Here is a 47,850-nt window from a genome sequence, read left to right as displayed (position 1 = left end):
GGCCGAACATAGGATCTACGGCAACTCGTCAGCTCAGGTAGTCCAGTTCTCCGGTTCGTTGACCACGTTGAGCAGGGCCCGCAGGCGGCCATAATCGCGACCGTTGAACGCGAAGGCCAGGCGGGTGAGGTCGCGCAATTCCGGTTCGTCGCGTTCCTGCTCGCCATGAGGCTGCTGGGTGAACCCGCCCTCTTTGCACAGGCAGGAGAAGTCGCTGTGCAGCTTCGCCAGAGCCGCTTCGTTGAGCGGGTGATTGAGGCGAATCACGAAGCGATCCTTGAGCCAGCGGCTGGAGTGGAAGTTGCGATAGAAGCGGGCGATTTCATCCACGGCCTCTTCAGCGCTGTAGACCAGGTGCAGCAGATTGAGGTCGGTCGGCAGGATGTAGCCATTATCGCCGAGCTGCCGGCGGATGAACCCCAGCGCATCTTCCCAGTAGCTGCCACCCGGTTGATCGAGCAGCACCACCGGCACCAACGGACTCTTGCCGGTCTGGATCAGGGTGAGCACCTCCAGGGCTTCATCGAGCGTGCCGAAACCGCCGGGGCAGAGCACCAGGCCATCGGCTTCCTTGACGAAGAACAGCTTGCGCAGGAAGAAGAAGTGGAACGAGAGCAGATGGTGACTGCCGCGCATGGTGGCATTGGCGGCTTGCTCGAAGGGCAGGGTGATATTGAACCCCAGGCTGTTTTCCGTGCCGGCGCCTTCATGAGCCGCCGCCATGATGCCGCCACCTGCCCCCGTGACCACCATCAGGTCGCGGCGCGCCAGTAGTTCGCCGAGTTCGCGAGCTAGCCGATACAGGGGATTATCGGCTGGCGTACGTGCCGAGCCGAACACCGTGACCTTGCGCCGGCGCTTGAGCTGCTCCAGCACGCCGAAGGCATGTTCCATTTCGCGCAGGGTCTGCATCATGATCTTGGCATCCCAGCGGTTGCGATCTGCCTGGGCCATATGGATGACGGTGGTGAGCATTTCACGGTAAAGCGACAGGTTGGGGCTGTTGCTCGGGGCTGCCAGCGCCACCAGTTCCTCTACCTTGCTGCTCAGGTCGACCTCGCTGGTTTGCACGTGGCGCGACAGATAGTCGTCCGCTTCAAAGGGCATGGAAACTCTCCTCTTCCGGGCCTGAGAAAGGCACAGCCGCTCAACTTGGCCGGCTCCCTGATTATGGCGTGTCAGGTAGCTTGCCACAGCCACGCTGCCGTTTCGTTGCCCGCTTTTCGTAAGCGTCGATTACGGGGCGATTCTGTTCAGTCGCTCATGCAGGATCTGCCAGCCATGAAGAACTGCTTCTGTCCGCGGCTGGTGGGCATAGGGCTGGTAGCCGACGAGCGGCGGAACCTCGCCCGCTACGCCGAGTCTGCTGTTTGGTCAAGGTGAAGGGAGTGACAGGCATGCCCAAGCTGACTCTGGAGATTGAAACGAGCCTCTATCGCATGCTGCAGCAGGCAGCACATAACAGCCAGCTGAGTCTCGAGGACGAGTGCATGCGTCGCCTCGAAGGTGGTGGGCGACGCTCACGCTACATGGAGGCCTTGCTTGCCGAACTGCGCGCCGATGACGCGCAGCGCCGGGTGCACAGGGGCTGACGCCAGCCTTCGATCAGAGGCCGCAGTCGCCCTTGTCGAAGACTTCGACGGCTACCGGGCGATTGCTGCGGTATTCGCTGAACTGGTAACGCAGTTGCGCGCCTTCGGCCAGCAGGCTGCGATAACCCGAATTGCGGCAGACGCTGGCGGCCAGTTGCGCACGCACGATATCGGGATTGCCGCGCATCTGCGCAGCATGCGCTTCACGTACGCTGAGGTGGTTGATCAGCGTATGGCCTTCCACGGTATAGCCCTGATCGAGAATGTCCTCGTTGATCGCCCGTGGCGTGCCTTCGCTGCTTTGCCGGGCGACCTGCTCCAGGGTGCGAGTCAGTTCCATCTCCTTCAGCGAAGCGGCCTGAACGGTAGAAAACATCAGGCTGAACGCGAGGGCGGGAAGGATGTAGCGCAGCATGTAATGACTCCTGAAAACGTGGACGAGGGTTGGACAGGGCCTCGGGAAGAATGTTCGCGGCACGGCCGTTGGCTGTCTGAAACGGCGTATTACCGATAACAGCGCTGCATGCTGTCCAGGCGGCAAGACTCGCCTTTTTCGACGCAAGCCGGTACGTGATGACCTTAGGTAGTGTACTGGTTTGGCCAGACGCTCGGGCGCAGGCATGCCGTCATCCAATGGATGTGCGACGTTCAGGCGAGATGCTCGGCCGCCTACCTCGGCTGGCCTGATCTGGGCGACGACCGCGCCGGCGCGTACGACCCCCGCATCCACTTCATCGGTCTGTCCTTGGCCCACGCCGTTCGAAGGGCGAGCGCGGTGGTAGAATCCCGCCCCCGTTTGCAGTTGCTCCCTCCATGACTCATCCAGCCCCACATGCCGTTGCCCGTTTGCGCGCAGAGCGCCTGGCGCGCAGCGTAAAACCCTTCATCGCCCGCGGCTCGCGTGCCGAGCGCTGTCCGCACTGCCGGGTGCAGCCGACGCATTGCCTGTGTGCCTGGCGCCCGCAGGTCCAGGCCAATGCCGGCATGTGCCTGGTGATGCACGATATCGAGGCGCTGAAACCTAGCAATACCGGTTGGCTGATCGCCGACGTGGTGCCTGAAACTTACGCCTTCGGCTGGATGCGCACCGCTGTCGATCCGGCGCTGCTGGAGCTGTTGGCCGATCCGCAGTGGCAGCCCTATCTGGTCTTTCCCGGTGAGTACGTAACGCCGCAGCGCGTGGTGGAAGAGGTGCGGCTTGTGCCCGGTAAGCGGCCGCTGTTCGTGCTGCTCGATGCCACCTGGACCGAGGCGCGCAAAATGTTTCGCAAGAGCCCTTATCTGGACGCCTTGCCGGTGCTCAGCCTGACCCCGGCGCAACTGTCACGCTATCGTCTGCGTCGCTCCACGCGCGGGGAGCATCTGTGCACGGCCGAAGTGGCCGCCATGTGCTTGGAGCTGGCGGGTGATCTGCGCGCCGGCGAGGCGCTGGACGACTATCTCGATGCTTTCAGCCAGCACTACCTGGCGGCTAAGCGGCGCCTGCCACTGGAGCTCAACGACGCTCTGCACCAGCGCTTGCAGTCGTACCGCTGAGATCGCTCGGCAGAGGCTTGGGCCACAGCTGAGCCAGCAGCATGCCGCCGAACATCAGTGCACAACCCAGATAGCCGCGCAGTGCCAGCACCTCACCCAGCAGCAGGGCGCCGGCTATCGCGGCGAACACCGCCTCCAGCGAGAGAATGATCGCCGCGTGCGAGGCGATGGCATGCTGCTGCGCGACCACCTGCAGGGTAAAGCCCACCGCTACGCCGAACAGGCCGCCATAGAGAATGGCCGGTGCGGCCTGGAGGATGCCGTCCAGTGTCGCGGTTTCGAATACCGCTGCCAGTAGCAGGCTGATCACCGCGCAGGTGGCGAACTGGATGAAGGCCAGGCGCAGCGGGTCGTGGCGGCTGGCGAAGTAGCCCACCAGCAACACGTGAACACCCCAGACGAAGGCGCCGGCCAGCTGCAGCCAGTCGCCTGAGGCCACGGTGAAACCCTCACCGACGCTGAGCAAAAACATGCCGACCACCGCCAGGCTGGCGCCCAGCCAGATGCCTGCACTGCTGCGCTGGCCGATCAGCAGGCCGAGAATCGGTACGACGATCACGTACAGCCCGGTGATGAAGCCGGAGTTGGTCACTGTGGTGAACAGCAGGCCGACCTGCTGCAGGTTGATGCCCAGCGACAGCGCCAGGCCCATGATCACGCCACCGATCAGCAGGTTGCGATTCAGAGGAGCGACGGGGCGTTTTTGACGACGTTGCAGCAGGGCCAGCACCGGCAGCAGCGCCAGGCAGGCCAGGACGAAACGCAGGCCGGTATAAAGGAAGGGGCCGATATTATCCATGCCCAGGCGCTGGGCGACGAATGAGCTGCCCCAGATCATCGCGGTAATCAGCATCAACAGGTCGGCGCGCAGGGCTTGGCTTCGCATCGGAGCGTCTCGCTAGGAAAGTTGCGCATGCTGCCGCAAAGCGTTGAGCTTGACCACCCCGCCACAGCTCGGCATGCTGAGCGCCGCCGTCGGTCCGAGTGGGGAGTCTGTGATGTGGATGAGCAGGCTTGAGCGGATCTTCAGGCGAAAAGCACTGCCATACTCACCTCGGTGCCACTCATAAGAAGAACAGGATCTGCCAATGGCCGCCTATGAAATCCTGATTGCCGACGACCACCCGCTGTTTCGCAGCGCACTGCAGCAAGCATTGACCCTGGGGCTGGGGCCTGAGGTCCGTCTGGTAGAAGCTGCCAGCATCGCTGAACTTGAAGGCCATCTGGCCGCCAAGAGCGACTGGGACCTGGTCCTGCTCGATCTGAACATGCCGGGCGCCTACGGGTTTTCCGGCCTGGTGCTGCTGCGCGGTCAGTACCCGCAGATACCCGTAGTGATGATTTCCGCTCAGGAAGAAGCTTCCGTGGTCAACCGCTCCCGCGAGTTCGGCGCCAGCGGCTTCATCCCCAAATCCAGCCCGCTGGACACCTTGCAGCAGGCCGTGCGTCAGGTGCTCGATGGCGACACCTGGTGGCCGCCGCTGGCCGAGGAGAGCGCACCGGTGTCCGAAGAGGCCAAGGCCGCCAGCGCCGGCCTCGCCAGCCTGACGCCGCAACAGTTCCGCGTACTGACCATGGTTTGCGAAGGTCTGCTGAACAAGCAGATCGCCTACGAGCTGAGCGTGTCCGAGGCGACGGTCAAGGCGCATGTTACGGCGATTTTCCGCAAGCTCGGCGTGCGTACCCGCACTCAGGCGGCGCTGCTGTTGCAGCAGATGGAGTCGATTCCGGGCTGATATCGAGGCGCCGCGTGACGCCGGAGCGCCGCTGACCGTTCAGACGATCGGTGGCAGGACGATCTGATCACTGCGGCTGACTCCGGCGGTCAGCGCACGACACTGCTCGAGAAACTCGCGCATCGCCGCCGTCTGGTACTTCTGCTTGTGCCAGATGAAGTAGAACTGCCGGCGCAGGTCCAATTCCGGGGTCTCCACCGGCATCAGACTGCCGCGGCGAAAGGCGTCGCGTAGCGCCAGGCGCGAAATGCAGCCGATGCCCAGGCCTGATTCCACCGCGCGTTTGATCGCCTCGGTGTGTTCCAGCTCCAGGCGGATATTGAGGTTGCGCGGGTGATGACGCATGGCCTGATCGAAGGTCAGGCGGGTGCCCGAGCCCTGTTCGCGCAGAATCCAGGCTTCGTGCGTCAGCTCTTCCAGGCTGGCGCTGCCGCGCTTGGCCAGCGGGTGCTGCGGGGCGCAGAACACCACCAGCTCATCCTCGACCCAGGGTTGCACCTCAATGTCCGGGTGCTGGCAGTTGCCTTCGATCAAACCGAGATCCAGCTCGTAATGGGCGATCTGCTGCACCACATGGGCGGTGTTGTGCACCTGCAATTTCACCCGACACTCCGGGTGGTGCTGCATGAAGCTGCCAATCAGTAGCGTGGCCAGGTAGTTGCCCACGGTCAGCGTGGCGCCGACGTTCAGCGAGCCATAACCACTCTTACCGCTCAGCAGGCGTTCGATCTCGCGCGCCTGGTCGATCAGCGCCACGGCCTCGGGCAGCAACTGCCGGCCCAATGCGTTGAGCGCCAGGCGCTTGCCGGCGCGATCGAACAGCTGGCAGTCGGACTGGCGTTCCAGCTCGGTCAGCGAGGTGCTGGTCGCCGACTGCGACAATGCGAGCGATTGCGCCGCGCGCGAGACGCTCTCATGCTGCGCCACGGCAACGAATACCTGAAGTTGTCTGAGAGTAAATCGCATATCGATATAACCGATAACCTATATCTTGATAATCCACTTAACAGATATTGTTGCCGCGAATAGAATGCCGCGCAATCGCGCCTTCGGCGCTGAAGTACTTCGAGGAAATCATCATGAGCAATATGAACGTCGAGCGCGTGCTCAGCGTCCACCACTGGAACGATACGCTGTTCAGCTTCAAGTGCACCCGTGATCCGGGCCTGCGCTTCGAAAATGGCCAGTTCGTGATGATCGGCCTGCAGCAGGACAATGGCCGCCCGTTGATGCGCGCGTACTCCATCGCCAGCCCGAACTGGGAAGAGCACCTGGAATTCTTCAGCATCAAGGTGCCGGACGGCCCGCTGACCTCGCAGCTGCAGCACCTGAAGGAAGGCGACGAGATCATCATCAGCAAGAAGCCCACCGGCACCCTGGTGCTCGATGACCTCAACCCCGGCAAGCACCTGTACCTGCTGAGCACCGGCACCGGCCTGGCGCCGTTCATGAGCGTGATCCAGGACCCGGAAACCTACGAGCGCTTCGAGAAGGTGATTCTGGTGCACGGCGTGCGTTACGTGAACGAAGTCGCCTACCGCGAGTTCATCACCGAGCACCTGCCGCAGAACGAATTCTTCGGCGACGCGCTGAAGAACAAGCTGATCTACTACCCGACCGTGACCCGTGAGCCGTTCGAGAATCAGGGCCGCCTGACCGATCTGATGCGCAGCGGCAAGCTGTTCGCCGACATCGGCCTGCCGCCGATCAACCCGCAGGACGACCGCGCGATGATCTGCGGTAGCCCGAGCATGCTCGACGAGACCAGCGAAGTGCTCGACAGCTTCGGCCTGAAGATTTCCCCGCGCATGCGTGAGCCGGGTGACTATCTGATCGAACGCGCCTTCGTCGAGAAGTAAGCCGTTTCGTGAAAATGACAAAGCCGCCCAGTGGGCGGCTTTGTCGTTGTAGGAGCGAATTTATTCGCGATGCGTATTGGCCAATCGCGAATGAATTCGCTCCTACAGGTGCTTGATCAGTCGTGGTGCGATCTCCCGGATTGCATCCGGGCTACGGTGCTGATCAGGTGCGCCCGCGGCGCCTTGTTATTCGCGGGCAAGCCCGCTCCCACGGAGTGACTATCAGCAGAGTAGGGCCTGTGGGAGCGGACTTGTCCGCGAACTGCGGTCTTGAATATTTAAAGGCGCTTGGCGTCGATGATCAGCACAGGCTCGCGCGGTACGTTCTGGTGCATGCCGCGGTTGCCGGTGGGTACCTGGGCGATCTTGTCCACCACGTCCATGCCGCGGGTCACCTTGCCGAACACGGCGTAGCCGAAGTCGTGCGAGCTGTGGTCGAGGAAGGCGTTGTCCTTGTGGTTAATGAAGAACTGGCTGGTGGCAGAGTCGCGCGCTTGAGTGCGGGCCATGGCCAGGGTGCCACGGACGTTGTGCAGGCCATTGTCGGCCTCGTTCTTGATAGGTGCTTCGGTGTCCTTCTGGCGCATGTCGGCATCGAAACCGCCGCCTTGGATCATGAAGCCCGGAATCACCCGGTGGAACTGCGTGCCGTTGTAAAAGCCGCTGTCGACGTACTGGAGGAAGTTCTGCGTGCTGACCGGTGCCTTGTCGGCGGCCAGCTCCACTTCCACCTCACCCAGGCTGGTGGTCAGCAGCACCTTGGGGTTTTCCGCAGCCAGCAGGCTGGACGACAGCAGCAGGGCGCCAGTGGCGAGAACGAGTTGCTTGAGCATGATGGTCAGTTTTCCTTGTTGGCAGTCTCGCCGAGGAAGGCGAGCAGGGCGCTATTAAAGCGTTCGGGTTGATCCAATGGTGTGGCGTGGCGCGAATTTTCGATCACCAGCAGACGCGCATCGGGCATTTCTGCCACGTATTCACGTTTGCGTTCAACTGGCGTGTAGTCGCGGTCGGCGGTGATGACCAGGGTAGGACAGGTGATGCGTTCCAGGCGTTCCCGCACGCCCCAGCCGATGATGGCATCGAGGCTGGCGAGATAGGCGCGCTTGTCGTTCTGCGGCCAGCGTTCTTCGACCTTGCGCCGCAGCTCGGCCTGTTCCGGTCTGGGGAACAGCAGCTTGGCCAACGCCTTGGCGATGGTCTCCAGGCTGAGCAGGCGCGAGAGCGTCCAGCGCTTGGCAATTTCCAGCCAGTCACGCGGACTTTTCGCCTTGACCTCGGGCCCGCTGTTGACGATGGTCAGGCTGCGCAGCAGTTCAGGGCGGTCGACGCCAAGCTGAAAGCCGATCATGCCTCCCATGGAGATGCCTACCAGGTGTACGGGGGGCAATTGCAGGTATTCGATCAGCGCCGCCACGTCATCGGCGAAATCGGCGATGCGATAGGCGCCGCGCGGCTTGTCCGAGCGGCCGTGACCGCGTACGTCAAGGGCGATCACCCGATAGTGCTGCGCGAGCGCGGGAATCTGGTATTCCCAGTCGCGCGTGCTCGAGCCCAGGCCATGCACCAGCAACAGCGGCGTACCCTGGCCGTAGTCCTCATAGTGCAGGGGGCAGCCATCGTTGTCGAAGTAGGGCATGCAGGGGCTCTCAGTGGTTCGACTGCGGGGCGGCGAAGGCGGCGTCCAGGGGGGCGGCGTCGAAGTTCTTGATCAGCTCGATGAGAATCTGCGTGGCCGGGCCGAGCACGCGCTCCTTGTTGCTGTAGAGGAAGAAGCGTGGCTTGCGGATGCCGCCCTGAGCCAGCGGCAATGGTTTGAGCAGGCCTTCCTGCATTTCCCGGTCGATCAGGTGGCGTGGCAGCCAGGCGAAGCCCAGGCCGCTGCTGACGAAGGTGCGCGCAGTGGGCAGGCTGCCGACCGTCCAGCGCTGCTCCGCGCCCAGCCAGCCGGCATCGCGCGGTTGCAGGCGACCCGTGTCACGGGTCACGACCTGCATCTGCCCTTCGAGATCCTGAAAACTCAGCTCGCGTTGCAGGCGGTGCAACGGGTGCTCAGGGTTGGCGACGGCGACGAACTCCACTTCGTTCAGCTCGATACCCAGGTGACCGGTGATGTTCAGCGCGCTGATGGCCAGGTCGGCGGTGCCTTCGAGCAGCACTTCTTCGACCCCGGACAGCACTTCCTCGCGCAGGCGCACGCGGCAACCCCGGCTCTGCGGCATGAAGGCGGTCAAGGCGCGGACGATATTGGCGGTGGGGTAAGCGGCGTCCACCACCAGGCGCACTTCGGCTTCCCAGCCCTGCTCCATGTGGTGCGCCAGGTCTTCCAGTTGGCTGGCCTGCTTGACCAGTTGCCGCGAGCGGCGCAGCAGCACGTCGCCGGCCTCGGTGAGCACGGCCTTGCGGCCGTCGATGCGCAGCAGCGGTACGCCGAGTTGTTCCTGCATGCGCGCCACGGTATAGCTGACCGAGGATTGCGAGCGGTGCAGCACTTCGGCGGCCTGGGCGAAGCCGCCCTGATCCACCACGGCTTGCAGCGTGCGCCATTGATCCAGGGTTACGCGAGGAGCTTTCATCACATCATCCTGCCTGAGTCGGCCTGTTACACTGGCTCACCGATGTTGGAGAGCACCGATGAAAAAAATAATCTGTTTGCTGTTCGCCTTCCTGCCGCTAGCCGCTCATGCCTATCCCATCGAAGTGGAAAAACAGCTCAACGGCGCCGAGGTCTCAGCCACTACCCAGGATATCGACCACAACATGGCGGCGTTGAAGCTCTACAACTATGGTCAGAGCGAAGCCGAGTGCAGTGCGGTGTTCCGCAATGGCCCCGAGGCGCCGCGTACCCGGCGCACCGTCCTGGCTCCAGGCGCCAGCAACAACATGACGGTGAAGTTCAGCCGCAGCGTGATTCGCCTGCGAATCAATCTGACCTGCGGGCTAAAGTGAGGAAAGCCTAGACGCGGCTTGCAGATAAATCAAATTCATCGATATATGTAAGCGGATATTTACGCTTTTTAATCGAATGATGCGTCTATAATCTGTGCTCCATCGACTCTCAACTACCCGATGGAGCCTTCAGACATGTCCCGTGTTCTCGTAATTGAAAGTAGCGCCCGCCAGCAAGGTTCGGTCTCTCGCGAACTGACTCAGCAATTCATCGCCAAGTGGCAGGCCGAGCACCCCGCTGACCAGATTCAGGTTCGCGACCTGGCAGCCGAGCCTGTACCTCACCTCGATGCCACGCTGCTGGGTGGCTGGATGACCCCGAGCGAGCAGCAGAGCGAGGCGGAAAAAGCTGCGCTGGCGCGCTCCAATCAGCTGACCGATGAGCTGCTGGCCGCCGATGTGCTGGTGCTGGCTGCACCGATGTACAACTTCGCCATTCCCAGCACCCTCAAGGCCTGGCTGGACCATGTGCTGCGCGCCGGCGTGACCTTCAAATACACCGAAACCGGTCCGCAGGGGCTGCTGACCGGCAAACGCGCGTTCGTGCTGACCGCTCGCGGCGGCATCTACGCCGGCAGCGGTCTGGATCATCAGGAACCCTACCTGCGTCAGGCGCTGGCCTTCATCGGTATCCACGATGTGCAGTTCATTCACGCCGAAGGCCTGAATCTGGGCGGCGAGTTCAGCGAAAAAGGCCTGGCGCAGGCCAGAGCCAAACTGGCTGAGCTTGCCTGATTGACCTGATCCCTTCTTAGCGGCGCGTTCTCAAGTGGGACGCGTCGCCCGCTCGTTCCGCCCTCACCACTACCGTTCATCCGCAGCGTATTACGGTAGATGGTTCTGCATCTTCAAAAAATGACGCAGTGGCCGATACTCATCCAATTATCAATCCGCGTGGCGAGCCGTACTAGGCTCGTCCCGCGCAAGGCTGGGGAAAAACGGTGGATCTGGCGACGCTGATCGGTTTGGTGGGTGCTTTGGTGGTGATCGGCGCGGCGATTATTCTCGGAGCATCCAGCGAGGTGTTCTTCAACGTGCCGTCGCTGCTAATCGTAGTGGTAGGCAGTCTGTTCGTGGTGCTGGTGAAATTCAGCTTCGGGCAGTTTCTCGGGGCCTTCAAGGTGGTGGCCAGGGCGTTTCGCTTCCGTCTGCCATCGGTGGAAAGCTGCATCAGCGAGATGGTTGAGATCGCTCAGGTAGCGCGCAAGGAGGGCGTATTGGCGTTGGAAGGGCGCGACTTCAGTTCGCCGTTTCTGTCGGCCGGCGTGCAGCTGATGATCGACGGCCAGGGCCAGGACACCATTCGCGCCTTTCTGGAAAAGGAGAGGGTGTTGACGCTCGAGCGCAACCGCGAGGGGGCCAAGGTGTTTTCCGCCATGGGCGACGTCGGGCCCGCCATGGGCATGATCGGTACGCTGGTGGGCCTGGTGCAGATGCTGTCGAACATGGAGGACCCCAAGTCCATCGGCCCAGCGATGGCCGTGGCGCTGCTGACCACGCTTTACGGGGCGATGATGGCGACCATGATCTGCCTGCCGCTGGCGGACAAGCTGAGCCTGCGCAGTAGCGAGGAGGCGCGGATGCAGGCCTTGTGGATAGATGCCCTGCTGGCCATTCAGGATGGTGTCAATCCACGCATTATCGAACAGATGCTCAAGAGCTACCTGCCGCCCTCGAAGCGTGAGCTGCAGGCCGAGAAGTCGGGCTAGGGGGCAGAAATGGAACTACCGGAAGAAGAAACCCGGGCGATGCCAGCCTGGGTCATGACCTTCGCTGACCTGATGTCGCTGCTGATGTGCTTCTTCGTGCTGCTGCTGTCGTTTTCCGAAATCGATGCGCAGCGCTTCAAGCAAATCGCCGGCGAGTTGGCCAAAGCCTTTGGTGTGCAGCGCGAGGTACCGGCGCTGGAGGTGCCACTGGGCACCAGCCCGGTGTTCGACAAATTTTCCCCCGGTAAGCCGGAGCCGACGGAAGTGCAGGAAATTCGTCAGCAGACCACCACCCGGGATCCCCATCTCGATACCCTGCGCGGCGATGCTGAGGCCGAATTGCTGGCGCGCGCCGAGGCGCAGGTTGATCAGCAGATGAGCGAGAGCGTCACTGCGCTGCAGCAACTTCTGCAGAGCGAGCTGAGCGAGGGGCGCCTGCAGTTGCTGGAAGAAAGGCGGCGGATCATTCTCAGGGTCGAGGAGCGCGGCTCCTTCGCTTCCGGCTCGTCGGAGCTGACGCCGGCGTTCGAAGACATGCTGTTGGGCATGAGCGAGCTGCTGGCGGGGATACCTGGCACCCTGACCGTTGAAGGTCATACCGACGACCTGCCGATCAGCACCGCGCGCTATCGCTCGAACTGGGATTTGTCTGCCGCACGCGCATCGGCGGTAGCCAATGCCCTGCTGTTCAACCCCGCGCTTGAGCCGCAAAGGCTGGAGGTCAAGGGGTTCGCCGATACCCGGCCGCGGGTAGCCAACGATTCGCCTCAGCAGCGAGCATTGAACCGGCGCGTGGAGATCATCATCGACCAGAGTGCCAGCGATGAGGATCAGGCCGAGCAACTACGCAGCCTGATGGGCGATCAGCTGCAGCACGAGGTCGAGACGCAGCGACGCTGATCTGGCTGTTGTCGTCTGGCTGGGCTATGGTGCCGGCCCCAGTTCGACCCGGAGCGTCCAATGCGTTACCTGCTGATCGTCACCCTGCTGTGGGCCTTCTCCTTCAGTCTGATCGGTGAATACCTTGCCGGTCGGGTCGACAGCTATTTTGCAGTGCTGACGCGTATTGTCATTGCCGGTTTGCTGTTCGTGCCGCTGACCCGCTGGCGCGGCCACGCTCCGGCGTTCGTGCGTGGCATGCTGCTGATTGGCGCGCTGCAGTTCGGTATCACCTACGTCTGCCTGTACCTGAGCTTTTCGGTACTGACGGTACCGGAAGTGCTGCTGTTCACCATCCTTACGCCGTTGCACGTGACGCTTATCGAGGATGCGTTGAACCGCAGGTTCAACCCTTGGGCACTGGCGGCGGCACTGGTGGCGGTGCTGGGCGCCGGGATTATTCGTTACGACGGCATCAGCAGCGGCTTCCTGCTGGGTTTCCTGCTGCTGCAGGTGGCCAACTTCACCTTCGCCGCCGGGCAAGTGCTGTATAAGCACCTGTTGCTAAAACATCCCTCGAGCGAGCCGCAGTACAGGCGTTTCGGTTTCTTCTACCTGGGCGCGTTGCTGATAGCGCTGCCGGCCTTCCTGGTGCTGGGCAACGGCGAACGCCTGCCCAGTTCCACGCTGCAATGGGGCGTGCTGGTGTGGCTCGGCGTGGTGGCGTCCGGCCTGGGTTTGTACTGGTGGAACAAGGGCGCCAGTCTGGTCGACGGTGGCACCCTGGCGGTGATGAACAACGCACTGGTGCCGGCCGGTCTGCTGGTCAACCTGCTGATCTGGAATCATGACGCCGATCTGCTGCGTCTGGCCCTCGGCGGCGCGGTGATCGCCGCCTCGCTGCCGCTGGTCAACCTGGGTCATAAACGGCGCACGCCTGTCGAGGTGCACTGATGCAACTGTCCGGACGTGGCGTTGCGCTGTCGATTGCCGCCTCGATGCTTTTCGCCTTGCTGCCCGGCTATGTGCAGTGGCTGAGCCCGCTCGATGGTGTGCAGATCTTCGCGCAGCGCGTGCTCTGGTCGATTCCTTTTGTCCTGTTGCTGGTGCTGCTGGCGCGGCAGACAGGCTCGCTGCGCGAGACCTTCGTACGCTTGCGCCGCGAGCCGCTGTTGCTGGCCGCCTGCCCGTTGGCGGCGGTGCTGATCGGCGTGCAGTGGGGGCTATTTCTCTGGGCGCCACTGGCCGGGCACATGCTGGCAGTGTCCATGGGCTACTTCCTGCTGCCGTTGGCCATGGTGCTGACCGGGCGACTGTTCTTCGGCGAGCGCCTGCGCCCGCTGCAACAGCTGGCGGTGGCCTGCGCCATGCTCGGTGTCCTGCACGAGCTTTGGCGTACTCAGGCGTTCTCCTGGCTGACGCTGGTCACCGCCCTGGGTTACCCGCCTTATTTCATGTTACGCCGCTGGATGCGCCTGGACGCTTTGTCCGGCTTCGTGTTGGAGATGCTGATGCTGGCGCCCTTGGCGATCTGGCTGATCATTGCCTACGGTCCCGTCGGCGCGTTCGTTGATCGTCCGCAGCTGTGGTTGCTGGTGCCGGCGATGGCGCTGATCGGTACCCTGGCGTTTGCCGCTTACATGGCGTCGAGTAGGCTGCTGCCGCTGGGGTTGTTCGGCATTCTCAGCTATGTCGAGCCGGTACTTTTGTTCGGCGTGGCGCTACTGGTGCTGGGTGAGACCTTCGATGCGGGGCAATGGCTGACCTACCTGCCGATCTGGGCGGCGGTCCTGCTGGTCGGTTGGGACAGCGCGCGGCTGCTGCACAGGCAGCAGCGCGAGAGCGTCAGGCCGCGTTGATGCGCGGCGCGGGGATTGGTGTCACTGCACTGGCCTGCTTCTGCACCTGATAGTGCAGCTGCAGGGTGCCGCTGTTGAAGCGGCGCTGCTCGCTCAGCGTCAGGCTGCGTTCCATGCCGGTGGCCAGTAGCGGAACGCCGGCACCAAGCAGGTGTGGCACCAGATTGATCACCATCTCGTCGATCAGCCCGGCGGTGTAGCAATTGCCGGCGAGCAGGCTGCCGCCGACCAGCCAGAGGCGCTGAAAACCGGCTTCGTTCAGGGCCGCAACGGCTTGGGCCGGAGTGCAGTGGGTCAGCTGAATTTCATCGCTGGCGCGCGGCAGGGCGAGGCGCGTCAGCACCACGCAGGGCTTGCCGGGGTAGGGCCAGGGGCCGCCGCGCTGGAGCAGCGCTTCATAGGTGACCCGCCCCATCAGCAGGGCGTCGATGCCCGAGTAGAAGTACTGGAAGCTGTACTCCTCGTCAGCCTGCAGCAGGGAGTCGAACCAGTCGATGCGGCCATCGGGGCGCGCGATGTAGCCATCGAGGCTGGAGGTGACGTGGTAGATCAGGGACGGGGTCATCATGCACCTATCGGCGTGCTATCTGAAAGTTGGAGTGGTGCCGCCGAAACAAGTTCGTCATGCGCCGCACCGCTTGTCGGAAGCCTCTCAGTCCAGCACCTCACGCAGGATCTCGTAGGCGATGCCCGTGGCGATGGCCGCCAGCACCACGTCGCGTCCGATCTGCTTCCATTAGTAGGCGTCGTAATGTGGCAGGCGGCCGTCTGTCGGCGCCTGAATGTGAGCCGCATGCAAAGAAATTCGGCCCCGACGCCGGAAACCGTTAGGCTATGCACCGTTTTGTCGATTTTTCGAGGTAGTGCCCCCGTGTTTGCCCAATTCGCCCTGCATGAACGCCTGCTGAAAGCCGTGGCCGAGCTTAACTTCGTCGAGCCGACGCCGGTGCAGGCGGCAGCGATTCCGCCTGCGCTTCAGGGCAAGGACCTGCGGGTGATCGCCCAGACCGGCAGCGGCAAGACCGCCGCGTTCGTCCTGCCGTTGCTCAATCGCCTGCTGGGTGACGGCAACTCTAAGCAACGTCTGAGTATCCGCGCGCTGATCCTGCTGCCGACCCGCGAGCTGGCGCAGCAGACGCTCAAGGAAGTCGAGCGCTTCGCCCAGTTCACCTTCCTCAAGGCCGGCCTGGTCACCGGTGGCGAGGACTTCAAGGTGCAGGCCGCGATGATGCGCAAGATCGACATCCTCATCGGCACGCCAGGACGTCTGATCGAACATGCCAATGCCGGCAACTTGCCGCTCGATGAGGTCGAGGTGCTGGTGTTCGACGAGGCCGACCGTATGCTCGACATGGGCTTCGCCGAAGACGCCCAGCGTCTGGCCGAGGCCTGCGGCCCGCATCAGACCCTGCTGTTTTCCGCCACTACTGGCGGCAATGGCCTGCGCGAGATGGTTGCCAAGGTGCTCAGGGAGCCGCAGCACCTGATGCTCAACAGCGTCAGTCAGCTCAACGAAGGCACGCGTCAGCAGGTCATCACCGCTGACCACAACCATCACAAGGAGCAGTTGGTCGACTGGCTGCTGGCCAACGAGACCTATGACAAGGCCATCGTCTTCAGCAACACCCGGGTGCAGGCTGACCGCCTGTACGGCAAGCTGGTCGCCGCCGGGGTCAAGGCCTTCGTGCTGCACGGCGAGAAGGACCAGAAGGACCGCAAGCTGGCCATCGAGCGCCTGCGCCAGGGAGCCGTCAAGGTCCTGGTGGCCACCGACGTGGCCGCGCGTGGCCTGGATGTCGAGGGGCTGGATCTGGTGATCAACTTCGACATGCCACGTTCCGGCGACGAATACGTGCACCGCATCGGCCGCACCGGCCGCGCTGGTGGCGAAGGCCTGGCGGTGTCGCTGATCTGCCATACCGACTGGAACCTGATGTCGAGCATCGAGCGTTACCTCAAGCAGCGTTTCGAGCGCCGCACCATCAAGGAGCTCAAAGGCGTCTACCAGGGGCCGAAAAACCTCAAGGCGTCCGGCAAGGCCGCTGGCAGCAAGAAGAAAAAGGCCGAGAAGAAAGACCCGAAGAAAGCTGCCGCGCCCAAGCGCAAGGCTGGCCCGCGCCCGGCTGGCAAGCCATCAACTCTGGTCAGTGCCGACGGCAGCGCGCCGCTCAAGCGCAAGAAGCCAATGGCAGAGTAACCAGGTTGTGGTGGGAGGTCCTTCAGCGGCGAGTCGCGGCTGAAGCCCCTCCCACAGTTTCACTCCATCCCGACGAAACCGCCGGTCTGATGCTGCCAGAGGCGTGCGTACAGGCCGCCGTGAGCGATCAGTTCGGCGTGGGTGCCGGTTTCGATGACCTGGCCCTTGTCGATCACCACCAGACGATCCATGCGTGCGATGGTCGACAGGCGGTGGGCGATGGCGATCACCGTCTTGCCTTCCATCAGGCTGTCCAGGCTTTCCTGAATGGCCGCTTCGACTTCCGAATCCAGTGCCGAGGTGGCTTCGTCGAGCACCAGGATCGGCGCGTCCTTGAGCAGCACGCGGGCGATGGCGATGCGCTGGCGTTGGCCACCGGACAGTTTCACGCCGCGCTCGCCCACCTGCGCATCCAGGCCGCGGCCGCCCTGGCTGTCATCGAGGGTAGGGATGAACGCATCGGCGCGCGCCTTGCGCACCGCTTCCCAGAGTTCGTCGTCGCTGGCGCCGGGTTTGCCGTAGCGCAAGTTGTCGCGGATCGAGCGATGCAGCAGTGAGGTGTCCTGGGTCACCACGCCAATGTTGGCGCGCAGGCTTTCCTGGGTCACCGTGGCGATGTCCTGGTCGTCGATCAGGATGCCGCCGCTTTCCAGGTCGTACAGGCGCAGCAGCAGGTTGACCAGGGTCGACTTGCCGGCGCCGGAGGGGCCGACCAGGCCGATTTTCTCGCCGGGGCGAATATCGATGCTGAGGCCGGCGATCACGCCGCCCTTCTTGCCGTAGTGGAAGTGGATGTCGTCGAAGCGCACGCCGCCTTGTTGCACCTTGATCGGTTTGGCGTCCGGGCGATCGAGCACCTGGCGCGGCTGGACGATGGTCTGCATGCCGTCCTGCACGGTGCCGACGTTCTCGAAGATGCCGTTGACCACCCACATGATCCATTCAGCCATGTTGTTGATGCGGATCACCAGGCCCAGCGCCAGGGCGATGGCGCCGGTGGTGATCAGCGACTGGCTCCACAGCCACAGCGCCAGGGCGCCGGTGCCGACGATCAGCACGCCGTTCAGGCAGGTGATGAGAAAGTCCAGCGCGGTGATGGTGCGCGACTGCAGGCGGAATTTGTCGAGCAGGTCCTGCATGGCTTCGCGGGCGTAGCCTTCTTCTTCCTGCGAGTGGGCGAACAGCTTGAGCGTGGCGATGTTGCTGTAGCCGTCCACCACCCGGCCCATGACCTTGGAGCGTGCCGAGGAGGCGGCGGCCGAGCGCGCCTTGATGCGCGGTACGAAGTACCACAGGGCCGCGCTGTAACCGACGATCCACAGGGCCAGCGGCACCACCAGGCGCAGGTCGGCGGCGGCGAACAGGTAAAGCGCGCTGCCGGCATAGACCACCACGTGCCACAGCGCGTCGATCACCTGCATGGCCGAGTCGCGCAGCGAGGGGCCGGTCTGCATCACGCGCTGGGCGACGCGCCCGGCGAAATCGTTCTGGAAGAAGCTCAGGCTCTGCTTGAGCACGTAGCGGTGGTTCTGCCAGCGAATCAGGTTGGTCAGGCCAGGGTTCACCGCCTGATGGGTGAGCAGGTTGTGCAGGCCGAACACGATGGGGCGGATGATCAGCGCCACCAGCAGCATCCACAACAACTCGCGCTGGTGCTCGTGGAAGAAGGTGCTGGCGTCCGTGCTGGCCTGAGCCATGTCGATCAATTGGCCGAGGAAGCTGAACAGCGCCACCTCGATCAGGGCGGCGAAGAAGCCGATGATCAGCACGGCGACCATCAGCGGCCACACTTGTTTCAGGTAGTGGCCGTAGAAGTGCAGCATGCCGGCTGGCGGGGCGACGTCGGGGCTGGGTTTGAAGACGTCGATCAGGGATTCGAAGCGGCGAAACAGCATTGCAGGCGCCCTGCCCAGATAAATGGACGCTGATAGTACCGCTGTTAGTGCGAGCGAGTCTCAGTCAAAAGTGGTTTCTGCAACTCGCTGGCCCAAGCCAGCAGTGGAACCTCCAGTCCGGGTTGCCAGATGCGTTTGAACAACAGCGTCAGGTGCCCGACTTCGCCGCGCTCAAACGGCAGACGATCGAGGCGCGGGTGCACCTGCCACTGGCCATCGCGCAACTGGGCGAAGTCGAAGCGGAAAGGGTGAAAACCGGTCATGCCCAGGCGCAGGTCGGTGACGATCAGGCGATCACCGACCTGGTCGTAACGCAGCACGCCACCGGTGAACCACTCCAGGCGCTGGTGCATCGGCGAGGCCGCCAGTGGTTCGCGCAGGTGCGTACCGCGTGGCAGGCGCTGCAGTTGCGGTGGCTGGTCATCGAACCAGCCGATCAGGGCTTCGTGATAGTCCTCGCCGTCCAGTACGATCACTCGCCACAGCAGGGTGTTGAACGGCGTTGGGGTGATGAACAGTTGTTCGGCCTGAATGCCCTGGCGCGCCAGCTCACGCTCCACGCGCTGCTCGGCCATGAACTTGCCGGTCAGGCTGAAGCCGATGTACAGCATCGACACCGTCAGCGCCACGGCCGGTACGCGTCAGCTCTGTTCGCGCAGCCCTGTGAACAGGCTGATCACCACCGCGGCGAGCAATGGCACGCTGTACAGCGGGTCGATGATGAACAGGCTGGACCAGGCTGTAGGCGTTGGCATCAGCGGCCAGAACAGCTGGGTACCGTAGCTGGTGAAGGCGTCCAGTAAGGGGTGAGTGATCAGCACCAGCCATAGCGTCAGTAGTAAACGATTGGCCGAATAACCGGGGTGCGGGCGAAAACGCCTGGCCAGCCAGGTCAGTAGCAGTGCCAGGCCGCTCAGAACGAACAGCGAATGGCTGAAGCCGCGGTGGTAGGTCATGTTGGCCACGGCATCGCCGTAATCCATGACCACGTCCAGGTCGGGAACGGTGGCGAGCATTGCGCCATAGAGCAGGGCTTTGCGCCCCTGCCAGCGGCCGAGCAGCGCGCCCTGGATGCTGGCGCCTAGTACCGCCTGGGTTATCGAGTCCATCGAGTGCTTCCGGAAAAATACAGGCCGCTACGTTAGCCGAGGCGCCCGACGAATGCCGTGGGGAAATTTCAAGCAAAGATTACAGCTGTGGCGGGTATCCTGATGCCCATGCCTTTCAAGAAAACACGGCCATGCTGATCGTCTCCAACAGTATTCATATCCCCGATGAAGAAATCGAGCTGACCGCCATCCGCGCCCAGGGCGCAGGCGGGCAGAACGTCAACAAGGTGTCCAGCGCCGTGCACCTGCGCTTCGACAGCCAGGCCTCGTCGCTGCCGCCGTTCTACAAGGAGCGCTTGTTGGCATTTGCCGACAGTCGTATCACCGCCGATGGCGTGGTGGTGATCAAGGCACAGCAGTACCGCACCCAGGAACAGAATCGTGCCGATGCCCTCGATCGCCTTGCCGAGCTTATCCGCACGGCCGGCAAGGTGGAAAAGAAGCGCCGCCCGACCAAGCCGACCCTCGGGTCGAAGAAGCGCCGTCTGGACGGCAAGAGCAAGCGCGGTGCGATCAAGGCGGGGCGGGGCAAGGTGGATTTTTAGCAGGCCGTTGAAAAACGTCGGCGAGGCAGGCAAGACAAGGCAAAAACGGCCGAAAAAGCGCAGTTTACGAGCTGTAAATGAGCATTTTGAGGCCGGTTTTAACGCAGTATTGCCAACGCAGGTAGTTTTTCAATGGCCTGCTAGCCGCGCGCAGCTAGATAAGCCTGGTAATCGGGGATACGGTACTCGTGCTGCTGTTCCAGCAGGCTGCTGCTGAGCAGGTAATCGGCGCTGCTTTCGTTGCACGCCACCGGGATGTTCCAGACGGCAGCCACGCGCAACAGGGCCTTGATGTCTGGGTCGTGTGGCTGCGGCTCGAACGGGTCCCAGAAGAACACCAGCATGTCCACGCGCTGTTCGGCGATGCGCGCGCCGATCTGCTGGTCGCCGCCCAGCGGGCCGCTGATCATGCTCTCCACCGGTAAATCCAGACGTTTGCTCAGAAGCAGGCCGGTGGTGCCGGTGGCCACCAGCTCATGGCGCGCGAGCTTGTCGCGCTGACGTTCGCACCAGTCGAGCAGGAAGCCCTTGCAGTGATCGTGCGCTACCAGGGCGATGCGCTTGCGCGCCGGCAGTTCGGCGCGGGTAAAGCTGATACGGCTCATCGAGCCTCCTGTTCAGTTCAAGCGGGCCAGCACCAGGCAGTTGTCCAGCATGCGGTTGGAGAAGCCCCACTCGTTGTCATACCAGGCCATCACCTTGAGCAGCTTGCCGCTGACCTTGGTGTGGTTGGCGTCGAAGATCGATGACAACGGGTTGTGGTTGAAGTCGCAGGACACCAGCGGCAGCACGTTGTAACCCAGCACCGAGGATTGCTCGCTGGCCGCCTTGAGCAGGGCGTTGGCTTCCTCTGCGGTGGTTTCGCGTTTGACCTGCAGGGTCAGGTCAACCAGTGACACATTGATCACCGGTACGCGTACCGCCATGCCGGTGAGCTTGCCGGCCAGCTCCGGCAGCACCAGGCCGACCGCTTCGGCCGCACCAGTCTTGGTCGGGATCATCGATTGGGTTGCCGAGCGCGCGCGGTAAAGGTCGCTGTGGTAGACATCGGACAGATTCTGGTCGTTGGTGTAGGCGTGGATGGTGGTCATTAGCCCCTGTTCGATGCCCAGCTCGCGCTGCAGCACCTGCGCCACCGGCGCCAGGCAGTTGGTGGTGCAGGAGGCATTGGAGATGATCTGCATGTCCGGCGTTAGCACCTGTTCGTTGACGCCGTACACCACGGTGGCGTCGGCGCCTTTGGCAGGCGCGGAGATCAATACCTTGCGCGCGCCGGCGGCAAGATGCGCGGCTGCCTTGTCGCGTTCGGTGAACAGCCCGGTGCATTCGAGCACCACATCGACCTGATGGGTTTTCCAGGGCAGCTCGGCCGGGTTGCGAATGGCGCTGACGGCGATGCGATCACCCTTTATCCACAGGCTTTCGCCGTCGACTTTCACTTCTTCGGGGAAATGGCCGTGGACGCTGTCATATTGCAGGAGGTGCGCATTGATCGTGCTGTCGCCCAGATCGTTGATGGCCACGACTTGCAGGTGCTGACGATAATTCTGGGTATAAAGTGCGCGTAGCACGTTGCGGCCGATACGGCCGAAGCCATTGATGGCGATTCGTAGTGTCATGGTGAGGGTCTCGTTAATTTGTTGTTGTAATTACAAGATTATTCCCATCGCTATGGAAATCAAGCGTGCCGGGTGGCAATATTTTGTTGTAAATACAAACAGACGCTAGCAGCTAGCCTGGAGATTTCCCATGCATCCCCGCGTTGTCGAAGTTACCGAACGTCTTGTCGAGCGCAGCCGCGCCACGCGCCAGCGCTACCTTGAGATGATCCGTGCAGCTGCCAGCGAAGGCCCGCAGCGGGGCAAGCTGCAATGCGCCAACTTCGCTCACGGCGTCGCCGGCTGCAGCGGTGACGACAAACAGACCCTGCGTCTGCTGGATGCGGCCAATGTGGCCATCGTTTCTGCTTACAACGACATGTTGTCGGCGCATCAGCCTTACGAGGTCTTTCCCGAGCAGATCAAGCAGGCCCTGCGCGAACTCGGTTCAGTAGGGCAGTTCGCCGGTGGCGTGCCGGCCATGTGCGATGGCGTCACCCAGGGCGAACCGGGCATGGAGCTGGGCATTGCCAGCCGCGAGGTGATCGCCATGTCCACGGCCGTGGCGCTGTCGCACAACATGTTCGACGCTGCGCTGTACCTGGGTGTGTGCGACAAGATCGTGCCAGGGCTGATGATGGGCGCACTGCGTTTTGGTCACCTGCCATCGCTGTTCGTGCCGGCCGGGCCGATGACCTCGGGTCTGTCCAACAAGGAGAAGGCTGATGTGCGTCAGCGCTACGCCGAAGGCAAGGCGACCCGCGAAGAGCTGCTGGCAGCGGAAATGGCCGCTTACCACGGGCCGGGCACTTGCACCTTCTATGGCACCGCCAATACCAACCAGTTGCTGATGGAGGTGATGGGCCTGCATCTGCCGGGCGCCTCGTTCATCAATCCGGGCACGCCGCTGCGCGAGGCGCTGACCCGCGAGGCTGCGCAGCAGGTGACGCGCCTGACCAAGCAGAGTGGGAGTTTCATGCCCATCGGCGAGATCGTCGACGAGCGCTGCCTGGTCAATTCCATTGTCGCCCTGCACGCCACGGGCGGCTCGACCAACCATACACTGCACATGCCGGCCATCGCCCGCGCTGCCGGCATTCTGCTGACCTGGCAGGACATGGCCGATCTGTCCGAGGTGATGCCGACCCTGGCCCACGTTTATCCCAACGGCAAGGCCGACATCAATCACTTCCAGGCCGCTGGCGGCATGGCCTTTCTGATTCGTCAGTTGCTTGATGCCGGGCTGTTGCATGAAGAGGTCAACACCGTGGCCGGGCGCGGTTTGTCGCGCTATACCCAGGAGCCTTTCCTCGAGGATGGCAAGCTGGTCTGGCGCGACGGGCCGACCGAGAGCCTGGAGGAGAGCGTGCTGCGTCCGGTGGCACGGCCGTTCTCGGCCGAAGGTGGGCTGCGTTTGATGCAGGGCAATCTTGGCCGTGGCGTGATGAAGGTGTCCGCCGTGGCACCCGAGCATCAGGTAGTCGAAGCGCCGGCGCTGGTGTTCGAGGATCAGCTGGAGCTGGTCGAGGCGTTCAAGGCCGGCAAGCTGGAGCGCGATTTCGTCGCCGTGGTGCGTTTCCAGGGGCCGCGCAGCAACGGCATGCCAGAGCTGCACAAGATGACGCCTTATCTGGGCGTGCTGCAGGATCGTGGTTTCAAGGTGGCACTGGTCACCGATGGGCGTATGTCCGGCGCCTCGGGCAAGATCCCGGCGGCCATTCATGTCTGCCCGGAGGCCTTCGATGGCGGGCCGCTGGCGCGGGTGCGCGACGGCGACCTGATACGTGTCGATGGTCAAAGCGGGCAGCTGGTACTGCAGGCCGACGAGGCTGAGTTCGCCGCACGTGAGACGGCGTCGAGGCCAGCTCCGGCAATGGGCTGCGGGCGTGAGCTGTTCGCCTTCCATCGCCATAACTTCAGCACGGCGGAGCAGGGCGCCAGTGCCTTTACCGAGAGCCTCGAGTCGCTGGTCTGACGCTCACTCGTGTGTAGCCCGGATGAAATTCGGGGTTGTCTTCCGATGTAGGGCAGCTAACCTGCCGGTCGAGTTGGCGGGTTGCACCCGCCCTACACCTGTCGGATAGATCCTCTCCCCCGGCCCCTCTCCCGCAAGCGGGAGAGGGGAGGCAAGCGCCCTAGATTCCCTGCGGAATCTCTTCGCCGCCCAGTGCGGTGAACAGCTCCGGCAGGAACTCCACCAGAGTCATCATCATCAGGACGAAGCTGGCGTCCTGCTGGGCCAGGGCGTCGTCGCCGCCGTCCTGCTCGGCCTGTTCCTGCAGCACATCTTCGAAACGCAGGCGCTTGATGGTCAGCTTGTCGTCGAGCACGAAGGACAGCTTGTCCTGCCAGGCCAGTGACAGCTGGGTGACCTGCTTGCCGGTGGACAGGTGCAGCTGGATTTCCTCGCTGGTCAGGTCCTGGCGCTTGCAGCGCACCACACCGCCGTCCTCGTGGGTGTCGCGCAGCTCGCACTCATCGAGCACGAAGAAGCCTTCGGCAGCGCTCTGGTTCTTCAGCCAGTCGGTGAGCGTGGCGGTCGGTGCGATCTTCACCGACAACGGGCGTACCGGCAGCGAGCCGATGGCCTCGCGCAGGGTGGAGAGGAGGTCTTCGGCCTTCTTGGCGCTGGCGCTGTCGACCAGGATCAGACCCTGCTTCGGCGCGATGGCAGCGAAAGTGCCGGATTTGCGGATGAAGGCGCGCGGCAGGAAGGCCTGGACGATCTCGTCTTTGATCTGGTCGCGCTCTTTCTTGTAGACCTTGCGCATCTGTGTGTTTTCGATTTCGTCGACCTTTTCCTTCAGCGCGTCGCGCACCACCGAACCCGGCAGGATGCGTTCTTCCTTGCGCGCGCCGATCAGCAGGAAGTCGCCGCTGACGTGCACCAGTGGGGCGTCGGCACCTTTACCGAAGGGGGCGGTGAAGCCGTAGGTGGTCAGTTCCTGGCTGGCGCAGGGACGGGCCGGTTTGCTGGCCAGTGCGGTCTCCAGCGCTTCGGCGTCGAAAGGGATGTCCTGGGTGAGGCGGTAGACCAGCAGGTTACGAAACCACATGAGCGGGTGACTCTCCATTGATGATGTAAGTCGCGAGGCGGCGCCATCTGTGGGCTTTCACCTGGGGAAAGCCGGCGCGCAGCGACGGATGAAGGTGGCGGGCGAGCAGCGGTAGGCTGACCGGTCCGCCGGCACAGAGCGCGCATTATTCTCCGCTGGCGTGCTCAGGCCAACCCTGACAACGAACCTTCGAGGAAATTCGCCGGTGCTGCCTAAGTTCTTGCTGCGGCGATAAATTTTTTATGAAGAGGGCTTGCCAAGGTCCGAATCGCTCTCTAGAATGCGCCCCACTTCGAGAGTGAATGGGGTGGTTAGCTCAGCCGGGAGAGCATCTGCCTTACAAGCAGAGGGTCGGCGGTTCGATCCCGTCACCACCCACCAATCTCGCAGTTACGCGCAGCGGTAGTTCAGTCGGTTAGAATACCGGCCTGTCACGCCGGGGGTCGCGGGTTCGAGTCCCGTCCGCTGCGCCATTCTTTTCCTCGCTTCATCCCCTCCTGTGACAACGCTTCGGCATTCGCCGAAAACCTCAAAAAATCCTTTGTTTGCTTGAACTTATGCGCATTGTACGGCTCCTATGCCGTAGCCAGTGATCGCGGCGTACTGCTAAGCTCGCGCTTTCACACGACGGCCTTCGGGCGCATCTACAAGGAACAAGCATGAAACAGCATCGTTTGGCGGCGGCGGTTGCCCTGGTGGGCCTGGTGCTCGCCGGTTGCGATTCGCAAACCAGCGAAGTCGAACTCAACAGCCCGGCGCAGAAAGCTTCCTACGGTATTGGCCTGAACATGGGTCGCAGCCTGTCCGAAGAGGGCATGGACGATCTGGATTCCAAGGCCGTCGCCCAGGGGATCGAAGATGCGCTGGCGAAGAAGGAGCCGCGCATCAAGGATGAGGACATGATCGAGGCCTTCTCCTTCCTGCAGAATCGTGCTGAAGAGCGCATGACGGCGCTGAACAAGGAAGCTGCCGAAGCCGGCAAGAAATTCCTCGAAGAGAACGGCAAGCGTGAAGGTGTCGTCACCACTGCTTCCGGTCTGCAATACGAAGTGATCGAGAAGACCGACGGCGCGCAGCCGAAGGAAAGCGACGTGGTGACCGTTCACTACGAAGGCAAGCTGACCGATGGCAGCGTCTTCGACAGCTCCGTCGCGCGTGGCAGCCCCATCGATCTGCCAGTTGGCGGCGTGATCCCGGGTTGGGTCGAAGGTCTGCAACTGATGCACGTGGGCGAGAAGTACAAGCTGTACATCCCCAGTGAGCTGGCTTACGGCGAGCAGAGCCCGTCCCCGGCCATTCCGGCCAATTCGGTATTGGTGTTCGATCTGGAACTGATCGCCATCAAGGATCAGGCCGCCGAGCCGACCGAAGAGTAACACCTGGTACTTGCGTACAACGCCCCGTCTTGACGGGGCGTTGTCGTTTCTGAGGGCAAAAAAGAGGGTGCACGGTGGCAGGGTGTTACGCTTATGCACATTTTGGGAAAGATTCCCGAAGAGCCTTCGCTACAGACGCGGGCTTCTCATGTCAATCAGCAACTTGTTGATTTTCATGGATTTTATATGCTGTATAAAAAATATCCGATCTAAGCCGAGACCCCATGCCACGGGGCTTTGATAAGCTTGTCTAAAGAATTTGCACAGATTTATCCACAGCTTCGGTGGATAAGCGAGGCAAGCCCAGAAAGTACCTGGCTCGCCGAGGAGGCCTATGAAAATTCCGTGGAAACTGACGCGTTACCTGCCGTTGGCCGCCCGCTTTCTTCGCGACGGCAAGTTGCCCGAACTCGTGCGCGCGCTAGGTGACAAGCGCACCCCGCAGGGACAGCGCTTCGCCGCATTCAAGGAAGATCTGCAGTTGCTGCGTGCGCTCAGCCTGGCCTGGTTCAAGGGTGAGTACCGGCAGATCAGCAGCCAGGCTCTGCTGATGGTGGTGGCGGCGCTGCTGTATTTCATCGCTCCGCTCGATGCCATTCCCGACTGGCTGGTAGGCGTCGGCTTCGTCGACGACCTCGCCGTGCTGGCCTGGGTCATGCGCACCTGGCATGGCGAGCTGGATGCCTTCAGGGCGTGGCGGGACAAGCAGAGCCCGGAGCGCATGGCGCTCATCGAACAGCTACCGCCGGCCGAACGGGTCGATCCGCTGCAGTCCTGATGGCCCGTTCGCGCGTTGCGGATTCTGTTCGCACCCGCTGAGCAGCCGACGCTCCCGTGTTTCGCACTCTCAAGGTCGCGCGTTCGCAGGTTGCCGATTCGAGCGGATAGGGCGAAACGCCGCATCTCGCTACCTGGCCCGTTTGGATGACGCCTCTGGCGGTAGACGCCTGTTAAGATGACCACATGCAAGGAAGGGGTCGAGGCCGTCGGCCCTGCTTTCCAACGGAGAGACTCATGAGTGTGCAAATCATTGCCCGTGACGGCGAGCCGGAATACGCAGTGCTGCCCTGGGCCGATTATCAGGCCCTGTTGCAGGCTGCGGGGCGCCAGGAGGTTGCCGCGCCCGTTGAGCCTTCGCCGGTGCCTGCAACCAATCGCGCGCCTCTCGCGCAGTTGCAAGCGCTACGCGAAGCCAAGGGCCTGAGCCCGGAAGCGCTGGCGCGCAGCGTTGGCATCAGCCCCCATTATCTGGCCATGATCGAGAGCGGTGAACGGCAGCCCGATGCAGCGATTCTGCGTTCTCTTGCCTGGGAGCTGGGGCTGGAGGGCTGGTCTTGAGTGTACGCATCAGTCGCCAACACTGGCAGGCACTGCTGACCGAGCTGGATGATGCCCGCCGTCAGCGTCATCTCCTGACTTATCGAGCGCTGATCGAGCGCCTCGATCTACCGACGCCGGCCATGCAAACCCTGACCGCCGCTTTGGAGCACCTCGCTGCGCTGGATGCTCGCGCCGAGCGGCCGCTGCGCAGCGCACTGGTCATCAGCCAGGGCGCCAGTCGCCTGCCGCGCACCGGGTTCTTCGATTGCGTGACGCGCCTCGGGCGTTTCAATGGGGCCTCCGATGGCGTCGCCGCTGCGTCCTGGCATGCGGCGGAGGTGGTACGGGTGTTCGAGTTCGAGTATCCGGCCGATGTCTAGGTGGCTCTGGCAGGCCCGAGCGCGGCTGGGGTACTGGCTGGCCCGGCGACTTTTCCACTGGCCTGCGGCGCTGCGTCAACCGCGTCTGTGGCAATGGATGCAGGGCCAGTACGGACGTATGGCCAACCTCGGCGACACCGCGGCGCAGAGTTTCTATGGTCATATCCTGCTATTTCGCGGTCAGGGCCTTGGCGCGCGCGAGGAAGGTCTGCGGCTGCTGCGTCTGGCCGCCCAAGGTGGAGATGGCAAGGCCGCTTATCAACTGGGTGTGCAAGCCATGCAGGGCGACACCCGGCAAGCACCGGATGCCGTGCAGGCCGTGCGTTGGTGGGAAATGGCAGCGTCTGCCGGGCATCCCCTGGCGGCCGGGCGCCTGAGCCAGCTTTACCGCGAGGGCGCTCCCGGCCTGGAAGCAGACCCGCAGGCCGCCGAGCGCTACGCCGCCATGGCGGACGAGGCTAGCCGCTCAGGCCGCTGAGCCTTCCAGAATGTGCAAGCTGTAGCCAGGCACGCCCTTGGCCTGGCGCTTGGCTTCGGACGCCAGTTCGGCCAGGCGCGAGGCATCGAGTTGGGCGCAATCCGTCTTTCTTACGTGCACCACGCCGATCGAAAGCGACAGCAGCGCATATTCCTGGCGCTGGCCCTGGCGGTTGTGGGCGATGAAGCAGCCAGCCTGGAGATGTTCCTCGCGATAAAAGCGTCGGCACTGACTTTGAAAATCCTCGATCAGCTTGCCGAGCTTGTCGCGCCAGTCGGTCGAGCCAAGCACCAGCATGAAATCGTCACCGCCGATATGGCCGACGAAGTCGCGCGCCGGATCGACCCGCTCGTTCAGGCACTGTGCCAGGCACAGCAGCACCTCGTCGCCCTTGGCATAGCCGTAGAGATCGTTGAACGGCTTGAAGCTGTCGATATCGACGTAGCACACGGCCGCTTCGCGCTGCTGTTGCAGCAAGCGGCTCAGGCATTGCTGGATCGGCACGTTGCCTGGCAGCAGGGTCAGCGGGTTGGCGTGACGCGCCTGCTGGAGTTTCTGCTCGGTGATCAGCTTGAGCACGTCGATCACCCGTCCCAGCCCCGGATAGCGGCCGTTCTGGATGATGATGAAGTCTTCCTCGATGCGCTGGCGTGCACGACTGGTGAGCAGACGACTGACCTTCTGCAACGACTGCGTCAGCTCCACGGCGAGAAAGTCCTGGCTCATCAGACGGCTTATGGGTTTGCGCGCGAACAGATCGGTGGCGAATGGCTTGAGCAGCGCTTCGGACAGCGAGTGACGGTGGACGATGCCGACCGGCTGCCGCTGGGCGTCCAGCACCGCCAGGGAGTTGAGGTTGGCCTGGGCGCGAAAGACGTCCAGCACCTCGGCGATGGGCGTGTGCTGATCGACTGCGAGCTGATCGTTGAGCAGAGCGCTGAGGTCATGGCTATCTTCGCTGAGGCTGGCCTGGTTGCTCTGGATCTGGGGCAGCAACTGGCGTGCCTCGCGCGGCGGCTTTTCCTGCGGCCTGCTGAGCAGGTAGCCCTGTACCAGGTCGACGCCCATTTCCGTCAGTACGGCCAGCTCTTCGGGCAGCTCGATGCCCTCGGCTATCACCTGTGCGCGTGATGCTTCGGCCATTTTCAAAATGGAGCCGACGAACTCGCGTTTCACCGTGTCGAGGTGGATGCCGTCGATGAAGTGACGGTCGATCTTCACGTAGTCCGGGCGCAGCTCCGACCACAGGCGCAGGCTCGAATAGCCGGCGCCCAGATCATCCAGGGCGATGGAAAACCCCATGGCGCGGTAGTGATGCAGCGCATTGTCGAGCAGGGCGAAGTCTTCGGTGGGCGACTGCTCGGTGAGTTCGATCACCACCTGGCTTGGTGGGATGCCGAATGCCTGCAGCAGTTTCAGGGTGCGCCCGGGCTGGTGACCGGGGTCGAGCAGCGATTCCGGCGAGACGTTGAGAAACAGCTTGCCGTCCAGGCCCAGGGCGCTGAAGCCCTTGCAGGCGCTCTTGCGGCAGGCCATTTCCAGTTCGCTCAGGCGGCCTGCGTGGCGGGCCACGGCGAACAGCGTCAATGGTGAATGCAGTGGACTGTTGGATGGGCCGCGAGTCAGTGCCTCGTAGCCGAGAATGCGCTGTTCGGACAGCGAGACGATGGGTTGGAACAGGCTGCTGAGGTCGCCGTGAGCGAGGATGTTACCCAGTGCGCTCAACTGCTCGGTGACGGTCATGGTGTTCTCGATCTGCCGGAAAACGAAGGGGCCGGTTTCTAACCGGCCCCTGCATTTCACGACAGTTCGATGACGATTTGATGACGTTCGTAGAATCGCCTCAATGCAGCGCCAGCGACGGGTTCAACCCCAGGTAGTCGAGCAGGATGCGTCCGGACTCCGAAAGGTAGGCATCGTCTTCCGGCGTGCTCTTCTCGTCAGCAAGCGGCAGCGCGTCCTCGTCTTCTTTCTCCAGTTCCTTGAGCGGCTCTTCGCCCTTGGCCTGGCGGCGGTTGTTCTCCAGGGCCAGTTGCTTGGCTTCGACTTCGGCCTGGCGAGCACGTCGGGTCTGCTCGTTGAGGCTGACGGTTTTCTCCTCCATCAGCTTCTTGGCCAGGGTCAGGCGGTCGCGAGTGAAGACGAAGTCCGGGTCCTTGGCCGTGCGCCGATCATGGCGAGCCTTCAGTTCGGTCAGGAACGGCTTGATCGGGTCCAGCTCGGGCTTGATCGCCGGACGGATGCTGTCCCACGGTAGGGCGGCGGGCAGGGCGCTTTCGCCGATGTCCTTGGTGTCCATGACGTCCGGGTAGAGGATGTCGGGAATCACGCCCTGGTGCTGGGTGCTCTGGCCGGAGACGCGATAGAACTTGGCCAGGGTCAGTTTCAGTTCGCCATGGTTGAGCGGCTGAATGGTTTGCACCGTGCCCTTGCCGAAGGTCTGGCCGCCGAGAATCAGCGCGCGGTGATAGTCCTGCATGGCGCCGGCGAAGATCTCCGAGGCCGATGCCGACAGGCGGTTGACCAGCACCGCCAGCGGACCGTTGTAGTAGATGCCCTTGTTCTCGTCGGCGAGCACGTCGACGCGACCGTCGGCGTTGCGCACCAGTACGGTGGGGCCCTGTTCGATGAACAGGCTGGTCAGCTCGGTGGCTTCCTGCAGCGAGCCGCCACCGTTGTTGCGCAGGTCGATGACCACACCGTCGACCTTCTCGGCCTGCAGCTCGTCGAGCAGGCGTTTGACGTCACGGGTGGTGCTCTTGTAGTTCGGGTCGCCAGCGCGGAAGGCCTTGAAGTCGAGATAGAAGGCCGGCAGTTCGATCACGCCGAGCTTGTAGTCACGACCGTCATGCTTGAGTTCCAGGACCTTTTTCTTGGCGGCTTGCTCTTCCAGCTTGACCGCTTCGCGGGTGATGGTGACCACCTTGCTACTCTGGTCGCTCGGCGCGTTGCTGGCCGGAATCACTTCCAGGCGCACGGTGGAGCCTTTCGGGCCACGAATCAGCTTCACCACTTCGTCCAGGCACCAGCCGATCACGTCGACCATTTCATCATTGCCCTGGGCGACGCCGACGATCTTGTCAGCCGGTGCGATCTGCTTGCTCTTCTCGGCCGGGCCGGCAGGCACCAGACGCACCACCTTGACGTGCTCGTTGTCGCTCTGCAGGACGGCGCCAATGCCTTCCAGCGAAAGGCTCATGTTGATGTCGAAGTTTTCCGCGTTATCCGGCGACAGATAGGTGGTGTGCGGGTCGTAGGTGGTGGCGAAGGCGTTGATGTAGGCCTGGAACACGTCCTCGCCGCGGGTCTGCTTGAGGCGCGCCAACTGGTTCTTGTAGCGCTTGGTCAGCAGTTCCTGGATGTCCTTGGTTTCCTTTCCGGCGATCTTCAGACGCAACACTTCGTCCTTGACGCGTTTGCGCCAGAGTTCGTCGAGTTCGGCACGATCCTTGGCCCAAGGAGCTTTCTCGCGGTCGACCTGCAGCTCTTCATCCACCGTGAAATCGATCTTGTCGATGCCTTTGCCTAGCTCGGCCAGGGCGAAGTTCAGGCGTTCTTCCAGGCGGGTAAGGTGACGGCGATAGATGGTGAAGCCCGGTTCGAGCTCGCCGCTTTTCAGCAGGTCATCAAACTTGGTGCGCCACTGGTTGAATTCGGCGATGTCGGCCGCAGTGAAATAGCTGCGGGACGGATCGAGCAACTTCAGGTAGTTGTCGTAGATCTGAACCGAGCGTTCGTCATTGAGCGGCGGCTTGTTGTAGTGGTGGCGGCGCAGCAGCTCCACTACGTTGAGGCTGGCGATCACCTGCTCGCGATCCGGTTGCAGGTAGTCCCAACTGGTCGCTGTGGTGGTCTTGGCCGCCAGCGGCAGGGCACTGAGGCCGAGAACGAGGGCGAGGGCGGTGCTTGCAAGGGAGCGCTTCATGCTGATTCGACGTAGTGGCAGGTGATAACGCATATTAGGCCGTATTTGAGGGCGCCAGGTTCCGTTGGCGCTAGGCGAAAGCCCGGCGGTCAGCGCTGGGCTTGGTTCACTTGCACTATGGAGGCAGCATGAAGGCATTGCAAGGCGTCGAAGGGCGTGCAGAGTGGCTGGAACAACCGGCACAGAGCTGTGATGCAGGGCAGATCCGGGTGAAGGTGGCGGCCGCTGGGCTTAACCGGGCCGATCTGTTGCAGCGTGCCGGGCTCTATCCGCCGCCACCGGGTGCCAGCCAGGCGCTGGGCCTGGAGTGCTCCGGGGTGATTGTCGAAGTGGGTGCTGGCAGCGCCTGGCAGGTGGGCGATCGCGTTTGCTGCCTGCTCGCCGGTGGTGGTATGGCCGAGGAGGTGGTGCTCGATGCACGCCACGCCATGCCGGTGCCTGAGGGTTTGACTCTGGTCGAGGCTGCCGTGGTGCCGGAGGTGTACGCCACGGCCTGGCTCAATCTGTTCCAGCTCGGCGCTCTGCGCCCCGGGGAAAAAGTCCTGCTGCATGCTGGCGCCAGTGGCGTCGGTTCGGCTGCCATCCAGCTGTGCAAGGCGTTCGGTAGCCCGTGCTGGGTCAGCGTCGGCTCTGCCGAGCGATTGGCCTACTGCGAAGCGCTGGGTGCGCAGGGTGGTGCCTTGCGTGGTGAAGATCTGCAGGCCTTGCGTGATTTCGGGCCGTTCGACGTGATTCTCGATCCGGTCGGTGGGCAGTATGCGGCGCTTAATCTGGAGTTATTGGCGCGTGACGGTCGCTGGATCAACATCGGCCTGATGGGCGGGCGCGAGGCCAAGCTGGACCTGGCTCAGGTGCTGGGCAAGCGCATCCAGTTGACCGGTTCGACCCTGCGCAACCGCGACGATCAGTTCAAGGCCGATCTACTGCACGATCTGCAGCAGCAGGTGTGGCCCCTGTTCGGCGAAGGCCGGTTAAAGCCGCAACTGGAGCGCAGTTTTGCGATCCAAGAGCATGAGGCGGCGTTCGAGACGCTCGCTGGTAACCAGGTCGCAGGTAAACTTGCACTGCTGATTGATCCCAGCCTGGCCTGAACCAGGGCTGCAGCCCGCATGTGGCGCGGGCTGAGCCATCGATTGGTGCATTCAATCGATATCATGCCCGTAATCAATAAGCTTTTTTCTGTTAGGTGGCTAATATAGCGACCGTAGCTTTCAACCCTCACCCAAAACTCAGAAGGAGTCAGAGATGTCCCTCATCAATACTCAGGTTCAGCCGTTCAAGGTCAATGCGTTCCACAACGGCGAGTTCATCGAAGTCACCGATCAGAGCCTGCAGGGCAAGTGGTCCGTGCTGATCTTCATGCCGGCTGCCTTCACCTTCAACTGCCCGACCGAAATCGAAGACGCCGCCAACAACTACGCCGAGTTCCAGAAGGCCGGTGCCGAGGTCTACATCGTGACCACCGACACCCATTTCTCGCACAAGGTCTGGCACGAAACCTCGCCGGCCGTTGGCAAGGCTCAGTTCCCGCTGATCGGTGATCCGACCCACCAGCTGACCAACGCTTTCGGCGTGCACATCGCTGAAGAAGGCCTGGCTCTGCGCGGCACCTTCATCATCAACCCGGAAGGTCAGATCAAGACCCTGGAAATCCACTCCAACGAAATCGCTCGTGACGTTGGCGAGACCCTGCGCAAGCTGAAAGCTGCCCAGTACACCGCCGCTCACCCGGGCGAAGTTTGCCCGGCCAAGTGGAAAGAAGGCGAGAAGACTCTGGCTCCGTCGCTGGACCTGGTCGGCAAGATCTAAAAACGGCTTCAGAGCTGCTGCGCTCGGCTAGGCAGCGTTGTAATCAGACTCGGGCTTGTCATGTACTTTTGTACACTCCGCGCCCTCGCCAGATTACGCCTTGCCTAGCCATCGCTCGCGACGCTCTGAATTCCGTTTTGCAACTGCTACCTGCGCTGTTTGGGCCATTAACCGGCCCTTGTGGTGCCCGATGCCCGGGCGCGATCCGTCCGGGCATTTTATTGCCCGAATTTTCGTATTTGAGGAATTTCCGCCATGTTGGACGCCAATCTTAAAGCCCAGTTGAAGGCCTACCTGGAAAAGGTCACCCAGCCGTTCGAGATCGTCGCGTCCCTCGATGACGGCGAAAAATCCCAGGAACTGCTCGGGCTCCTGCAAGACATCGTCGGCCTGACCGACAAGATCACCCTGAAGACCAATGGCAGCGATGCCCGCCGCCCGTCTTTCTCGCTGGTGCGCCCCGGTGCGGATATCGGCCTGACCTTCGCCGGCATCCCCATGGGCCACGAGTTCACTTCGTTGGTGCTGGCGCTGCTGCAGGTGGGCGGCCATCCGTCCAAGCTGGACGCCGACACCATCGCGCAGATCAAGAGCATCGAAGGCAAGTTCGAGTTCGAGACCTACTTCTCGCTCTCCTGCCAGAACTGCCCGGACGTGGTTCAGGCGCTGAACCTGATGGCCGTGCTCAACCCCAATATCCGCAACGTCTCCATCGACGGTGCGCTGTTTCAGGAAGAAGTCGAGCGTCGCCAGATCATGGCCGTGCCGAGCATCTACCTGAACGGTGAGGTTTTCGCTTCCGGCCGTATGGACGTGAAGGAAATCCTCGCCAAGATCGATACCGGCGCCGCCAACCGCGATGCCGAGAAGATGACCGCCAAGGAAGCCTTCGACGTGCTGGTGGTCGGTGGTGGCCCGGCCGGTGCCGCAGCTGCCATCTACGCTGCGCGCAAGGGCATCCGCACCGCCATTGCCGCCGAGCGCTTCGGTGGCCAGGTGCTGGACACCATGGCCATCGAGAACTTCATCTCGGTGAAGGAGACCGAAGGCCCGAAACTGGTGCGTGCGCTGGAAGAACACGTCAAGGAATACGACGTCGACGTGATGAATCTGCAGCGTGCGTCGGCGCTGGTGCCAGCCAGCAGCGAAGGTGGCCTGCACGAAGTGCAGTTCGAGAACGGCGCCTCGCTCAAGGCCAAGACCGTCATCCTTTCCACCGGGGCGCGCTGGCGCGAGATGGGCGTGCCTGGCGAGCAGGAATACAAGGCCAAGGGCGTGTGCTTCTGCCCGCACTGCGACGGCCCGCTGTTCAAGGGCAAGCGCGTGGCGGTGATCGGCGGCGGTAACTCCGGCGTCGAGGCGGCCATCGACCTGGCCGGCCTGGTCGCTCATGTGACCCTGCTGGAATTCGCCGACACCCTGCGTGCTGACGCCGTGCTGCAGAAGAAGCTCTACAGCCTGCCGAACGTCACTGTGATCAAGAGCGCGCAGACCACCGAGGTGACGGGCGATGGCCAGAAGGTCAACGGCTTGGTCTACAAGGACCGCACCACCGAGGAGCTGCACACCGTCGAGCTGGAAGGCATCTTCGTGCAAATCGGTCTGCTGCCCAACAGCGACTGGCTCAAGGGTAGCGTCGAGCTGAGCCGCTTCGGTGAGATTGTCGTCGATGCCAAAGGCGCGACCAACATCCCGGGCGTGTTCGCTGCCGGCGACGTGACCACCGTGCCGTACAAGCAGATCGTCATCGCCATGGGCGAGGGCTCGAAGGCATCGCTGTCCGCCTTCGACCACCTGATCCGCCATAGCTGATCGCAACGCTGGAACGACAAAGGCCACCTTCGGGTGGCCTTTGTCGTTGGTGTATCTGTGGGAGGCGCTTTAGCAGCGACAGCTTCGCGGCTAAAGCCCCTCCCACAAGCTCTTCGATCCTCAGCGCTTCAGACCGCCCAGGGTCAGCGGCATCTGACGGTTCACATCCTTGTACAGCAGGTAGCGGAAGCGGCTCGGGCCGCCGGCGTAGCAGGCCTGCGGGCAGAAGGCGCGCAGCCACATGAAGTCGCCGGCTTCGACTTCGACCCAGTCCTGATTCAGGCGATACACCGCCTTGCCTTCCAGCACGTACAGGCCGTGTTCCATGACGTGGGTTTCGGCGAAGGGAATCACGCCGCCCGGCTCGAAGTTGACGATGTTGACGTGCATGTCATGGCGCATGTCGCTGATCTCGACGAAGCGCGTGGTGCTCCAGCGGCCTTCGGTGCCGGGCATGACGATCGGCTCGATGTCCTGCTCGTGGGTGACGAAGGCTTCCGGGTAGGGCACGCCCTCAACCGGCTGGTAGGCCTTGCGCAACCAGTGGAAGCGCACGGCTTCGCTGCCGTTGTTGCGCAGCGACCAATCGCTTTCTGGCGGGATGAAGGCGTAGCTGCCCGGACGCAGGGCGTGCTGGGTGCCGTTCAGGGTCAGGTCGCAGGTGCCTTCGACGACGAAGATCACGCCTTCGGCGCTTGGGTCCAGCTCGGGTTTCTCGCTGCCGCCGTTCGGGCCAACTTCCACGATGTACTGCGAGAAGGTTTCGGCAAAGCCGGTCAGCGGGCGGGCGATGACCCACATGCGCATGTTGTCCCAGAACGGCAGGTGGCTGGTGACGATGTCACGCATCACGCCCTTGGGAATCACGGCGTAGGCTTCGGTGAACATGGCGCGGTCGGTCAGCAACTGATCCTGACCAGGATGACCGCCATGCGGGGCGTAGTAGTAGGGCGTTTTGCTCATCGAGAGATGCCTCGGCGGGTGGATGGCGCAGGGATCGATCCCGGCGCGAAAAAGGACTCCCAGGCACTATAGGAATTCGCGGCTGGATTCGGAAATTAAATAGTAGAATGCCTGTCAGTGGGTTTCATGATGGGGGCGCGATGCTCGATCCGGTGCTGTTACGCAGTTTTCTCGCCGTGGTGCAGACCGGCGGTTTCACCCGCGCTGCGGCCAGCCTGCACCTGACGCAGTCCACCGTCAGCCAGCAGGTGCGGCGCCTGGAGGAGCAGCTCGGCGCCGAGCTGCTCGACCGCAGCGGCCGCTACGTGGTGACCACCACCGAAGGCGAACGCCTGCTCGGTTATGCAAACCGCATCGTCGCGCTGATGGACGAGGCGATGCTCGCTCTGGGGCAGAGCGCGGTGGAAGGCGAGGTGCGCCTCGGCGTGCCGGACGATTTCGCCGCCAACAGCCTGACACCCTACCTGGCTGATTTTGCCGATGCGCATCCGGGTATTCGCCTGGAGATCACCAGTGGCCTGAGTCATGACGTATGGCGCGCGTTCAACGCGGGCGAGCTGGACCTGGCGCTGATCAAGCAGCGCGCCGGCAGTGCCAAGGGGCTGGCCAGTTGGGCCGAGCCGGTCGCCTGGCTCGACAGCCGCGCGCGCCCGGTGCTGGCGCGCAATCCGGTGCCACTGGCGGTGTTCCCGCCCAACGGCCTGTATCGCCTGGAGATGACCCACGCGCTGGATGCCATGGGCAAGCCCTGGCGCATCGCCTACGTCAGCAGCAGTTTGCCTGGAGTCAGCGCCGCAGCCGAAGGTGGCCTGGGCCTGACCCTGTTGCCACGCCGGTTGATCACTGCCGCGCATCGCGAACTGGGCGAGGCCGAAGGCTTCGCCCCGGTCGCGCCGGTGGAGGTGGCCCTGCATGCGCGCAACCAGTTGCCCGGTTATGCACGGGAACTGGCGGCGGCGTTGATCGAGGCTTGCGAAGGGATCATGAGCCGGTAGTGTGAGGTTCAGCGCCAGCTGAGGATCGGCCAGCCGGACTTTTCGGCATGGGCGCGCAAAGTTGGGTCAGGATTGACGGTAAAGGGCCTATCCACCAACTGCAGCAGCGGCAGATCATTGCGAGAATCGGAATAGAAGCTGGCGCCAGCCAGGCTTTCGCCCTGTTCGATCAGCCAGCTTTCCAGGCGGATCACCTTGCCCTCACGGTAGGTCAGCACGCCATGAGTACGCCCGCTGTAAAAGCCGTGCTGCAGCTCCAGGTCGATGGCCAAGACCTCGTCGATGCCGAAGCGCTCGGCGATGGCGCTGACCAGGAAATGCGCCGAGGCCGAGATCACCAGCAGGCGGTCGCCAGCGGCGCGGTGCGCGGCCAGGGTGCGGCTGGCGTCGCTGTAGAAAATCGGCTCGATCACGTCCTCGACGAAGGGCTCGACCACATGGGCGACCTCCTCGGGCGTGCGGCCGACCAGTGGTGACAGGGTGAAGGTCATGTAGTCCTCCATGGCCAGCGTGCCGGCGGCGTATTGGCGCATCAGCTCCTGTTCGTGGGCGATGAAGGACTCACCGTCAGCCCAGCCGATCTTCACCATTTCCTGCGTCCACAGGCTGGCGCAGTCGCCGTGGATCAGCGTCTCGTCGAGGTCGAAAATCGCCAGGGCCATCACGCCACCTCCCGGATCGCATCCGCGCCGATGGCCAGGCTGACACTCTGGCCGTCCTGATGCAGGTCTGCGGCGGAGCGGTTGAGCACGTCCACCAGCAGCTCCACGCCGCGGGCCTCGACGCGATAGCGCACGACATTGCCGAGCAGGCTGTGGCCGAGGATGGTGCCGTCGATACCCAGGCCACCGATCTGGATGGCTTCCGGGCGAATCGCCACACGGCTGTTCACCGGACGCAGCAGCAGGCGGCTGGCAGCATCGGCGTCGAGCAGGTTGTAGTTGCCGATGAATCCGGCGGCGAAGGCATCGGCCGGCGCGGTGTAGAGGGTTTCGGCGTCGCCGCTCTGGACGATCTGGCCGCCGTTCATCAACACGATGCGGTCGGACAGCACCAGCGCCTCCTCCTGATCGTGGGTGACGAAAATGGTGGTCAGACCCAGCTCGCGCTGGATCGCGCGAATCTGTTCGCGTAGATGCTTGCGGATGCGTGCATCCAGCGCCGACAGCGGTTCGTCGAGCAACAGCAGGCGCGGGCGGGTGACCAGTGAGCGAGCAAGCGCCACGCGTTGGCACTGACCGCCGGAAAGCTGGTGCGGATAGCGGCCGGCGTAGTCGCTCAGCTCCACCAGCTCCAGCGCTTCGGCGACACGCTTGTTGGCCTCGGCACCAGGCACCTTCTGCATGCGTAGGCCGAAGGCGACGTTCTGCGCCACGCTCATGTTGGGGAACAGCGCATAGCTCTGGAACACCATGCCGATGCCGCGTTTCTGCGGTGGCATGGGTACCAGGTCCTGGCCGTCGAGGAGGATTTGCCCACCGTCGACTGCAGTCAGGCCAGCGATGCAGCGCAGCAGGGTGGACTTGCCGCAGCCGGATGGGCCGAGCAGGGTGATGAACTGGCCCTGGCCGATCTCGATGTTGATGTCAGTGAAGATCTGCGTCGGGCCGTAGCTTTTGTGCAGGTTCTGAATGTGCAGAAAACTCATGACTTGTCCTTGTTCAGGCGGTTGGCTGCCCAGGTCATCAGCAGCACGAACATGAAGTAGGAGATCACCAGAGCGCTGGTGAAATGGCCGCTGTCGTTGCGCATGTTGTACAGGTAAACCTGCAGCGTCTCGTAGCGGCTGCCCACCAGCAGGTTGGCGAAGACGAACTCGCCGAACAGGAAGCTGAAGGACAGGAAGATCGAGACCATCAGGCCTTTGCGCAGGTTGGGCAGCACCACCATGAAAGCGGCGCGCCAGGTGCTGGCGCCAAGCAGGTGAGCGGCGTCCATCAGGTCGCGCAGGTTGATCGCCTGCAGGTTGTTGGTGATCGCCCGGTACATGAAGGGCAGGGCGATGGTGAAGTAGCAGCCGATGAGGATCCAAGGCGTGCCGAGGATCGGCAGCGGGCCGGATGCGAACAACTGCATCAGGCCGACCGAGGACACCACCGGCGGAATGGCGAACGGCAGCAGGATCAGCACGTTCATCACGCCATCGAGCTTGGGAAAGTGGTAGTTGACCACGAACAGCAGCGGCAGGATCAGCACCAGCGCCAGTGCCAGGGCGCCAAAGCACACCAGCAGCGAGCGACCGAAGGCGGAGAGAAAGCGCGCGTCGCTCCACAGCGCCACGTACCACTTGAAGGTGAAACCGCTGGGCAGGATGGTCGCCGACCAGCTGGTAGAGAGCGAGTAAACCAGTGTGCCGAGCAGTGGCAGCAGCAGGACCAGAAACAGCAGGTAGACCACCAGTTGGTGGAACAGCGGCGAGCGTTTTTCAGCGGGCGACATGGTAGCTCCGGCGCAGCAGCCATTGGTGGACGATGGTGATCAGGGTCATCAGGCCGACCAGCACCATCGCCAGTGCGCTGGCCATGTTCGGGTCGAGGAAGATGTCGCCGGAGACCATTGCCGCGATACGGATCGGCAGGATGTTGAAGTTGCCGGTGGTCAGCGCGTACACCGTGGCGTAGGCGCCGAGGGCGTTGGCCAGAAGGATGACGAAGGTACCAAGCAAGGCCGGGGTCAGCACCGGCAGGCCGATATGTCGCCAGAACTGCCAGTTGCTGGCGCCGAGCAGCTCGGCCGACTCGCGCCAGTCTTCGCGCAGGGCATCGAAGGCCGGGTAGAGCAGCAGCACGCCGAGGGGAATCTGGAAGTAGGTGTAAAGGACGATCAGGCCGGTCTTGGAGTAGAGGTTGAAGTCCTCGATCACGCCCATCTGCTTGAGCAGGATGGTCAGCGCGCCGTTGAAGCCGAGCAGGATAATGAAGGCGAAGGCCAGCGGCACCCCGGAGAAGTTGCTGGTCATGTTGGAAAAAGCCATGACGAAATCGCGCAGGCGGCTGCTGACCTGACGCAGCGAATAGCTGCCGATGATCGCGATGACGATACCCAGCAGGCTCGACCAGAAGGCGACCTCAAGGCTATGGCGCATGGCCTGGCGGTAGAACGGCGAGGAGAAGGCCTGCTGGAAATTGCCCAGGCCCCAGCCTTCGCTGGTATTCAGGCTGTTGCTTGCCACCCAGAGCAGCGGTGCGATCTGGAAGGCGAAGAAGAACAGGGCGAAGGGCACCAGGCACAGCAGTGCCCAGCCCTTGCTGGAAGACTTCATGCGAGCAGCTCCCTGCACCAGGGTTTGTCATGGGCTGCGCCGAGCAATTGGCAGATGGTCCCGCACAGCTCGGTCTGCTGCGGGCGGGCTGCCGGATCGAGGCTGAAGGCGCTGCCGAGGACGATCAGCGGCACTTCGCGTTCTTCCGGCAGCAAACCGTTATGGCTGCGGTCGGTGTTCATGCCGTGGTCGGCGGTCACCAGTATCTGGTAACCGGCGTCGAGCCAGGTCTGGATGTACTCGGCCAGCAGCACGTCGGCCATGCGCGCCGCGTTGCGGTATTGCGGGCTGTCGAGGCCGTGCTTGTGGCCGGCGTCGTCGATGTTCATCGGGTGCACCAGCAGCAGGTTCGGCGCATGAAACCGGCGCAGGCTGTCGGCATCGGCGAACAGGTGTGAGTCCGGATAGTGATCGGCGTAGTAGAAATGGCCGTGTTGGATCGGCAGCGCCTCGTCGCTGGTGTGACGGTCTCGGGCAGCCTGGAAGGGCGCGCGGTTGTACAGCTCGCTGACCCAGTGGTAGGCCGCAGCAGCAGTGGTCAGGCCGGCGTCACGGGCATAGTGGAAGACGCTGCGCTGATTCGACAGGCGCACCACATCGTTGTGCACGATGCCGCTATCGATGGGCGCTACGCCAGTGAGGATGCATTCGTAGAGTGGACGGGACAGTGCCGGCAGTGCGCAGTCGAGCTTGTACAGCGCGGCGCGCCCGGCCTGGCAGTAAGCCAACAGGTGGCCCAGCGCATGCTGGGCCACCTGATAGCTCAGGCCATCCAGTACCACCAGGATGACGTTGTGCTTCATGGGGTTCTCTCGTTCGGTCGTAGCCCGGATTGCATCCGGGCTACGGATCAATGGTGCCGCGGCCGCATCAATTCATATTGATGATCACGTGCTCCTGCCACAGGCGCGGCAGCATCTTGGAGGTGTTCTCCCAGGCAGCGGCGTCCTTGATCGGCTGGACCTTGGCGTACTGCTCTTGCGGCAGCAGCTTGGCCTGCACTTCGGCCGGCAGCTCGATATGCTCGGCGCGGATCGGGCGGGCGTTGCCCTTGGCCAGGTTGATCTGCCCGGCATCGCTGAGGATGTATTCGCGGGTCAGCTTGGCGGCGTTGGGGTGCTTCGCCCATTTGTTGATGATGGTGCTGTAGCCGGAGATCACCGAGCCGTCGGACGGGATCAGCACCTCGAAGCGCTCAGGGTCGATCTGGTCGCGGTAGGACAGGCCGTTGAAGTCCCAGACGATGCCGACTTCCACTTCACCCTTTTCCAGGGTCTGGATGGTCGGGTTGGCCAGCGACAGGCGACGCTGCTTGGCCAGTTCGCCGTAGAAATCCAGGGCCGGCTGCACGTTGCTCTCGTTGCCGCCCATGGCGATGGCGGCGGCCAGCACACCGTTCACGGCTTGTGCCGCGGTGCTCACGTCACCGGCAGCCACCTTGTAGGTGCCGGTCTTGAGGTCTGCCCAGGAGCGCGGGATGTCCTTGACCAGTTGCTTGTTGACGATGAAGGCGATGGAGCCGGTGTAGGCCAGCATCCAGTGGCCGTCCTTGTCCTTGGCCCAGTCCGGAATCTGCTCCCAGGTGCTCGGCTTGTACGGCTGGGTCACCCCCTGCTGCACGGCGATAGGGCCGAAGGCGGCACCGACGTCACCGATATCGGCAGTGGCGTTTTCCTTCTCGGCGGCGAACTTGGCGATTTCCTGCGCCGAGCTCATATCGGTGTCCTGGTGCTTGAGACCGTAGAGTTTGGTCAGGTCGGCCCAGGTGTCTTTCCAGTTGGCCCAGCTGTCGGGCATCCCCACGCTATTCACCGCGCCTTCGGCGCGTGCAGCCTTTTCCAGTGCCTGCAAGTCGGTGTCTTCGGCCATGGCGGAGATCGCCAGAGCGATGGCCGAGCCCATCAGTGAAGCCAGCAGCAGTTGTTTCATTGGAAACTCCTTTGCAGTGAGGGTGTTGGTCTAGATCAGCAATACCCGAGCCAATCTAGGCGCCTTCAATGACAGTTTTATGTCCGGCTACAGCTGGTAGATGTCCAGGCCCAACCGGCCGGTGCGCTTGACAAGCGTAGACCATGGATAAGTGGCTGATTTATCGGGCAGCGAAGGCGCAGGCCGGTGGCATGCGGCGTGCTTGCAGCATGGTTGTCATCTATCAGTCATCTAGACTGCCTAGTCTTGTAACCCGTCTGGGCATGCGAGCTTTGCCCTGTCATGGGGCTGGACTAGTCCAAAGAGGAAGATGTTGATGCGCGAAGAAGTACCACGGGCCGTCACTGTCATCTGCCGCGCCTTGCAGGAGCAGATCGACCGGGGCCTGTTGTCGTCCGGCAGCAAATTGCCAGCCGAGCGCAAGCTCAGCGAATTGTTCGACACCACGCGCATCACCCTGCGCGAGGCGCTCGGCCAGTTGGAGGCGCAGGGGCTGGTCTACCGTGAGGAGCGCCGCGGCTGGTTCGTTTCGCCAACGCGGGTCGCCTACAACCCGCTGGTTCGCACCCACTTCCACGCCATGGTCGCTGAACAGGGGCGGGTGCCGGCTACCGAGGTGCTGAATGCACGGCTGATGCCCGCCACGGCGCAAATCTGCCAGATACTGGAGTTGCCCGCACTGTCGAGCGTCTATCAGGTGTGCCGCGCGCGGCGCATCGACGGACGCCTGGTGCTGTACGTCGAGCACTACCTCAACCCGGCTTACTTCCCCGGCATTCTCGAGTTCGACCTGACGCGCTCGCTGACCGATCTCTACGCCAGCGAATATGGCATCCACTACGGCCGTGTACGCTTCGACATGGTGCCCACTGCGTTGCATGCCGAAGCCGCAGCCAGCCTCAAGGTCGCGCCCGGCAGCCCGGCGCTGCGCATTACCCGGGTCAATCGCGACCAGCACGGGCGCATCATCGATTGCGACCTGGAGTTCTGGCGCCACGACGCCATCCACGTCAGCGTCGAAGTCCCCGAGTAAGGCGCCGCGCGCCAACTCGCTAACGAGGCACGTCCGACCGTTCGTCGGCTACGAAGATCTTTTTTCGGCCAATGTCGAAATGGCGCCCTCAGGTTCGACTATCCAGTATCCACCCCCAAGGAACTGGAGCGCGCCATGAAATACCTTTGTCTCGTCTACGCCAGCGAACAGGAGCTGCACAGCTCCGCCGACAGCCCGCATGACAGCGAATGCCACGCCTACGCCCAGCGTGTGCAGGAGAGCGGGCGCATGCTCGCCGCCGAGGCGCTGCAGTCGGTACAGACCGCCACCACGGTGCGCATGCGTGGCGGCAAGCTGGCGATCACCGATGGCCCCTTTGCCGAAACCAAGGAGCAACTGGCTGGCTTCTACCTGATCGAGGCGCGTGATCTCAACGAAGCCATCCAGCTCGCCGGGCACATTCCCGCCGCCCGTGTCGGCTGCGTCGAAGTGCGGCCGATTCGCCAACTGGATATCTACCCGGCCGCGCAGCGCTGAGTCGCCATCGTTCATTGGAGAATTCTTATGGACCGTCGTTATATCCCTGAAGTCGCCACGCGCGAGCAATGGCTGGCCGCGCGCAAGGCCCTGCTCGAGCAGGAAAAGGCCCTGACCCGTCAGCGCGATGCGCTCAACCGTGCCCGCCGTGCCTTGCCCATGGTGCCGGTGGAGGAGGATTACCGCTTCGATGGCCCAGACGGCGAGGTTGGGTTAGAGGCGCTGTTCGACGGGCGCAGCCAGTTGATCGTCTATCACTTCATGTACCACATGGACCGAGGCGAGGGTTGCGACGGTTGTTCCTGCCTGGTGGACAACATCGGCCACCAGTCCCACCTGCATGCCCGTGACACCAACCTGGTGCTGGTTTCGCGTGCGCCGCTGGCCGATCTCGAAGCCTTCAAGCGGCGTATGGGCTGGGCCCTGCCCTGGTACAGCTCATACGGCAGCCGTTTCAACTACGACTACCACGCCACCACCGACGAGCAGGTCGCGCCGGTCGAGTACAACTACCGCGACAAGGAAGAACTCGAGCGCCTGGGCCTGACCTATCACGTGCAGGGTGAGCAGCCTGGCGTCAGCGTGTTTCTGCGGGAGGGTGGGCGCATCTATCACACCTACTCCACCTATGGCCGAGGTGTGGAGATCCTGATGAGCAGCTTCCATTTCCTCGACTTCACGCCCTTTGGCCGTGGCGAAGGCTGGGACGGCATGCCCGACCTGGACGGCAAGGGCCTTAACTGGACACGCCTGCACGATGAGTACGAGCAGGCGGCGCCCACCCATGACTGTTGCGGCCACAAGGCCTGAACCCTAGCGAAGGAGAAACCCCATGAGTCAGCATGAACTGCAAGACGCACTGAACAGCTGGACCGAAGCCTGCCGCAGCAAGGATGTGGCGCGCATCATGAGTCACTACGTCGAGGATCTGGTGTCCTATGATGCCGTCGGCCCGCTGCGCTTCGAAGGTCGCCCGGCGTATCAGGCGCATTGGCAGGCCTGCATGGAAATGTGCAGCGGCCCGGGGATGTTCGAACCGCATGAGGCGACTTTCAACGCCAGCGGCGATCTCGGCGTGACCCACTACCTGCTGCATTGCGGCGGCACCAATGACAAGGGCGAGATGGAAACCTGCTGGATGCGCGTGACCCAGTGCCTGCGCCGCCAGGGTGGCAGCTGGCTGATTTTCCATGAGCACTTCTCGGCGCCCTGCGATATGGAAAGCGGCAAGGCGCTGTTTGACCTTCAACCTTAGGGTTAAACGTTCGGCTTACTGACGCCCCAGCGCCGCGCAGGACGGCTCGTAGTTCTGCTGGCAGGCACTCTGGTACAGGCGCTGGGCCTGGTCGGGGTCGCGCGACACACCACCTTCGCCGCGGCGATAGAGGTTGCCCAACACATGCTGGGCCATGGGGTTGCCTGCAGCGGCTGACTGGTTGAGGTACTTGAGCATGTCGCGCTGGTTGGCGAGCTCCGGCGCATCCCGCCCGGTATAGAGGTAGGCCAGGCTTACCGCCGCCATGGCGTGGCCCTTGTCGGCGGCCTGCTTCCACCAGTACTCGGCTTGCTTGAGATCCTTTTCCGGCTGGCCGACGAAGTAACTGCTGCCGAGTTGGAACTGGCTGTCCAGGTCGCCACGTTGGGCCTTTTGGCGCAGTTGATCCTGTTCGGTCTCGGTGATGGGCTGTTCAGCCTGCGGCTGGTCGTCGGGCTTGGCGGCGTCAGGCTCACGCCCGGCGCATCCTGCCAGCAACACGAGTGCGAGCAGGGCGGTTGTGGCGTGAAACAGATTGAATGGACTGGGCATGGCAGTGGCTCCCTGGGCGAAAAACGAGGCAAGTCGCTGTTAGGCCTGCCCCGCTCACCTTAGTTCGCTCTGAACCCTCCGTGCAGTGCCGACTTCACACTCGCGCGATGAGCTGCAATCCTGAGCGCTGATTTCGCTCAAGAGGCAGCCATGAAGATCAGTGCGGATTTCGACAGCGGCAATATCCAGGTCATCGACACCAGTGACCCGCAGCGCGTGCTGCTGGCCATGCGGCCGGACCTTAGCAGTCACCACTTCCAGTGGTTTCACTTTCAGGTCGATGGCCTGCAGCCAGGCCAGCGTTACGGCTTCAACCTGACCAATGCCGGACAATCGGCCTATAACCGCGCCTGGGACGGCTACCAGGCCGTGGCCAGTTACGACCAGCAGGACTGGTTTCGCGTGCCGACCCGGTTCGAGGACGGGCAACTGCGATTCGAGCTGCAGGCCGAGCACCAGAGCGTGCGCTTTGCCTACTTCGAACCTTACCCGCGAGCGCGACACGAACGGCTGATCGCTAGGGCGCTGGAGCGCGGCTCCGAGTTGGTGGCCAGTGGCAGAAGCCTGGAGGGGCGCGATATCCAGCTGCTGCGTATTGGCGGCCAGGCAGGCGCTGCGCGCAAGCTGTGGATCATCGCCCAGCAGCACCCCGGCGAGCATATGGCCGAGTGGTTCATGGAAGGACTGATCGAGCGGCTGCAGAATCCGCAGGATGCCGAGGTCGCTGCGTTGCTGGCCGAGGCCGATTTCTACCTGGTGCCGAACATGAATCCGGACGGCGCCTATCGTGGTCATCTGCGTACCAACTATGCCGGGCAGGACCTCAATCGCGCCTGGCAGTCGGCCAGCTCCGAGCGCAGCCCGGAAGTGTTGTTCGTGCTGCAGCATATGCAGCGCATCGGCGTCGACCTGTTTCTCGATATCCATGGCGATGAGGAAATCCCTCATGTGTTCACCGCCGGCTGCGAAGGCAATCCCGGCTACACCCCGCGCCTGGCTGCATTGGAAGAGGACTTCCGCAGCCGCCTGGTCGGCATCGGCGCTGAGTTTCAGACCCGCTTCGGCTACCCGCGCGATGAGCCAGGGCAGGCCAACCTGACCTTGGCCTGCAACGCGGTGGGCGAAACCTTCGATTGCCTGTCGTTCACCATCGAGATGCCGTTCAAGGACCACGATGACAGCCCGCAGCCACGCAACGGCTGGAATGGCGCGCGCTCGCAAAAATTGGGGCAGGACGTGCTGACGGTGCTGGCGCAGATGGTCGGGCGCTTGCGCTGAGGCTGGGCGTGCCGGGCGCGAATGCTGGCGTCCCGTGAAGTGGCGCGTTGGGTTCGTAGGCAAAAAAAGCCCGTCACGAGGACGGGCCTAAAGTGCCGTTAACACACAGGAGTCAATAGGACGTAGTGAAGCGTCCGGTATTACAGAATCGACAGCGGATAGTTGATGATCAGACGGTTCTCGTGCAGATCCTGGCCAACGTCGCGGCGGACGTCGGAGTTACGCCAGCGCACGTTCAGGTTCTTCAGCGTGCCTTCCTGAATGGTGTAGGCCAGCTCGGTCTCACGGCTCCACTCTTCGGCATCGGTACGGCCGCCAGCATGGATATTGGAGCCGCTGGTGTAGCGGTTCATCAGGGTCAGGCCCGGAATGCCCATGCCGGCGAAGTTGTCGTCGTGACGAACCTGCCAGGAAAGCTCTTCCGGACTGTCGAAAGCGGACAGGAAGCCATCGTTGACCAGCGAGCCGC

Annotated in this window: 50 protein-coding genes, 2 tRNA genes and 1 pseudogene; 29 read left to right on the top strand and 24 right to left on the bottom strand. The window is 62.9% G+C overall.

Annotation, left to right across the window (positions count from 1 at the left end):
- Positions 1–33: 33 nt before the first annotated feature.
- Complete coding sequence (locus B3P22_RS09030) at positions 34–1,107, bottom strand: LOG family protein (protein ID WP_296270715.1); 1,074 nt, start codon at positions 1,105–1,107, stop codon at positions 34–36.
- A 290-nt stretch (positions 1,108–1,397) separates the two neighbouring features.
- Here B3P22_RS09030 and B3P22_RS09025 point away from each other — a divergent pair, with 290 nt between their 5' ends.
- A complete protein-coding gene (locus tag B3P22_RS09025) occupies positions 1,398–1,592 on the top strand; it encodes a hypothetical protein (RefSeq protein ID WP_296270714.1) in 195 nt (64 codons plus the stop codon).
- 13 nt (positions 1,593–1,605) lie between these two features.
- On the opposite strand, the gene B3P22_RS09020 is transcribed toward B3P22_RS09025, so the two are convergent.
- Positions 1,606–2,007: a quorum-sensing-regulated virulence factor family protein gene (locus B3P22_RS09020; RefSeq protein ID WP_296270713.1), complete on the bottom strand. Its 402-nt coding sequence runs from the start codon at positions 2,005–2,007 to the stop codon at positions 1,606–1,608.
- 398 nt (positions 2,008–2,405) lie between these two features.
- On the opposite strand from B3P22_RS09020, the gene B3P22_RS09015 reads away from it, so the two are divergent.
- Positions 2,406–3,128, top strand: coding sequence for a tRNA-uridine aminocarboxypropyltransferase (locus B3P22_RS09015; protein ID WP_296270712.1), 723 nt, complete (start codon positions 2,406–2,408; stop codon positions 3,126–3,128).
- On the opposite strand, the gene B3P22_RS09010 is transcribed toward B3P22_RS09015, so the two are convergent.
- Positions 3,088–4,014, bottom strand: a complete 927-nt coding sequence (locus B3P22_RS09010; protein WP_296270711.1) for a DMT family transporter — start codon at positions 4,012–4,014, stop codon at positions 3,088–3,090. The two genes, B3P22_RS09015 and B3P22_RS09010, sit on opposite strands and share 41 nt — an antisense overlap.
- A 202-nt stretch (positions 4,015–4,216) precedes the next feature.
- Between B3P22_RS09010 and erdR the strand changes: the two genes are divergently transcribed.
- Positions 4,217–4,864: a response regulator transcription factor ErdR gene (erdR, locus tag B3P22_RS09005; RefSeq protein WP_296270710.1), complete on the top strand. Its 648-nt coding sequence runs from the start codon at positions 4,217–4,219 to the stop codon at positions 4,862–4,864.
- 39 nt (positions 4,865–4,903) lie between these two features.
- On the opposite strand, the gene B3P22_RS09000 is transcribed toward erdR, so the two are convergent.
- A complete protein-coding gene (locus B3P22_RS09000; RefSeq protein WP_296270709.1) occupies positions 4,904–5,830 on the bottom strand; it encodes a LysR family transcriptional regulator in 927 nt (308 codons plus the stop codon).
- 113 nt (positions 5,831–5,943) lie between these two features.
- Between B3P22_RS09000 and fpr the strand changes: the two genes are divergently transcribed.
- Positions 5,944–6,723, top strand: coding sequence for a ferredoxin-NADP reductase (fpr, locus tag B3P22_RS08995; RefSeq protein WP_197855155.1), 780 nt, complete (start codon positions 5,944–5,946; stop codon positions 6,721–6,723).
- Positions 6,724–7,001: 278 nt separating this feature from the next.
- On the opposite strand, the gene B3P22_RS08990 is transcribed toward fpr, so the two are convergent.
- Genes B3P22_RS08990 through B3P22_RS08980 form a run of 3 tightly spaced genes read right to left on the bottom strand, consistent with a single transcriptional unit; the run spans position 7,002 to position 9,296 of the window.
- Complete coding sequence (locus tag B3P22_RS08990; RefSeq protein WP_296270708.1) at positions 7,002–7,556, bottom strand: peptidylprolyl isomerase; 555 nt, start codon at positions 7,554–7,556, stop codon at positions 7,002–7,004.
- Between the two features lie 5 nt (positions 7,557–7,561).
- A complete protein-coding gene (locus tag B3P22_RS08985) occupies positions 7,562–8,359 on the bottom strand; it encodes an alpha/beta fold hydrolase (protein ID WP_296270707.1) in 798 nt (265 codons plus the stop codon).
- Positions 8,360–8,369: 10 nt separating this feature from the next.
- Complete coding sequence (locus B3P22_RS08980) at positions 8,370–9,296, bottom strand: LysR family transcriptional regulator (RefSeq protein WP_197855160.1); 927 nt, start codon at positions 9,294–9,296, stop codon at positions 8,370–8,372.
- Between the two features lie 58 nt (positions 9,297–9,354).
- Between B3P22_RS08980 and B3P22_RS08975 the strand changes: the two genes are divergently transcribed.
- From B3P22_RS08975 to rarD, 6 genes are all read left to right on the top strand, one after another.
- Positions 9,355–9,669, top strand: coding sequence for a 3-phosphoglycerate kinase (locus B3P22_RS08975; RefSeq protein ID WP_296270706.1), 315 nt, complete (start codon positions 9,355–9,357; stop codon positions 9,667–9,669).
- Between the two features lie 135 nt (positions 9,670–9,804).
- The gene (locus tag B3P22_RS08970) at positions 9,805–10,404 is read left to right on the top strand and encodes an FMN-dependent NADH-azoreductase (RefSeq protein ID WP_296270705.1); all 600 of its coding nucleotides are present in this window, start codon (positions 9,805–9,807) and stop codon (positions 10,402–10,404) included.
- A gap of 206 nt (positions 10,405–10,610) precedes the next feature.
- Positions 10,611–11,378: a flagellar motor protein PomA gene (pomA, locus tag B3P22_RS08965; protein ID WP_296270704.1), complete on the top strand. Its 768-nt coding sequence runs from the start codon at positions 10,611–10,613 to the stop codon at positions 11,376–11,378.
- A gap of 9 nt (positions 11,379–11,387) precedes the next feature.
- Entirely contained in the window at positions 11,388–12,278 is an 891-nt protein-coding gene (locus B3P22_RS08960) for a flagellar motor protein MotB (RefSeq protein ID WP_296270703.1), read from the top strand.
- Between the two features lie 60 nt (positions 12,279–12,338).
- Positions 12,339–13,211: a carboxylate/amino acid/amine transporter gene (locus tag B3P22_RS08955; RefSeq protein ID WP_296270702.1), complete on the top strand. Its 873-nt coding sequence runs from the start codon at positions 12,339–12,341 to the stop codon at positions 13,209–13,211.
- Entirely contained in the window at positions 13,211–14,116 is a 906-nt protein-coding gene (gene rarD, locus B3P22_RS08950) for an EamA family transporter RarD (protein ID WP_296270701.1), read from the top strand. The genes B3P22_RS08955 and rarD overlap by 1 nt, the downstream gene beginning before the upstream one ends.
- Here rarD and B3P22_RS08945 read toward each other — a convergent pair.
- Positions 14,103–14,681 carry a dihydrofolate reductase family protein gene (locus B3P22_RS08945; RefSeq protein WP_296270716.1) on the bottom strand — a complete coding sequence of 193 codons (579 nt, stop codon included), beginning with the start codon at positions 14,679–14,681 and terminating at the stop codon, positions 14,103–14,105. The two genes, rarD and B3P22_RS08945, sit on opposite strands and share 14 nt — an antisense overlap.
- Before the next feature lie 306 nt (positions 14,682–14,987).
- Between B3P22_RS08945 and B3P22_RS08940 the strand changes: the two genes are divergently transcribed.
- Complete coding sequence (locus B3P22_RS08940; RefSeq protein WP_296270700.1) at positions 14,988–16,313, top strand: DEAD/DEAH box helicase; 1,326 nt, start codon at positions 14,988–14,990, stop codon at positions 16,311–16,313.
- 59 nt (positions 16,314–16,372) lie between these two features.
- Here B3P22_RS08940 and B3P22_RS08935 read toward each other — a convergent pair whose 3' ends face one another.
- A complete protein-coding gene (locus B3P22_RS08935; protein WP_296270699.1) occupies positions 16,373–18,208 on the bottom strand; it encodes an ABC transporter ATP-binding protein in 1,836 nt (611 codons plus the stop codon).
- 44 nt (positions 18,209–18,252) lie between these two features.
- A pseudogene (locus B3P22_RS08930) lies at positions 18,253–19,317 on the bottom strand (metal-dependent hydrolase).
- A gap of 131 nt (positions 19,318–19,448) precedes the next feature.
- Here B3P22_RS08930 and arfB point away from each other — a divergent pair.
- Positions 19,449–19,862 (top strand): alternative ribosome rescue aminoacyl-tRNA hydrolase ArfB, encoded by a 414-nt coding sequence (gene arfB, locus B3P22_RS08925; protein ID WP_296270698.1) that lies wholly within the window; start codon positions 19,449–19,451, stop codon positions 19,860–19,862.
- Positions 19,863–20,002: 140 nt separating this feature from the next.
- Here the strand turns inward: arfB and B3P22_RS08920 are convergent, their stop codons facing one another.
- On the bottom strand, positions 20,003–20,467 hold the full coding sequence (locus B3P22_RS08920; RefSeq protein ID WP_161864507.1) for a methylglyoxal synthase: 465 nt from the start codon (positions 20,465–20,467) through the stop codon (positions 20,003–20,005).
- 12 nt (positions 20,468–20,479) lie between these two features.
- Positions 20,480–21,481, bottom strand: a complete 1,002-nt coding sequence (gap, locus tag B3P22_RS08915) for a type I glyceraldehyde-3-phosphate dehydrogenase (protein ID WP_296270697.1) — start codon at positions 21,479–21,481, stop codon at positions 20,480–20,482.
- Between the two features lie 130 nt (positions 21,482–21,611).
- On the opposite strand from gap, the gene edd reads away from it, so the two are divergent.
- Entirely contained in the window at positions 21,612–23,435 is a 1,824-nt protein-coding gene (gene edd, locus B3P22_RS08910; protein WP_296270696.1) for a phosphogluconate dehydratase, read from the top strand.
- Between the two features lie 160 nt (positions 23,436–23,595).
- On the opposite strand, the gene rdgC is transcribed toward edd, so the two are convergent.
- On the bottom strand, positions 23,596–24,516 hold the full coding sequence (gene rdgC, locus B3P22_RS08905) for a recombination-associated protein RdgC (RefSeq protein WP_197855186.1): 921 nt from the start codon (positions 24,514–24,516) through the stop codon (positions 23,596–23,598).
- A gap of 305 nt (positions 24,517–24,821) precedes the next feature.
- Here rdgC and B3P22_RS08900 point away from each other — a divergent pair.
- The 7 genes from B3P22_RS08900 to B3P22_RS08870 all read left to right on the top strand — a co-directional run bounded on the left by B3P22_RS08900 (position 24,822) and on the right by B3P22_RS08870 (position 28,070).
- Positions 24,822–24,897: transfer RNA gene (locus B3P22_RS08900), tRNA-Val, on the top strand.
- Between the two features lie 15 nt (positions 24,898–24,912).
- Positions 24,913–24,989 (top strand) — tRNA-Asp (locus tag B3P22_RS08895).
- Positions 24,990–25,175: 186 nt separating this feature from the next.
- Positions 25,176–25,892 (top strand): FKBP-type peptidyl-prolyl cis-trans isomerase, encoded by a 717-nt coding sequence (locus tag B3P22_RS08890; protein WP_197855188.1) that lies wholly within the window; start codon positions 25,176–25,178, stop codon positions 25,890–25,892.
- Positions 25,893–26,226: 334 nt separating this feature from the next.
- Positions 26,227–26,670, top strand: coding sequence for a YkvA family protein (locus tag B3P22_RS08885; protein ID WP_296270695.1), 444 nt, complete (start codon positions 26,227–26,229; stop codon positions 26,668–26,670).
- 236 nt (positions 26,671–26,906) lie between these two features.
- Entirely contained in the window at positions 26,907–27,230 is a 324-nt protein-coding gene (locus B3P22_RS08880) for a helix-turn-helix domain-containing protein (protein WP_296270694.1), read from the top strand.
- Positions 27,227–27,592, top strand: coding sequence for a hypothetical protein (locus B3P22_RS08875; RefSeq protein WP_197855193.1), 366 nt, complete (start codon positions 27,227–27,229; stop codon positions 27,590–27,592). The genes B3P22_RS08880 and B3P22_RS08875 overlap by 4 nt, the downstream gene beginning before the upstream one ends.
- Entirely contained in the window at positions 27,585–28,070 is a 486-nt protein-coding gene (locus B3P22_RS08870) for a sel1 repeat family protein (protein ID WP_296270693.1), read from the top strand. Before B3P22_RS08875 ends, B3P22_RS08870 begins: the two co-directional genes overlap by 8 nt.
- On the opposite strand, the gene B3P22_RS08865 is transcribed toward B3P22_RS08870, so the two are convergent.
- Positions 28,059–29,813, bottom strand: a complete 1,755-nt coding sequence (locus B3P22_RS08865; protein WP_296270692.1) for a bifunctional diguanylate cyclase/phosphodiesterase — start codon at positions 29,811–29,813, stop codon at positions 28,059–28,061. The two genes, B3P22_RS08870 and B3P22_RS08865, sit on opposite strands and share 12 nt — an antisense overlap.
- A 100-nt stretch (positions 29,814–29,913) precedes the next feature.
- Positions 29,914–31,995: a carboxy terminal-processing peptidase gene (locus B3P22_RS08860; protein WP_296270691.1), complete on the bottom strand. Its 2,082-nt coding sequence runs from the start codon at positions 31,993–31,995 to the stop codon at positions 29,914–29,916.
- 128 nt (positions 31,996–32,123) lie between these two features.
- Between B3P22_RS08860 and B3P22_RS08855 the strand changes: the two genes are divergently transcribed.
- The 3 genes from B3P22_RS08855 (at position 32,124) to ahpF (ending at position 35,616) form a co-directional block, all read left to right on the top strand.
- Positions 32,124–33,086: a zinc-binding dehydrogenase gene (locus tag B3P22_RS08855; protein ID WP_296270690.1), complete on the top strand. Its 963-nt coding sequence runs from the start codon at positions 32,124–32,126 to the stop codon at positions 33,084–33,086.
- Between the two features lie 154 nt (positions 33,087–33,240).
- Complete coding sequence (gene ahpC, locus B3P22_RS08850; RefSeq protein ID WP_197855200.1) at positions 33,241–33,804, top strand: alkyl hydroperoxide reductase subunit C; 564 nt, start codon at positions 33,241–33,243, stop codon at positions 33,802–33,804.
- 255 nt (positions 33,805–34,059) lie between these two features.
- Positions 34,060–35,616: an alkyl hydroperoxide reductase subunit F gene (gene ahpF / locus B3P22_RS08845; RefSeq protein WP_275546898.1), complete on the top strand. Its 1,557-nt coding sequence runs from the start codon at positions 34,060–34,062 to the stop codon at positions 35,614–35,616.
- Between the two features lie 120 nt (positions 35,617–35,736).
- Here the strand turns inward: ahpF and B3P22_RS08840 are convergent, their stop codons facing one another.
- Positions 35,737–36,579 (bottom strand): bifunctional allantoicase/(S)-ureidoglycine aminohydrolase, encoded by an 843-nt coding sequence (locus tag B3P22_RS08840; RefSeq protein WP_197855202.1) that lies wholly within the window; start codon positions 36,577–36,579, stop codon positions 35,737–35,739.
- A gap of 140 nt (positions 36,580–36,719) precedes the next feature.
- Between B3P22_RS08840 and B3P22_RS08835 the strand changes: the two genes are divergently transcribed.
- Positions 36,720–37,574 carry a LysR substrate-binding domain-containing protein gene (locus B3P22_RS08835; RefSeq protein ID WP_079785322.1) on the top strand — a complete coding sequence of 285 codons (855 nt, stop codon included), beginning with the start codon at positions 36,720–36,722 and terminating at the stop codon, positions 37,572–37,574.
- Positions 37,575–37,582: 8 nt separating this feature from the next.
- On the opposite strand, the gene B3P22_RS08830 is transcribed toward B3P22_RS08835, so the two are convergent.
- From B3P22_RS08830 to B3P22_RS08805, 6 genes are all read right to left on the bottom strand, one after another.
- Entirely contained in the window at positions 37,583–38,236 is a 654-nt protein-coding gene (locus tag B3P22_RS08830; protein WP_296270689.1) for an HAD family hydrolase, read from the bottom strand.
- Positions 38,236–39,222, bottom strand: a complete 987-nt coding sequence (locus tag B3P22_RS08825; protein WP_275546896.1) for an ABC transporter ATP-binding protein — start codon at positions 39,220–39,222, stop codon at positions 38,236–38,238. The genes B3P22_RS08830 and B3P22_RS08825 overlap by 1 nt, the downstream gene beginning before the upstream one ends.
- Positions 39,219–40,013, bottom strand: a complete 795-nt coding sequence (locus tag B3P22_RS08820; protein WP_296270688.1) for an ABC transporter permease — start codon at positions 40,011–40,013, stop codon at positions 39,219–39,221. Before B3P22_RS08820 ends, B3P22_RS08825 begins: the two co-directional genes overlap by 4 nt.
- Positions 40,000–40,836, bottom strand: a complete 837-nt coding sequence (locus tag B3P22_RS08815) for an ABC transporter permease (RefSeq protein ID WP_296270687.1) — start codon at positions 40,834–40,836, stop codon at positions 40,000–40,002. Before B3P22_RS08815 ends, B3P22_RS08820 begins: the two co-directional genes overlap by 14 nt.
- A complete protein-coding gene (locus B3P22_RS08810) occupies positions 40,833–41,639 on the bottom strand; it encodes an alkaline phosphatase family protein (protein WP_296270686.1) in 807 nt (268 codons plus the stop codon). Before B3P22_RS08810 ends, B3P22_RS08815 begins: the two co-directional genes overlap by 4 nt.
- A 67-nt stretch (positions 41,640–41,706) precedes the next feature.
- Entirely contained in the window at positions 41,707–42,765 is a 1,059-nt protein-coding gene (locus B3P22_RS08805) for an ABC transporter substrate-binding protein (protein ID WP_296270685.1), read from the bottom strand.
- Between the two features lie 316 nt (positions 42,766–43,081).
- Between B3P22_RS08805 and B3P22_RS08800 the strand changes: the two genes are divergently transcribed.
- From B3P22_RS08800 to B3P22_RS08785, 4 genes are all read left to right on the top strand, one after another.
- Positions 43,082–43,798, top strand: coding sequence for a UTRA domain-containing protein (locus tag B3P22_RS08800; RefSeq protein ID WP_197855209.1), 717 nt, complete (start codon positions 43,082–43,084; stop codon positions 43,796–43,798).
- A gap of 135 nt (positions 43,799–43,933) precedes the next feature.
- On the top strand, positions 43,934–44,296 hold the full coding sequence (locus B3P22_RS08795; RefSeq protein ID WP_296270684.1) for a YciI family protein: 363 nt from the start codon (positions 43,934–43,936) through the stop codon (positions 44,294–44,296).
- 27 nt (positions 44,297–44,323) lie between these two features.
- A complete protein-coding gene (locus tag B3P22_RS08790) occupies positions 44,324–45,106 on the top strand; it encodes a DUF899 domain-containing protein (protein WP_296270683.1) in 783 nt (260 codons plus the stop codon).
- Positions 45,107–45,128: 22 nt separating this feature from the next.
- Positions 45,129–45,551, top strand: coding sequence for a YybH family protein (locus B3P22_RS08785; RefSeq protein WP_296270682.1), 423 nt, complete (start codon positions 45,129–45,131; stop codon positions 45,549–45,551).
- 15 nt (positions 45,552–45,566) lie between these two features.
- Here B3P22_RS08785 and B3P22_RS08780 read toward each other — a convergent pair whose 3' ends face one another.
- Positions 45,567–46,103: a tetratricopeptide repeat protein gene (locus B3P22_RS08780; RefSeq protein ID WP_296270681.1), complete on the bottom strand. Its 537-nt coding sequence runs from the start codon at positions 46,101–46,103 to the stop codon at positions 45,567–45,569.
- 150 nt (positions 46,104–46,253) lie between these two features.
- Between B3P22_RS08780 and B3P22_RS08775 the strand changes: the two genes are divergently transcribed.
- Positions 46,254–47,381, top strand: a complete 1,128-nt coding sequence (locus B3P22_RS08775; protein WP_296270680.1) for a M14 family metallopeptidase — start codon at positions 46,254–46,256, stop codon at positions 47,379–47,381.
- A 140-nt stretch (positions 47,382–47,521) separates the two neighbouring features.
- On the opposite strand, the gene B3P22_RS08770 is transcribed toward B3P22_RS08775, so the two are convergent.
- Positions 47,522–47,850 (bottom strand): OprD family outer membrane porin (locus B3P22_RS08770; RefSeq protein ID WP_296270679.1); only part of this gene is annotated, 329 nt, incomplete at its 5' end.

It is taken from the genome of Pseudomonas sp. UBA6323, assembly GCF_002439135.1.
Taxonomy (GTDB): domain Bacteria; phylum Pseudomonadota; class Gammaproteobacteria; order Pseudomonadales; family Pseudomonadaceae; genus Aquipseudomonas.
Note: the sequence above shows the minus strand (reverse complement) of the source record. Positions and strands in the feature narration are given on the sequence as shown.

Coding starts and splice junctions, on each gene's coding strand:
- B3P22_RS09030 (WP_296270715.1), bottom strand. CDS start 1,107: ATGCCCTTTGAAGCGGACGACTATCTGTCGCGCCACGTGCAAACCAGC.
- B3P22_RS09025 (WP_296270714.1), top strand. CDS start 1,398: ATGCCCAAGCTGACTCTGGAGATTGAAACGAGCCTCTATCGCATGCTG.
- B3P22_RS09020 (WP_296270713.1), bottom strand. CDS start 2,007: ATGCTGCGCTACATCCTTCCCGCCCTCGCGTTCAGCCTGATGTTTTCT.
- B3P22_RS09015 (WP_296270712.1), top strand. CDS start 2,406: ATGACTCATCCAGCCCCACATGCCGTTGCCCGTTTGCGCGCAGAGCGC.
- B3P22_RS09010 (WP_296270711.1), bottom strand. CDS start 4,014: ATGCGAAGCCAAGCCCTGCGCGCCGACCTGTTGATGCTGATTACCGCG.
- erdR (WP_296270710.1), top strand. CDS start 4,217: ATGGCCGCCTATGAAATCCTGATTGCCGACGACCACCCGCTGTTTCGC.
- B3P22_RS09000 (WP_296270709.1), bottom strand. CDS start 5,830: ATGCGATTTACTCTCAGACAACTTCAGGTATTCGTTGCCGTGGCGCAG.
- fpr (WP_197855155.1), top strand. CDS start 5,944: ATGAGCAATATGAACGTCGAGCGCGTGCTCAGCGTCCACCACTGGAAC.
- B3P22_RS08990 (WP_296270708.1), bottom strand. CDS start 7,556: ATGCTCAAGCAACTCGTTCTCGCCACTGGCGCCCTGCTGCTGTCGTCC.
- B3P22_RS08985 (WP_296270707.1), bottom strand. CDS start 8,359: ATGCCCTACTTCGACAACGATGGCTGCCCCCTGCACTATGAGGACTAC.
- B3P22_RS08980 (WP_197855160.1), bottom strand. CDS start 9,296: ATGAAAGCTCCTCGCGTAACCCTGGATCAATGGCGCACGCTGCAAGCC.
- B3P22_RS08975 (WP_296270706.1), top strand. CDS start 9,355: ATGAAAAAAATAATCTGTTTGCTGTTCGCCTTCCTGCCGCTAGCCGCT.
- B3P22_RS08970 (WP_296270705.1), top strand. CDS start 9,805: ATGTCCCGTGTTCTCGTAATTGAAAGTAGCGCCCGCCAGCAAGGTTCG.
- B3P22_RS08960 (WP_296270703.1), top strand. CDS start 11,388: ATGGAACTACCGGAAGAAGAAACCCGGGCGATGCCAGCCTGGGTCATG.
- B3P22_RS08955 (WP_296270702.1), top strand. CDS start 12,339: ATGCGTTACCTGCTGATCGTCACCCTGCTGTGGGCCTTCTCCTTCAGT.
- rarD (WP_296270701.1), top strand. CDS start 13,211: ATGCAACTGTCCGGACGTGGCGTTGCGCTGTCGATTGCCGCCTCGATG.
- B3P22_RS08945 (WP_296270716.1), bottom strand. CDS start 14,681: ATGACCCCGTCCCTGATCTACCACGTCACCTCCAGCCTCGATGGCTAC.
- B3P22_RS08935 (WP_296270699.1), bottom strand. CDS start 18,208: ATGCTGTTTCGCCGCTTCGAATCCCTGATCGACGTCTTCAAACCCAGC.
- arfB (WP_296270698.1), top strand. CDS start 19,449: ATGCTGATCGTCTCCAACAGTATTCATATCCCCGATGAAGAAATCGAG.
- B3P22_RS08920 (WP_161864507.1), bottom strand. CDS start 20,467: ATGAGCCGTATCAGCTTTACCCGCGCCGAACTGCCGGCGCGCAAGCGC.
- gap (WP_296270697.1), bottom strand. CDS start 21,481: ATGACACTACGAATCGCCATCAATGGCTTCGGCCGTATCGGCCGCAAC.
- edd (WP_296270696.1), top strand. CDS start 21,612: ATGCATCCCCGCGTTGTCGAAGTTACCGAACGTCTTGTCGAGCGCAGC.
- rdgC (WP_197855186.1), bottom strand. CDS start 24,516: ATGTGGTTTCGTAACCTGCTGGTCTACCGCCTCACCCAGGACATCCCT.
- B3P22_RS08890 (WP_197855188.1), top strand. CDS start 25,176: ATGAAACAGCATCGTTTGGCGGCGGCGGTTGCCCTGGTGGGCCTGGTG.
- B3P22_RS08885 (WP_296270695.1), top strand. CDS start 26,227: ATGAAAATTCCGTGGAAACTGACGCGTTACCTGCCGTTGGCCGCCCGC.
- B3P22_RS08880 (WP_296270694.1), top strand. CDS start 26,907: ATGAGTGTGCAAATCATTGCCCGTGACGGCGAGCCGGAATACGCAGTG.
- B3P22_RS08870 (WP_296270693.1), top strand. CDS start 27,585: ATGTCTAGGTGGCTCTGGCAGGCCCGAGCGCGGCTGGGGTACTGGCTG.
- B3P22_RS08865 (WP_296270692.1), bottom strand. CDS start 29,813: ATGACCGTCACCGAGCAGTTGAGCGCACTGGGTAACATCCTCGCTCAC.
- B3P22_RS08860 (WP_296270691.1), bottom strand. CDS start 31,995: ATGAAGCGCTCCCTTGCAAGCACCGCCCTCGCCCTCGTTCTCGGCCTC.
- B3P22_RS08855 (WP_296270690.1), top strand. CDS start 32,124: ATGAAGGCATTGCAAGGCGTCGAAGGGCGTGCAGAGTGGCTGGAACAA.
- ahpC (WP_197855200.1), top strand. CDS start 33,241: ATGTCCCTCATCAATACTCAGGTTCAGCCGTTCAAGGTCAATGCGTTC.
- ahpF (WP_275546898.1), top strand. CDS start 34,060: ATGTTGGACGCCAATCTTAAAGCCCAGTTGAAGGCCTACCTGGAAAAG.
- B3P22_RS08840 (WP_197855202.1), bottom strand. CDS start 36,579: ATGAGCAAAACGCCCTACTACTACGCCCCGCATGGCGGTCATCCTGGT.
- B3P22_RS08835 (WP_079785322.1), top strand. CDS start 36,720: ATGCTCGATCCGGTGCTGTTACGCAGTTTTCTCGCCGTGGTGCAGACC.
- B3P22_RS08830 (WP_296270689.1), bottom strand. CDS start 38,236: ATGGCCCTGGCGATTTTCGACCTCGACGAGACGCTGATCCACGGCGAC.
- B3P22_RS08825 (WP_275546896.1), bottom strand. CDS start 39,222: ATGAGTTTTCTGCACATTCAGAACCTGCACAAAAGCTACGGCCCGACG.
- B3P22_RS08820 (WP_296270688.1), bottom strand. CDS start 40,013: ATGTCGCCCGCTGAAAAACGCTCGCCGCTGTTCCACCAACTGGTGGTC.
- B3P22_RS08815 (WP_296270687.1), bottom strand. CDS start 40,836: ATGAAGTCTTCCAGCAAGGGCTGGGCACTGCTGTGCCTGGTGCCCTTC.
- B3P22_RS08810 (WP_296270686.1), bottom strand. CDS start 41,639: ATGAAGCACAACGTCATCCTGGTGGTACTGGATGGCCTGAGCTATCAG.
- B3P22_RS08805 (WP_296270685.1), bottom strand. CDS start 42,765: ATGAAACAACTGCTGCTGGCTTCACTGATGGGCTCGGCCATCGCTCTG.
- B3P22_RS08800 (WP_197855209.1), top strand. CDS start 43,082: ATGCGCGAAGAAGTACCACGGGCCGTCACTGTCATCTGCCGCGCCTTG.
- B3P22_RS08795 (WP_296270684.1), top strand. CDS start 43,934: ATGAAATACCTTTGTCTCGTCTACGCCAGCGAACAGGAGCTGCACAGC.
- B3P22_RS08790 (WP_296270683.1), top strand. CDS start 44,324: ATGGACCGTCGTTATATCCCTGAAGTCGCCACGCGCGAGCAATGGCTG.
- B3P22_RS08785 (WP_296270682.1), top strand. CDS start 45,129: ATGAGTCAGCATGAACTGCAAGACGCACTGAACAGCTGGACCGAAGCC.
- B3P22_RS08780 (WP_296270681.1), bottom strand. CDS start 46,103: ATGCCCAGTCCATTCAATCTGTTTCACGCCACAACCGCCCTGCTCGCA.
- B3P22_RS08775 (WP_296270680.1), top strand. CDS start 46,254: ATGAAGATCAGTGCGGATTTCGACAGCGGCAATATCCAGGTCATCGAC.